This is a genomic window from Mycolicibacterium stellerae (assembly GCF_003719305.1).
GTDB classification, from domain to species: Bacteria; Actinomycetota; Actinomycetes; order Mycobacteriales; family Mycobacteriaceae; genus Mycobacterium; species Mycobacterium stellerae.
In genome coordinates this window covers 56802-114472 of sequence record NZ_RARC01000021.1, presented here as the reverse complement: position 1 = coordinate 114472, position 57671 = coordinate 56802, and the positions used below count along the sequence as shown (strand labels likewise).

Genomic DNA, 57671 nt, shown 5'->3' with positions numbered 1-57671 from the left:
CCAAGTCCAAGGTTCGCAAGAAGAACGACTTCACCGTCAACCCGGTCAGCCGCACTCCGGTCAAGGTCAAGGCCGGCCCGTCGAGCACCTGGTTCGTGGTGTTCTTCCTCGGCTTGATGGTGGTCGGCCTTGCCTGGCTGTTGGTGTTCCAGCTGGCATCGTCGTCGATTCCGTTCCTCGCCGAACTCGGCCCGTGGAATTACGCGATCGCGTTTGCCTTCATGATCACCGGCTTGTTGCTAACAATGCGCTGGCGGTGACAGTCGCATCCGTCCTGATGAATTCATCTTGGACTTGGCGCGTTACCCGTTCCGCAACCTGATGGCCACCCAATCACATCGATGTGATTCATCCCCATTGGGGATAGCACTTGTGGATAACCCCATAAACCGGGGTAAAGGGGTGTGAATTAGTCGTGCAGCAAACTCAGTGGAGCCCGCCGGCTTTGGCCGTCGCGGCGTGTGGCGTACTCGGACTTATGATGGCTATCGGCGCTGTGACCCTTGTCACAGACGCTCCCGGCCGGGTCTTGACAATCATTGCCGCTGCCGGACTGCTGTTGTTTGCAACCCTTTCCTGGCGTGCCCGGCCAAAACTGGCAATCAGCGACGGCGGTCTATCAATACGCGGGCCACTGCGTACACACCGGCTCGAAAAGGCCGATATCAAGATCGTCCGAATCACCGAATTCCGGCGGATAGCCCGAAAGGTCCGGCTACTCGAGATCGACGCAGCAGACGATCAACTGTTCGTGCTGACCCGGTGGGATCTGGGCGCCGACCCGCTGGACGTGCTGGATGCACTTACTGCGGCCGGGCTCACTGGCCGCTAGACCGCCGTCAGGAGACGGTGATCGACTCGATCACCACAGGCTCGGTGGGCCGGTCGCTGCGGTCGACGCCCGTGGTCGCGATCGCGTCGACGACCTTCTGCGACTCGGGGTCGACGACCTCACCGAAGATGGTGTGCTTCCGGTTGAGGTGCGGTGTCTTGCCCACGGTGATGAAGAACTGGGAGCCGTTGGTGCCCGGCCCGGCATTGGCCATCGCCAGCAGATACGGCTTGTCGAACTGAAGCTCCGGGTGGAACTCGTCGTCGAATTGATAGCCGGGTCCGCCGCGGCCCGTTCCGGTGGGGTCGCCACCCTGGATCATGAAGCCGTCGATCACCCGGTGGAACACGGCGCCGTCGTAGAACGGGCCCGAGGTGCCGCCCGTCGCGTTCTCGGTGCTGTAGTCCTTGCTGCCCTGCGCCAGTCCGACGAAGTTCGCGACGGTCTTGGGGGCATGGTTTCCGAACAGTGCGATCTTGATGTCACCACGATTGGTGTGCAGGGTCGCGGTCGCTGTCTGAATGGGGCTCGTCACGGGGAGTCAGTCTGCCATGCGCGGTTGGCGCCGAACCGGCCACCATTGCGTTGCCCTGATGGCAGGGTGGGTATTCGACTGCAATCACGGCCGCGAAAGAGGTGGAGATGAGCTCGAAGACGGACGCTCGACTGAGCCCGGGACAACGCTTGTCGCGCGGCCTGCGCTACACCGCGGTTGGGCCGGTCGACGTAACGCGGGGCACGGTCGGGTTGAGTTGGCAGGGCGCGCACTCCGCGGCCAGCAGCCTGCGTCAGCGCGTCGAGAAGAGCAAGCTCGCCAAGGACCTCGCCAAGGAGTTCGAGGACGCGCAGGTTGCGATCGCCGGCGAGCTCGCCGAGGCCAGGGAGGTACTCGCGAACCTTCCTCAGGCGATCGCCGATGCCCGCAAGCCGAAGCGGCGGCCGCGCCCGATCGTCCTGGTGGCCGTGGGCGTGACGGTGGTTGGCGTTGGCGCAGTGGCGTTTTCGATCATCCGCCGCTCGATGCAACCCGACCCGTCGCCGCGGCCGCCGAGCGTCGAGGTCACCCCGAAGCCCTAAGCCCTAGGACTGCTTGACGTCGCTTTCATCCGCGACTTCTGCACAGTGGTCGTTGATTTTGTCCGACCACGACCCGCATGCAGATTTCGGCGGCTTTACCGCGCGGGCGGAGCACAAAAATTGTGGAGCCTAGGGGATTCGAACCCCTGACTTCTGCCTTGCAAAGGCAGCGCTCTACCAACTGAGCTAAGGCCCCGTTTCAGGAAGGTTGATCGGCGGCGGCGTGCCACACCTCGACGCCATGTCGCGACCGCACCACGAGTACCGCCAACGCCACCGCGACGACCAGCAAAACCAGTCTCATGGTGACCCTTTCCGTGGGCCTAGGAGGACTCGAACCTCCGACCTCTTCGTTATCAGCGAAGCGCTCTAACCGCCTGAGCTATAGGCCCGTGTCGCATATGGCCGAGCGCCGAGATTACCGTAATTGCGACGCTCGACCCAAACCGGATTAATCGCGGTCGGCCAGCGTCACCTCGATACCGCCGACAAGGTCGGTGGTCAGGTTGTAGATGAACACGCCGACGGTGGCCATCGCCGTCAGCAGCACGATGTTGACCAGCCCGATCAGTGCGGCGCCGCCGAAGATCGTCCCGCTGGACACCAGCTCGCCTCCTGCCTGGCCGCTCGCGCTGGTGAGCAGGTCGCCGACGTTGCTGTTGAGCTTGGCCCACACCCCCATGCCGCCCAGCACGAGGTAAAGGAACGCAACCGCGATCATCCAGACGAAGAACAGCGTGACCGACAGCACAAGCGACACCTTCAGCGCGCTCCACGGGTCGATCCGGCGAATCTGCATCGCCGCCCGCACGGGGCCCGAATGCGTGCGACCGGCCACCTGGACGCGGCCGGGCGCCGGGGCGCGCACCGGTGGCTCGGTGCGCTCGGGTACGGGCTTGCGCTGGGGCGGGCGTGCAGGCCCGCCGGACAGGTCGGGCAATTCGCTCTGATACGCCTCGGTGATCACCGGCTCGTTGCGCGCGGGCGCCGGTTCGGCCTCTGCGGCGGGCGCCGGCGACCCGCCGGAGATGAACCGGTTGAGGCGGGCGTCCGCGCCAGGGGCGTGGCCGCCGCGGTGAGGCTCGGGGCGGGGTTCCCGCGGCGCGCGCGGATTCTGTGTCGCGCGGGCAGATGGGCCGCGCTGCCATGGCGGCACCTCGCGGCCCATCGCATTACCCAGTGAACCCGTTTCGGGGTCGCCGGGCACGGAACCGTTGCCACTACCTTCCCCCGAGTGCGGATAGCCCGCCTCGTTCGGTGAAGTCACTCCGGCTCCTTACCGTCGGACACGTCGCCTGGCCTTACTCAGCGCCTTCGGGCTCGGCGTCGCTTTCCTCTGCATTGCGAGCGATCGCAATCAGTGTCGCGCCCTCACCCAGGTTCATCAACCGAACACCCTTGGTCTGCCGTCCGGCCTTCCGGACCTGGCGCGCAGCGGTTCGGATGACGCCCCCGCCCGACGTGATCGCGTAAAGCTCGGTTTCGTCATCGACCACCAACGCACCAACCAGACTGCCACGTCGCTTGTCGAACTGGATGGTCAATACCCCTTTGCCGCCGCGACCCTGCACCGGGTACTCGTCGATCGCGGTGCGCTTTGCGTACCCGCCGGCCGTCGCGACCAGCAGGAACGTGTCAGGAATGACCACGTTCAGTGACAGCAGCGCGTCGTCGGTGTTGAACCGCATGCCCTGGACACCAGAGGTCGCCCTGCCCATCGGCCGTAGCGCCTCATCGTTTGCCGCGAAGCGGATCGACTGGCCCTTGGCCGACACCAGCAGCAGGTCGTCCTCGGCCGCGCACAACACCGCACCCACCAACTCGTCGCCGTCGCGGAGGTTCACCGCGACGATCCCTCCCGAGCGGTTGGAGTCGAAGTCGGTGAGTTTCGACTTCTTGACCAGCCCGTTGCGGGTGGCCAGCACCAGATACGGCGCGTCCTCGTAGCTCTTGATCTGGATGACCTGGGCGATGCGCTCTTCGGGCTGGAACGCCAGCAGGTTCGCGACGTGCTGGCCACGCGCGATCCGGGACGCTTCGGGCAGGTCGTAGGCCTTGGCCCGGTACACCCGGCCCTGCGTGGTGAAGAACAGGATCCAGTCGTGGGTCGAGCAGACGAAGAAGTGGTTGACGATGTCGTCCTGCTTGAGCCCCGCGCCCTGAACGCCCTTGCCGCCGCGTTTTTGGCTGCGGTACAGATCGGTCTTGGTGCGCTTGGCGTAGCCGGTCTCGGTGATCGTGACGACGACATCCTCGCGGGCGATCAGGTCCTCGTCGCTGACCTCGCCGTCCGCTGCGATGATTCTCGTCCGCCGGTCGTCGCCGTATTTGTCGACGAGCTCGCTGAGCTCGTCGCGCACGATGGCCCGCTGGCGCTCCGGCTTGGCCAGGATGTCTTCCAGGTCGGCGATCTCGGCCTCGATCTTCGCCAGATCGTCGACGATGCGCTGCCGCTCCAGGGCGGCCAGCCTGCGCAGCTGCATGTCCAGGATCGCCTGCGCCTGGATCTCGTCGATGTCGAGCAACTCGATCAAGCCCTGGCGGGCGACGTCGACGGTCTCCGACGCCCGGATCAACGCGATGACCTCGTCGAGGGCATCGAGCGCCTTGACCAGGCCGCGCAGGATGTGGGCCCGTTCGTTGGCCTTGCGCAACCGGTACGTGGTGCGCCGGACGATCACATCGAGCTGGTGGTTGACGTAATGCCGGATCAGCTGATCGAGACGCAGTGTGCGCGGCACCCCGTCGACGATCGAGAGCATGTTGGCGCCGAAGCTGGTCTGCAGCTGGGTGTGCTTGTAGAGGTTGTTGAGCACCACCTTGGCCACCGCGTCGCGCTTGAGCTCGACCACGATCCGCAGGCCGACCCGGTCGCTGGACTGGTCCTCGATGTTGGAGATGCCCGCCAACTTGGCGTCGCGGACCTGCTCGGCGATCGAGGTGATGAAGTTGTCGTGGTTGACCTGATAGGGCAGCTCGGTGATGACGAGCGAGGTTCGTCCGCGGGAGTCCTCTTCGATTTCCGCGACGCCGCGCATCCGGATCGAACCACGGCCGGTGGAATACGTGTCGTTGATGCCCTGCGAGCCGACGATCAGGCCGTGCGTCGGGAAGTCAGGGCCCTTCACGTACTTGGTGACCGCCTTGAGCGTCGCTTCCTCGTCGGCGTCGAAGTTCTCCAGGCACCAGAACACCGCCTCGGCGAGCTCACGCAGGTTGTGCGGCGGCATATTGGTCGCCATACCGACCGCGATGCCACCGGACCCGTTGGCCAACAGGTTGGGGAACCGGCTGGGCAGGACGGTCGGCTCTTGCACGCGTCCGTCGTAGTTGGGGATGAAATCGACTGTCTCCTCGTCGATTTCACGCAGCATCTCCATCGCCAACGGCGTGAGACGGGCTTCTGTGTTGTGGCTGACGAATCCGTTTGTGATGAACGCGTGGTCGGCTGAATCGACCCGCAGGCTGTAGACGGGTTGGACGCCCGCATCGGTCACAGCGGCAACGCGCGCGTAGTAGAAACGGCCATCAGTGAGCTCTTCTGCGATTGCACGCACATCAGGATCGGCGATGTGGCTGCGGATCTCCGCGCCGTCACGCCGCCAACGCTCGATGCCGTCGATGTTGTGCTTGCGCAACCATTCCTTGTCCACCCATCGCCCGCCGCTATGCGCACGGACGAAAGCGGCCAAGCCAGGGACGAGGTCGTTGTCACGTCCCGCAGCACGTCGAGGAAGTGCACTCAGCAGTGTCTGAAGTTTCACCTGTTTGACGCCGCCGAAACCGATTTGGTCGGCAAACAGCTCGGCTTGACCTCGATTGGTGAGAACCACCTTATGTTCGCCGGTCGCGTGTCGGTACCGGCTTGAGACCACACCGAACTCCAGCAGCATCTGCTGGACATCAGCCGCCAGACGGGCGCTGCGGGTCGAATATGAGACTTGGATCGTGTTGCGTGGCAGGGCAGAGCAGGACCCATCGCCCTCAAACAGCGCCTGCAGAAAGACGCGCTTTACTGCGGCTGGCGCGTGCCAAAGCCATTCGGGCACAGACTTATCGGCGGAACGCTGGCCCACCAAATCCCGTAGACGTGTCTTCTTCAGCGCAGTCAGATTGTGGATATCGAGCTCGTGGAGCGAGGAGCCCGAAGCAATGGTGCGGGTGGACGTGTAGCGCGCGCCACCGACGATGGCGTCGTAAGCCGCGACAACCATGTCGAAATAGTCGCGGTCGAGGTTGTTGAAGCCGGCACGCGTCTCCGAGACAAACCCCTCGCTGACAAACGCGCCCAGAAGCAGCGCCTCCAGGGCGTCGTGCCAGCCCGCTGCACCCAATTCTGTCGGCAGTGTTCGTTGCAAAACGACATAGTCGTTCGGCCGAATCTCCTCGATGAGCTTCCAGAACAGCGTTGGTATACCCCCGACATCTACGAGGCACAACAACGGATGGTTTGCAGTCCCCGTGATCGCATAGCCCTGCGCCGTGGTGACGGTGAAGGTCTGGTGATCACCGGAATGGAACAGGCGATCAGCGGTGACAGGGTTGCCGTGCCGATCGAGAACCTTGAGGTCGACCTCGTTGTCGGTGTTCGGACGTGCTCCCTCAACGACATCGGCAATACGCACAGACTGCCCGAGCGGCAACCGGACCAGTGCGTCACCCGTGATGCAGTACCTCATGGCGGCCGGCGGGTCGTTGCCCGGCGAGCCGAAGTTGCCCTGCCCGTCGACCAATGGGTAGCGCAGCGACCACGGCTGGGCCATCCTGACCAGGGTGTCGTAGATCGACGCGTCGCCGTGCGGGTGGTAGTTGCCCATCGTCTCGGCAACGGACCGTGCGGATTTCGCGTGGCTGCGGTCGGGCCGGAAGCCCGAGTCGAACATCGCGTAGAGCACGCGGCGGTGCACGGGCTTGAGGCCGTCGCGGACCTCCGGCAGCGCGCGGCCGACGATCACGCTCATCGCGTAATCGATGTAGCTCCGCTGCATCTCCTGCTGGATGTCAACAGGCTCGATGCGATCTCCAGCTTCGTCGCCGGGCGGCAACGTGGTGTCAGTCATATGGTTTCAGTCCTATTTTGTGGCGTAATTATCGCTAAACATCCAGGAAGCGAACGTCTTTGGCATTGCGGGTGATGAAGCTGCGGCGGGCCTCGACGTCTTCGCCCATCAGAATCGAGAACAGTTCGTCGGCGGCCGCGGCGTCGTCGAGCGTCACCTGGCGCAGCACGCGGACCGACGGGTCCATCGTGGTCTCCCACAGTTCCTTGGCGTCCATCTCGCCGAGGCCCTTGTAGCGCTGGATGCCGTCGTCGACGTTGATCTTGCGGCCCGCCTTCTTGCCCGCTTCGAGCAGACCGTCGCGCTCCCGGTCGGAGTAGGCGAATTCGGGCTCGCTGCGCTGCCACTTCAGCTTGTACAGCGGCGGCTGCGCCAGGAAGATGTGCCCGTTTTCCACCAGCGGCTTCATGAACCGGAACAACAGGGTCAGCAGCAGCGTCGAAATGTGCTGGCCGTCGACGTCGGCGTCGGCCATCAGCACGATCTTGTGGTAGCGCAGTTTGGTCAGGTCGAACTCGTCGTGGATACCGGTGCCAAGCGCGGTGATGATCGCCTGCACTTCGGTGTTCTTCAGCACCCGGTCGATGCGCGCCTTCTCGACGTTGATGATCTTGCCGCGCAGCGGAAGGATCGCCTGGAACATCGAGTCGCGGCCGCTCTTGGCCGAGCCGCCTGCCGAATCGCCCTCCACCACATAGAGTTCGGATTTGCGCGGATCGGTGGACCGGCAGTCGGCCAACTTGCCGGGCAGCCCGCCGATGTCGGTGGCGCTCTTGCGGCGCACCAGCTCGCGGGCCTTGCGGGCCGCAAGGCGCGCTTGCGCCGACGAGACCGCCTTGTTCACAACGGTTTTCGCCTCGGCGGGGTTCGCCTCGAACCAGTGGCTCAACTGTTCGTTGCAGATCTTCTGGACGAACGACTTCACCTCGGTGTTGCCCAGCTTGGTCTTGGTCTGGCCTTCGAACTGCGGTTCGGACACCTTCACCGACAGCACCGCTGCCAGGCCCTCGCGAATGTCGTCGCCGGTCAGGTTGGGGTCCTTTTCCTTGAGCAGTTTCTTGTCCTTGGCGTACTTGTTGACCACGCTCGTCAACGCTGCCCGGAACCCTTCTTCGTGGGTGCCGCCCTCATGGGTGTTGATGGTGTTGGCGAAGGTGTGCACGGACTCCGAATATCCCGCGTTCCACTGCATCGCGACCTCGACCTCGTGGCCTTCGCCCTTGCCGTCGAAGTCGATGATGCTCTGCTGAATCGGGGTCTTGGTTCGGTTGATGTGCTTGACGTAGTCGACCAGCCCGCCGGGGTAGTGGAAGGTGCGGTTCTTCACCTTGTGCGGCGCCTTGGCCTCGGCCTCTTTCTCCTCCGCGGACTTCGGTGCTTCGGCGGTATCGCTGACGACCTCGTCGGTTACTTCCGCCGGTGTCACCCTCTCGTCGGCGAGGGTGATGGTCAGGCCCTTGTTGAGGAAGGCCATCTCCTGCAGCCGCCGGGCCACGGTCTCGAAGTCGTAGTTGGTGGTTTCGAAGACATTCGGGTCGGCCCAGTACCGGACCGTCGTGCCGGTCTTCTTGGTGGCATCGCCCTGCTTGAGGGTGCCTGGCATCGCGCGGTCATAGGACTGGAACCATTCATAGCCGTCGCGGGAGATGTCCACCTCGAGCCGGGTGGACAGCGCGTTCACCACGGATACGCCGACACCATGCAGGCCGCCGCTGACGTTGTAGCCGCTGTTCTCGCCGCCGAACTTGCCGCCCGCGTGCAGTTGGGTCATCACGACGTCGACGGTGGGGGCGCCACTGGAGTGCATCTCGACGGGGATGCCGCGCCCATCGTCGGCCACCTCGACGCCGCCGTCCTCGAGGATCCGGACGTCGACTTTCGATGCGTATCCGGCCATCGCCTCGTCCACGGCGTTGTCGACGACCTCCCAGACGAGGTGGTGCAAACCACGCTCGCCGGTGGACCCGATGTACATGCCGGGGCGTTTGCGGACCGCCTCCAAACCTTCCAGGACGGTGATGGCGCTGGCGCCGTATTCCTTCTTCTTTGTGTTCTTAGCGGCAGGCGCAGTCTTCTTAGCGGCAGGCACGGTCGCCAGCATCTCCTCGGGGGTCGCAGCGGCGGTGGTGGTACCGCCGGCAAATCACTTGACCAGTCTACCGGGAACTGGCCGTAGGACCGATTCTGAGGGCGCGTTTCTGCACACCTGTTTGCGCCGCCTGTGGAATTTTTCGATCAGAGGTGCGTCATGACGCTTGAGAAGTATGCTTGCGGCCTTCTGGCGGCTCTCAGCCAACTGGCCCGACGGCGGTCAACCGTACGTGTCGCGCGGTCCGCGGCCGGCGATGTGGTACCGGCCCTTACGCCACGACGGCGCGACCGGCCCGACGATTTTCAGTGACGTCACCACGCCGTCGCCGACTGCTGCCGCGATTTTAGCCAGGAGTTGCGCTTGCACCATCCGTAATTGAGTGGCCCACGCCGTGGATTCGGCGGACACACTCAGCACCCCTTCGCGCAGCGCCGTCGGGGTCGCGTGGGCGGCAATCTGCTCCCCGACCACTGTTTGCCACTGCCCGAGGACGGTGCCCTCGGCAACCCGCCCCGACCATCCGCGCGTTCGCGCCAGATCCTGCGTCGCCGCGGCAAGCGTCTGTGGATCCCTCAGGTCGGGCCCCGGCCCCGACCACGCGCGCCGACGGCCCGCGACGCGTCGGGCGGTTGGCGACGTGCGGCCGCGTCCGACATTCTTGCCCTGGCTGCGGGCCGCGCCACGCGCCTCCTCCAGCGTGCGGCGGACCAGGTCCATGCCTGTGAGCCCGGCCAGATGGTCGGGCGGTTCGAAACCATCGCCGGTCTCGGCTTCTTCGCCGTCTTCAGTCATCTTCGGAACCCAATGCCTCGACTCACGCTCCCACCACCGACACTCGGCCACTGTCGTCGTCGCGCATGCAGATCTCGATCCTGCGCGCGTCCCAGTCGCCGGGAATGTCGTCGCCGACGGCCGCGGTCACCAGCACCTGCTCCGCCGAGGCCGCCACATCGGCGAGCGCCCGCCGGCGAGCGGAGTCCAGCTCGGCGAAAACGTCGTCGAGCAGCAGCACCGGATCGCCGCCCTCGGCGCGAAGCAGTTCGTAGGCGGCGAGCCGCAACGCCAGCGCCATCGACCACGATTCCCCATGGCTTGCATAGCCTTTCGCGATCTGGTCACCGAGCCGAAGTTCCAGATCGTCGCGATGTGGCCCGACCAGGCAGACACCGCGTTCGATCTCGGCATCTCGGCGGCGGGTCAACGCATCGAGCAGCGCCGCTTCGAAGAATTCCACCGTCTCGTTCTGCCCGTCGATCTGCTCGACCTTGCTGCGGTACTGGATCGACGCCGGACGAGACGCCGGAGCCAGCAGCTGATACGCCTTCTCGACCTCCGGGTTGAGTTCGTTGACGAGCTCGACCCGGGCCGCGACCAGCTGGGCCCCATGCTCGGCCAGGTGCCCGTCCCAGACGTCGAGGGTGTCGGCCACACCGCGGTCGCCGCGATGACGTGCGGCCCCCGCGGTTTTGAGCAACGCCGTCCGCTGCCGCAACACCTTGTCGTAATCGGCACGTACCGCCGCGATCCGCGGGCGCCGCGTCGTCGCGAGCTCGTCGACGTAGCGCCGCCGCTCGGCGGGATCCCCACGTACCAGCGCCAGGTCCTCCGGCGCGAACATCACCGCGCGCAGGACGCCGAGCACCTCGCGCGCCGACCGCACCGGGGAACGGTTCAGCCGCGCCTTGTTCGCGCGGCCCGCCAACACCTCCAGGTCGATCGCCAGTTCGCGGCCGTCGTTCACCACGATGGTGGAAATGATCGCCCGCTCCGCGCCGGCGCGTAACAACGGCGCATCCGATGCGACCCGATGAGAGCCCAGCGTTGCCGAATACCACAGCGCCTCAACGAGATTGGTCTTACCGTAGCCGTTAGGTGCGACGAATACAGTGCGCCCCGGTTCGAGCTCCAGATCGACCTGTGCCCATGACCGGAAGTCCTGTAGTCCCAGACGGCGGACGTACACTGCATCGATTCCCGGAGTCGCTCCGTTGCCTGCCGCCGGTGCTATCCGGACTCGCTGATCCGCTTCACCGCATGGCCACCGAACTGGTTTCGCAGCGCCGACACCGCCTTCATGGTCGGCGAATCGTCCTGCCGAGATGCGAACCGCGCGAACAGCGATGCCGCGATCACCGGCATCGGGACGCGGTGGTTGATGGCCTCCTCGACCGTCCACCGGCCTTCACCGGAGTCCTCTGTGTAGCCGGTGATCGCATCGAAGTCCGGGTCTTCCTTCAGCGCCTTGGCCAGCAGCTGTTGTAACCAGGACCGCACGACGGTTCCGTTGGTCCACGCCTGGATGACGGCTTGGGTGTCTTTGATCAGCTCCTCTGCGGCCAGCAGCTCATAACCCTCGGCGTATGCCGTCATCAGCCCGTACTCGATGCCGTTGTGCACCATCTTGGCGTAATGACCCGCGCCGACCGGCCCGGCGTGGACGAAACCGTCGGCCAGCTCACCAGGCGGGCGCAATGTTTCGAAGATCGGCATGGCCCGCGCCACATCCTCGTCGCTGCCGCCGACCATCAGGCCGTAGCCTTCCTTGAGTCCCCAGACGCCTCCGGACACCCCGGCGTCGATGAACGCAATTCCTTTTTCGGCCAACATCTTCGCGTGCGGACCATCCTCGGTATAGCGCGAGTTGCCGCCGTCGATGACGAGATCGCCCTCCGACAGTTCCTTGGCGAGATCGGTGATCGTCGAATCGGTGATGTGGCCGGACGGCACCATCACCCACACCACACGGGGTGCTTCGAGCGCCTCGGCGAGAGCCGCGAGCGTCGGCACATCAGTGACTTCCGGACGGGGGTCATACCCGATGACCTCATGGCCGCCTTCGCGCAGACGCTCGCGCATGTTGAAGCCCATCTTGCCAAGGCCGATCAAACCCAATTGCATGTAACGCCTCTTTCTTCGCGGGTTGGCTCCCTATCCCGGGAGCCGCACCGGCATCAACAGGTAGACGTAGTCGGTCTGCGCCGCCGGGAACGGGCCGGCACCGCCGGCAGTGTCGTCACCATCGTCGCCTGCGGGACGCAACACCGCAGGACGGCTGGGTGTCGTAAAGCCGAACGTGACACGTTCTGAGTGCAACGAACCCAACCCGTCGGTGAGATACGTCGGGTTGAAGGCGATGGTCAACGGTTCACCCGCGAAGTCGACGGGCAGGTCCTCCTCGGCACGACCGACGTCGTCGGCCCCTGCCGACAACTTGAGTGCTCCGTCGCCGAACTCCATGCGCACCTGCGCACCGCGGTCGGCGACGAGGGCAACACGCTTGATCGCTTCGGTCAACTCGGCGACGCCGACCGTCGCGACGGCCGTGTGTTCGGCGGGAAGCAGCTGACGAAATTTCGGGAACTCCGCATCGAGCAGTCGCGTGGTGCTGCGCTTGCCGTCGCTCCGAATGCCGAGCAGCCCCTCCTTGCCGACGGCCGACCCGGCGCCCAGCGACAGATGCACATCGCCTGCACCCGTGCCCGCCTTCGCGGCTTCCGCCAACGTCTTGGCCGGCACCAGCACGGCCGCTTCGACATCTGCCCCGTTGGTCGACCAGGTCAGCTCACGAACCGCGAGCCTGAACCTGTCCGTCGCCGCCAAAACCACGCTGTCGCCGGAGATTTCGACACGGATGCCGGTCAACATGGGCAGGGTGTCATCGCGGCCGGCAGCCACCGCCACCTGGCCGATCGCTTCTGCGAACAGATCAGCGGAAATGACACCCGTCTCGTCGGGAAGGGATGGCAGTGTCGGGTAGTCCTCGACAGCCATCGTCGGCAGGGAGAACTTCGCACTGCCGCAGTTGAGCAGGACCCTTGTGCCCTCGACGCTGACATCCACCGGCTTGGCCGGCAGCGCCCTCGTGATATCTGACAACAGCCGACCGGACACCAAAACGCTTCCAGGAGAAGCTATTTCAGCCGCAACCTTCACTTCTGCCGACACCTCGTAGTCGAATCCCGAGATGGTCAGACCGTCGTCGGAACCTGTCAGCAGCACACCGGCCAGCACCGGAACCGTCGGCCTTGTCGGCAGGTTGCGGGCCACCCAGGCGACCGCGTCGGCGAAGTCTTCGCGCACCAGCCGGAACTTCAAATCGGAGAGACCTGCCGTCGTTGTCGCCACGTCCATGGTGTCCCTTCGATCAACTCACAACTTATGCCCTAACCAGCGGTTTCGGGATGCTTTCGCATCGGTCCCCCAACGTCGCTGCGACGACCGTAACGGCTGTCGAAGAACCACCGTAGAGCTTTCGGCTCGATCATGAAAGCTAATCGATCGCGGTGACAACGGACGTCCGCGACATCTCGCGAACGGGGCATGAGCAGCTGTCCCCAGGACCTTTGTTCTGAGAGGAAACCACAGAGATATAGAAGTAACAGTATTAGGTCCTGTGGAAGTTGTGGATTAAGCGCAGTCGGTGCTGGCGAAGCTGATATCGGGTTGTGAGTTACTTGTGGACGCGTGCGGGTCGCCGATGGGATCGCTGGGGAGACAGCAGCCGCTGTGGAGGAAGAGACGGCGGCGAGGAACGGTATCCGGCAGTACTCCACACGGGTGTGCACAGCGATGGGGTGTGACGGCTGTTGCAGTGGTGACAGAAGTTTTTTGAAGAATTTTCCGCGCTGAGCTCAACGCTTGGCGCGTTGACGGATGCGGGTAGTCAGTTCCTTGACTTGATCGAACACCTCGCGCCGCTGTGCCATCTCGCCGCGAATCTTCTTCTCGGCATACATCACCGTGGTGTGATCGCGGCCGAACGCCTGCCCGATCTTCGGCAGTGAGAGGTCGGTGAGTTCGCGGCACAGGTACATGGCAATCTGCCGGGACTGGGCCAGCGCCCTGGTCTTGCCGGGACCGCGAAGTTCTTCGACGGTGGTTTCGAAGTATTCCGCGGTGGCGGCCATGATGCCTGCGGTGCCGATCTGGATGCTGTTCACATCCGCGATCAAGTCGCGCAGGACGATCTCGGCGAGTGATTTGTCGATCGGGGTTTTGTTCAGCGATGCGAAAGCGGTCACTCGAATCAGCGCGCCTTCGAGCTCCCGGATGTTGCGTTCGATGCTGCTGGCGATCAGCTCGAGAACGTCGTCGGGAACGTCGAGCCGGTCCATTTGAGCCTTCTTGCGAAGGATCGCGATGCGGGTCTCCAGCTCCGGTGGCTGGACGTCGGTGATCAGTCCCCACTCGAACCGGGTTCGCAGCCGGTCTTCGAGGGTGGCCAGTTGCTTGGGTGGACGGTCCGATGAGATGACGATCTGCTTGTTCGCGTTGTGCAGTGTGTTGAACGTGTGGAAGAACTCTTCTTGGATGCCCTCTTTGCCCTCGATGAACTGAATGTCATCGACGAGCAGCACGTCGATATCGCGGTAGCTGCGTTTGAACGAGGCTTTGCGGTCATCGCGCAACGAGTTGATGAAGTCGTTGGTGAACTCTTCGGTCGAGACGTACTTGACGCGCATGCCGGGAAACAGCCGCTGGGCGTAGTTGCCCGCCGCGTGCAACAGGTGGGTCTTACCGAGGCCGGATTCACCCCAGATGAAGAGCGGGTTGTAGGCCCGAGCAGGCGCTTCAGCAATGGCGAGGCTCGCCGCGTGAGCGAACCGATTGGATGCACCGATGACGAAGGTGTCGAAGGTGTAGCGCCGGTTCAGGCTGATCGAGTTGTCGTCGCTCGTTTCCGAGTTGCGCGGTCCGCGGGAGAAGTAGGTCGGCCAGCTTTCCTCGGCGCTGGCGAGGGCCTCGCTGACTTCGTCGATCTCGTCGGAGTCGGATTCGGTGTAACTATCGGGCGGCGGGGTGTGTCCGTCGTCGGGATCCTCTGGGCCGGGACTGGCGATTCTCACACCAAGTTCGACGCGCTGGCCCAGCTGACGGCTCAACGCGGAGATGATCGGCTCACGCAGGTGCCGTTCGATCTCGTTCTGCACAAAACTGGTAGGAACCGAAAGCAGGGCAAAGCCCTCGGTGATGACGAGCGGCTTGACCAGCTTTAACCAGGCCCTTTGCTGTGGGGTCAGATTGGGTGGCGGTGTTTCGCCGTTTTTGACCGGCTCGCCTGTGCGGGTGTCACCGTTCAGCTCGGCAAGCACGGTGTTCCACACGGCGACAAAGGGAGGGTCGGGGTCAGCTGTCAATGACGGGTACCCCCTCAAGCTGGTCCAAGGGACCACCAAGAGAACGCAGACGAACTGTCCACATAGTTATCCACAGCCTGTGGAGAGACACTCGTCGTCGCTCTGTTGTCTACCGGCGGAGACGCCGCGGGGTCTGGGCTCGTCACAGCGGTTCAGTCCGCTGTGGGCTCGCGACCTGGTCGGGCGTCCTCGCTTCGTTGTCTGGTCGCCGTCCCGGTGTGGGAACGGCATTGGCAGAAGCTAACAGTTTTCTGCCTGAGTGCCAACCGTTCTGCAACATTGCCTGGGGGAGACTTTTTGGCAACGCCGAGCAGGTGACTGCTGTGACTGAAGTCAACATTTCGGTGGCCGCCGACGGAGGTTTGACCTAGGGAAATCTCGTCAGTACCCTCGAACAGTCGCCCGAACGTGGCGGCACGGCTGCGATCGGGAACTCCCGGAGACCGCGCCGGCTAGCGAGCGAGACGAAGCTTACCAACGGCGATCGCGTACAGGCGTGTGCGTCTGATGTGGTTGCCAAACGCAACAAGGAGTGACAGCCGTGGCCAAGGGCAAGCGGACCTTTCAGCCCAACAACCGCCGCCGTGCGCGGGTGCATGGGTTTCGGCTACGGATGCGGACCCGCGCGGGCCGGTCGATCGTGTCCAGCCGGCGTCGTAAGGGCCGCCGCGCGCTGACTGCGTAATCAGACGCAGGATTTAGCGCGGTGCTTCCGGCGCAGAACCGGATGACGCGGTCTACGGAGTTCGGTGCCACAGTCAACAAAGGGGTGCGCGCGGCGCAGCCCGACATCGTGGTGCACGCACGTCGATGCGGCGACTCCACTGAGGCCGGCCCGAAGGTGGGACTGGTCGTCGCGAAGACAGTCGGCAATTCGGTGCAACGGCACCGGGTGGCGCGTCGGCTGCGGCACGTCGCGCGGTCGGTGATCGCGGATCTGGACCCAGCCGACCGCATCGTGATCCGGGCGCTTCCCAGCAGCAGGTACGCCATCTCGGCTCGGCTCGAACAGCAACTGAGGGTGGCACTGCGGCGCGCCCAGCTGCTCGACGGGACTCGGCGATGATGTCTCGTGGCCTGATCTTCTTGATCCAGCTGTACCGCAATACCGTGTCGCCGTTGCGCTTACCCACGTGCCGGTTCACTCCGACGTGTAGTCAGTACGCGGTTGAGGCGCTTGGCGAGTACGGACTGATTCGTGGCGGTTGGCTGTCGATGGTCAGGCTGGCGAAGTGCGGGCCTTGGCATCGGGGAGGATGGGACCCAATACCCGAGCGCCGCGGGCCAGTCCCGGAGAGCGCCGCCGTCGACGACGCTAGGAGCAAGTCGGTTGTTTAACTGGTTCAGCCTGGACTTCATCTATTACCCGGTGTCGGCGATCATGTGGGTCTGGTACAAGCTGTTCGGCTTTCTGCTGGGGCCCGACAACTTCTTCGCCTGGGCGCTCACGGTGATGTTCCTGGTGTTCACGCTGCGGGCGATCCTGTACAAGCCGTTCGTCAGGCAGATCCGTACGACGAGGCAGATGCAGGAGTTGCAGCCGCAGATCAAGGCGCTGCAGAAGAAGTACGGCAAGGACCGCCAGCGCATGGCGCTGGAAATGCAGAAGCTGCAGCGCGAGCACGGGTTCAACCCCATCCTGGGCTGCCTGCCGATGTTGGCGCAGATCCCGGTTTTCCTCGGGCTGTATCACGTGCTGATGTCGTTCAACCGGACCCAGACCGGCATCGGCCGGCTCGGGCTGTCGGTTGAGGAGAACCGCACCCTCGGCAACTACATGTTCAGCGCGACCGATGTCGGTCACTTCCTGGACGCCAACCTGTTCGGCGCCCCGCTGGGCGCGACGATGATCCAGAAGCACGGCCTGGAGGCGTTCACCGAATTCAACCGCGCGTCCGTGATCGCGGTGGGCGTGCCGCTGATGATCCTGGCGGGCATCGCGACGTACTTCAACAGCCGGGCGTCGGTGGCGCGGCAGAGTCCGGAAGCCGCGGCCAACCCGCAGACCGCGATGATGAACAAGCTGGCGCTGTACGTGTTTCCGCTCGGCGTCGTCGTCGGCGGTCCGTTCCTGCCACTGGCGATCATCATGTACTGGTTGGCGAACAACGTCTGGACCTTCGGTCAGCAGCACTACGTGTTCGGCAAGATCGAAAAAGAGGAAGAGGCCAAGAAGCTCGAGGCGATCGAACGCCGGGCGGCCAACGCGCCGCCGCCGGGGGCCAAGCCAAAGCGGGCGCGCAAGAACGAGACGCCTGCGCCAGCCGAGGGAGCTACGCCGGACTCCTTCGAAGTGACCGAGAGCGCGGGTAGTGAGCTCACCGACGGAGACTCCGACAGCGGCAGTTCGGCGAAGCCGAAGGCGAACAACGGAGGCAACGGTGCGCCGAAGCCGGGGGCGACCCCGCGGCCCGGTGCCCGCCCGAAGAAGCGAAAGCGTTGACCGGACCCCAACCCGGCGAATGAGGAGATGACAACAGATGACCGACTTCGACGACCCCGTCACCAGCGAGCTCGACGAGCAGACCGAGACCGGCGCTGAGGAATCGGAAGCGTCACAGAACGGCGACGAATCGGTGACGGCCTCCGGCGAGGACCTGGAGGAGCGCCTCGTGGCAGAGGGCGAGATCGCCGGGGACTACCTCGAGGAGCTGCTTGACCTGCTCGACTTCGACGGCGATATCGACCTCGATGTCGAGGGTGACCGGGCTATCGTCAGCATCGACGGCGGCGAGGACTTGACCAAGCTCGTCGGCCGTAAGGGCGAGGTTCTCGACGCGTTGCAAGAATTGACCAGGCTGGCGGTCCATCAGAAGACCGGCGAGCGCAGCAGGTTGATGCTGGATATCGCGCGTTGGCGCCGGAAGCGTCGCGACGAGCTCGCGGCTCTTGGCGACAAGGTAGCCCGACGGGTGTTGGAGTCAGGGGAGCGCGAGCAGCTCGCGCCGATGACACCCTTCGAGCGGAAGATCGTCCACGATGCGGTGGCGGCGGTGGACGGTGTGCGCAGCGAGAGCGAGGGGGTCGAGCCCGCGCGTCGCGTCGTCGTCCTCGTCGACTGACGGAGTTACACAGGTGTAGTTCGAAGCCGCCGCCTTGGATGGCACGGGGATCCGGAGGATGTTTCACGTGAAACATGGCGACGTCCCCGAACCCCCGCCGGGGGCGGCGACGGTCTTTGGCGACCGCCTGGAACATGCTCGGCGCTACGCCGAAATCTTGGCGGGCGCGGGCGTCGAACGCGGCCTCATCGGACCCCGCGAAGCGGACCGGTTGTGGGAACGGCACCTGCTCAACAGCGCGGTGCTCGGTGAGTTGCTCGACCGGGGTGACCAGATTGCCGACATCGGTAGTGGAGCCGGCCTTCCAGGGATACCGTTAGCGTTGGCCCGGCCGGACTTGCGGGTGACACTGATCGAGCCGCTTCTGCGGCGCTCCGATTTCCTCCGCGAGGTCATCGACGACCTCGACGTGGATGTCGCCGTGGTCCGTGGCCGAGCCGAAGACCAATCTGTGTTGCAACAAGTGGGGGAGATGGACGCGGTCGTGTCCAGGGCGGTGGCCTCGTTGGACAAGTTGACGAGATGGAGCGTGCCGCTGCTTCGACCGGGGGGACGAATGTTGGCGATCAAGGGCGAGCGTGCGGCCGGCGAGATCGACGAGCACCGGCGTGTGATGGAGTCACTGGGCGCGGTGGATGCCAGGGTGGTGACATGTGGAGGGGACTTGTTGAATCCGCCCGCCACCGTGGTCACCGCGCGGCGCGGGGAGTCGGTGCCGGCACATCGCCGGTCGACACGAGCGGGCAGGAGAAGGGGATGAATCCGGTCTCGGAGGGTGGGGCTGTGCCACCGACGGGTGCCACGGGAAGCACCGATGTTTCACGTGAAACATGGGTCCCGGACGACGTCATCGACACGCCGATCGGAGCCGAAGCCGAGCGCGCTGTGCGCCTTCTGCACGCCGAGGCACGGCTGCCCCGGCCGGTGAGCCAGCGGGTGTTCACGATCGCCAATCAGAAGGGGGGTGTCGGCAAGACCACCACGGCCGTCAATGTGGCTGCCGCGCTCGCGATGCAGGGCCTGAAGGTTCTCGTCATCGACCTCGATCCGCAGGGCAACGCCAGCACCGCTCTCGGCGTCGACCACCACCCCGGCACCCCCTCGTCCTATGAAGTCCTCATCGGCGAGATACCGCTGCATCAAACCCTGCAGCGCAGTCCGCACAACGAGCGGCTGTTCTGCGTCCCCGCCACCATCGAACTGGCCGGCGCCGAGATCGAGTTGGTCAGCATGGTCGCGCGCGAAGGCCGGCTCCGCACCGCGCTCGCAGAACTCCACAACCACGACTTCGACTATGTCTTCATCGACTGCCCACCATCGCTGGGCCTGCTGACGATCAACGCGTTGGTGGCCGCGCCCGAGGTGTTGATCCCGATTCAGTGCGAGTACTACGCGCTGGAGGGAGTCGGCCAGCTGCTGCGCACCATCGAGATGGTCAAGGCGCACCTCAACCCGAAACTCAATGTTTCCACCGTCATTCTGACGATGTACGACGGCAGGACCCGGCTCGCCGATCAGGTCGCGGCCGACGTCCGCGCGCACTTCGGTGACAAGGTGTTGGGAACCGTCATCCCGCGCAGCGTGAAGGTATCCGAGGCGCCGGGCTACGGCATGACCATCCTGAACTACGACCCGGGCTCGCGCGGCGCGCTGAGCTACATGGACGCCAGTCGCGAACTCGCCGAACGGGGCGCGGCGCAGAGAGGACAAAACCAATGAGCCAGCCCTCGCGCAAAAGGAGCGGCCTTGGCCGCGGCCTTGCCTCGTTGATCCCGACGGGTCCGGAAGATACCAACTCGGCCTCGATGGGGCACCGGATGGGTGACGCCGCCGCGGACGTCGTACTCGGCGGTGCCCCGGAGCAGAGCCCGGTCGGCGCTGTTTACCGAGAGATCGACCCGGCTGCGATCGAGCGCAACCCACGGCAGCCGCGTCAGGTGTTCGACGAGGAGGCCCTTGCCGAACTCGTGCACTCCATCCGTGAGTTCGGACTGATGCAACCCATCGTGGTGCGGGGCATGTCCGGCCAGCCGGGGCACTACCAACTCGTCATGGGGGAGCGGCGGTGGCGCGCCGCCCAAGAGGCCGGGTTGGCCACGATCCCCGCGATCGTGCGGGAGACCGCCGACGACAGCATGTTGAGGGACGCGCTGTTGGAGAACATCCATCGGGCACAACTGAACCCCCTCGAAGAAGCCGCCGCCTATCAGCAGCTGCTCGATGAGTTCGAGGTCACCCACGACGAGCTCGCGGCGCGCATCGGCCGGTCTCGCCCGGTGATCACCAACATGATTCGTCTGCTGCGGCTGCCGGTCGCCGTTCAGCGCCGCGTCGCAGCCGGCGTGCTGTCGGCGGGTCACGCGCGGGCGTTGCTCGCCCTCGAAGGTGGGCCGGAGGCACAAGAGGAACTCGCCGCGCGCATCGTCGCCGAGGGCCTGTCGGTGCGTGCGACCGAAGAAGCGGTCACCCTGGCGAACCGCGAAGACACCTCCACCCCGGCGGCACCGCGCCGCAAGCCGATTCATATGCCCGGCCTGCAGGATGTTGCTGAACGGCTGTCGACCGCCTTCGATACGCGCGTGACGGTCAGCCTGGGCAAACGCAAAGGCAAGATCGTTGTCGAGTTCGGGTCGGTCGACGACCTACAGCGGATAGTCGACTTGATGAACTCTGCGAAGGCCTGACCTAGGACACGGGGAAATTACGTCACTGTGACACATCGATAACGGCGCCGGCGCTCAGCCCGGCGCACCGGAGGAATCATGATGCGGTGCAACACCTTTGGCACTCTTGGCCGATCGGGCCACGACGAGTGAGCCAACACACTTCTGCCTGCTCTTCGCCCACGCGGCTGATCGGCGAAAGCGGGCCGTCCGCCGCGGCGCCTCCTATCCTGGAGTGGCGGTCATACAAATTGGCACCGCCTGGAACCAGGGAAGTCTAGTGTCAGCGCGAATCACGCCCCTGCGCCTCGAAGCATTCGAGCGGCTGCCCAAGCACGCACGCCGATGTGTGTTCTGGGAGGTGGACCCGTCGACGCTGGGAGCCGAGGACCATCTGTCCGACCCGGAATTCGAGAAGGAAGCCTGGCTGTCGATGGTGATGCTGGAGTGGGGATCGTGCGGGCAGATCGCCTCCAGCGCGCCGGCGGGCGGCCGCACCGATGCGACCGACGACGACTACGACGACAAACCCTGCCTCGGCTACGCGTTCTACGCGCCACCGAGTGTCGTGCCGCGGGCGCGGCTCTTTCCCAGCGGACCGGTCAGCGCCGACGCCGTTTTGCTCACCTCGCTCGGGGTGGAGACCGCCCAGGCGCGAAGCGGTGATGACCGCAGCGTCGGCGGCCTATCCCAAGGCCTGATCGCGGCCGTGGTGGCCGATCTCGTGCGCCGCGGCGTGCGGGCACTGGAAGCGTTCGGCCGCACCGAGGCGACCGCGGAATTCGTCGACCCGCGACTGGTGCCCGCAGAACTCGGGCCGGTGGTGGAGGTGCTCGGTGATTGCTCGGTCGACCAGTGCGTCCTCGACGTCGAGTTTCTCGAGCGGGTCGGCTTCGTGGAAGTGTCGAAGCATCGCTACTTCCCGCGGCTTCGCCTCGAGCTCGAGAGTGGCCTGGGCTGGAAGGCCGAGGTGGAGGCCGCGCTGGAGCGACTGCTGGAATCCGACGCGTTGAAGCAGCCCGTTGGTGCGGGCGCGAGCATCTGCTGACGGATTAGCTTCGGCCTGCTTCGACCGACAGTTCGTGTGCAAGCAGCTCCGCGAACGTGAATGTGCCTGTGGGGCGGTCGTTCTTGCCCAGCAGGTACAGCCGCTTGACCGCCGCGAGGATGCCCTCGGCGATCGAGTCGCGGGCCGGGCTGGAGACCAGCATGTCGCGGTCACGGGGGTTGGTGATGTAGCCGACGTCCACCTGGACCGTCGGCATCCGGGTCAGCCGCAGCAGGTCCCACGTCCGCCCGTGCGTCCGGCAATCCCGTAAACCGGTGCGCGCCACCACTTCTCGCTGTATGAAGTCCGCGAGGTTGCGGCCAATGGTCGACACCGAACCGTGTGAGTTGCCGAAGTGGAACGACGCGACACCGTTCGCCGACGTGCTCGCGTGGGTGGCACAGCGCAGGCTGATCATCAGGTCTGCGCCGACGGTGTTGGCGGTCATGGCCCGTTCGGCGTCCGACGGGCTGCGGGCGGGCGGTCGGGACAGGAAGGTCTCCATGCCGATGGCCGTCATCCGGCCCTCGAGCCGGCTGGCCAGGTCCCACAGGATGTCTGCCTCGCTGATCGGACCGGTCGAGCTCTGCATGATCAGCCCGTTGTCGCCGCCGCCGCGGCCCGGGTCGATGATGATGCGCTTGCCGGACAGCCGTGGGCCGGATCGGCGGACCAGCTCCTCCTCGCGGATGGCGTGAATGGAGCCGCCGGTGACCCGGGAGCCGAGAAAGTACAAGGAGCGCAACGTCTCCGGGCCGCAGATACCGTCGGGAGACATTCCGTACTCGCGCTGGTAGGACATCAGCGCGTTATGGGTCGTCAGCCCGAAATGCCCGTCCACCAGCCCGGTGTAGAAGCCGAGATCCTGGAGTCGCGCCTGCAGGGTGGCGACGTCGTCGCCGTACATCGGCGCGCCGAACTGGTGGCTGAGGATGCGCGCCCCGAGACGGTACGACGCCTCTTTCAGCGCGCGGTACGTCGCTTCGCCGACAATCCCGTCGACGAGCAGGCCTCGATGCTGCTGAAATGCGCGGACGGCTTCGTCGAGCTCGAGGTCGAAATAGTCGGCCGCAACATGCCTGCCCGTGCTCAGGTCCTCGTCCGGGCCGTCCACCAGCCTCAGCGCCGCGAGCGCGGTCCGGATCTCGGCCACCGCGCTGCCGCGGTCACCTCGACGCAGACTCGACATAACGGGGCCCTTTCGATAGCACAGATCAGCGGCGGGTCCAGCGCTGACGATTGCAGGACAGGCTAAGCGGAATTATCTCAGAAGCAGGCCCGATTCCGGAAAACGCCAGGCGGGTCGCCGCTGGTTGGGCCAGGGTGTTAGACGACGTCGGCCAGCTCGCGCAGCAGCGCGGCCTTGCCTTTGGCGCCGACGATGCGCTTCACCGGCGCGCCGTCTTTGAACAGGATCATCGTCGGAATCGACACCACCTGGAAATCGCGTGCCGTCGCGGGGTTGGCGTCGACATCGAGCTTGGCGACCGTCAGGGAACCGGCTTTCTCGCCGGCGATCTCCTCGAGCACAGGGGCGACCATCTTGCACGGCCCGCACCAGGTGGCCCAGAAGTCCACCAGCACGGGGGTGCTGCTCGACAAGACGTCGTCAGAGAACGAGTCGTCGGTGACGTTCACCGTCTTGCTGGTCTTCTCGGTTCCGGTCATTGCTGTGCTCCAATCAGGTCGGTGTCTATGGTTTGCGTTGTACCAGTGGCTGTTTCGGCAAGCCAGCGCTCGGCGTCGATGGAAGCCGAACAGCCGGTTCCCGCGGCGGTGATCGCCTGCCGGTAGGTGTGGTCGACCAGGTCGCCCGCCGCGAATACGCCTTCGATCGACGTGGCGGTGGTGCGGTCCCGAACCTGCACGTACCCCTCGGCGTCGAGGTCGACCTGGCCGCGCACCAGCTCCGAGCGGGGATCGTGACCGATCGCGACGAACACGCCGGTGACGGCGAGGGTGGACTCCTCGCCGGTGACGGCGTCGCGCAGCCGCACACCGGTCACCCGGTTGTCACCCTCGACGGCAGTGACCTGCGTGTTCGTCATGAACTTGATCTTCTCGTTGCTCTTCGCGCGTTCGAGCATGATCCGCGATGCACGGAACTCGTCGCGGCGGTGGATCAGGGTGACGCTGCGGGCGAACCGGGTCAGGAAGGTGGCCTCCTCCATCGCGGAGTCGCCACCGCCGATGACGGCGATGTCCTGGTCACGGAAGAAGAAGCCGTCGCAGGTGGCGCAGGTGCTCACCCCCATGCCAAGCAGCTTGTCCTCACCGGGAACCCCGAGGTGCCGCGCCGCAGCCCCCATCGCGAGGATGACGGCGCGCGCCTGGTAGGTCTGGTCCCCGACGGTGACGGACTTCACCGGCCCGTCGAGAGAGACCTCGTCGACGTCCTCCATCCGAAGGTCCGCGCCGAACCGCAGCGCCTGTTCGCGCATCTGGTCCATCAACTCGGGTCCGGTGATGCCGTCGCGGAAGCCGGGGTAGTTCTCCACCTCGGTGGTGGTCATCAGGGCGCCACCGAACTGGGTGCCCTCGAACACCAGCGGGTTGAGCTGGGCACGCGCGGCGTAAACCGCCGCGGTGTAGCCGGCCGGCCCGGAACCGATGATGATCACGTCGTGAACAGTGGGTTGGGAAGTCATGCGAGCCTTTCTGCCTGCATCGATACAAACACCAGGGTAAGCCGGGGTGTTCCCACATCGCTGGTGGGCCGCACTACGGAGGCGTGACCACGGCTTTGGGCGTGTCGGGAGTCACGCGGGTCACCGGTACCGTCATGCGCTCGGCGGTCGGTCCCTTGGGAAACGCGGGGGTCGGCGGACTGCTGTGCACGAGCATCGCCGTGCAGACGATCGCCGCGGCCGTCGCGCCGATGCCGATGATCATGCCGATTATTCGGAGCCGGCCGATGCGGGGCGTGGGGCGGTCGGCATGTGCCGGCGGTGCGGCGCGCAGCGCGGCCGCTATTCGGGCGGTAACGCCAGGCGGCACGGGTGGCGCCGAGTCGGCGTCGGCGCCAAGGTGTCGCAGGGCACGGCGGACCCGCTCCTCAGGAAGCCCGGCCTGGCCGCTGTCCACCGCTCAATAGTGACTCACTGCATGGCGCCGCGGGTGTCGGGCACGGCTGCTGTGGCGTCGAAGTATCCGAGCGCCTCGGCCAGCTTGGCGCGGGCCCGCGAGCAGCGGCTCTTCACCGTGCCTTCTGCCACGCCCAGCATCCGCGCGGTTTCGGCTACCGAATAGCCCTGCATGTCCACGGCGACCACCGCGGCCCGTTGTTCGACAGGCAGCCGCATCAGCGCGCGCTGCACCATGATCGCGGTATCCACCCGTGGGGTGTGGTCGCCGACCAGGCAGTTGTCGTCGTTGAGTTCCGTTGTCGGATGGGACTTGTTGCGGCGCAGCCGGTCCACGCATGCGTTGACCACGATGCGATACAGCCAACTGCTCACCGCGGCGTCGCGGCGAAACGAGGCCGCGGTGCGGTGTGCGGACAACAGCGCATCCTGCAGCGCGTCGGCGGCGTCGTCCGGGTTGCGGCTGGTCATCATCGCCAGCCGGTACAACTGCCGGTGGTGGCGGTAAAACAGTTCCTCGAACGCGTACCGATCACCCGCGACGTGCGCGGCGAGCAACTCGGCATCGCTGCGTTCTTCCTCGGCAGTCCCCCAGAAGCTCCCCACAGGCGAACCCTAAGCACGCCGGGACACCCGCTTCTGCACCAGTTTTCGCAAACCCCGCTGACATGGCGTTCCAGGCGGGGAGCCCTTGGGATGACGGGCTAGGACGCCGCCTTCACGGTGATCTCGGCGATGTCGGACCGGCTTTCGCCGTTGACCTGGCCCAGCGTCGACACCCAAACCAGAAGGTTGGACGTCGGTGAGGCGTTCTCCACCTTGATGGTGTTGTTGCCGGGTCGCAGCGCCGTCGCCGGCGTCAGCACGGTGGTGTCCGACAGCGACGACGGTGTCGGCGTCTGCGCCGAGCGGATCTCGACCGACGTGCCGGTGCTGTTCAGGTTGATGGTGACCTCGCCAACCGTCGTCGGCTGCGGCAACTGGAGCATCAGCCCGACCCCGTTTTTGAAATTGGGGAACGGCACGGGATCGCTGTAGGTGTCGATCGGCCATACCGTCGACGCGTTGCCGTCGATCGCCAGGCCGGCCTCACCGGGCGCGTCGGCCTCACCCTCGGGTGAAAACACCGTCGCCTTAACGGGTTTGACCGTTGCGCCGGAGGCACCACTGCCGCCGTCCGCCGACGTCGTCGGTGCGCTGAGGCCGAGTTCGTCGGAGGAGAAGCCGCCGACGTCACCGAAGATGCCCTTCAGCACCGAGGCGAGCACGATCAACGCGACGACGAGAATCGCGCCGCCGATGCTGAAACCGACGATCAGCCCTTTGCGCCTGCGCGCCGCCGCCTCGGGGTCCTCGGACGCCTTGCCGCGTACCTTGGCCGACTGCGCAGGCGCCGCAGGCTCGTCGACGGGATTGATCAGCTCGGTGCGGTCTGCGACGGCGGTGGCCTGCTGCAGCAGGTTCAGTAGCGTCGGGGCGCTGCGGATGCCGCCACCCGCCTGCACCGATCGCGCGGCCGCGGCCGAGATCTGGAACGGGATGTCGCGATCGATGGACCGGGGTTCCACCGGCTCGCCCGCGGCGTCCACTTCGGCGGGCGCCAACCCGCTGCGGACGCCGGCCTCCGCGAGCGGCCACCGGTTGATGAGAAGCGCGTACAGCGCCGCGCCGATGCCGCGGATGTCGTCCTCTGGCGTGGCCTCGGGCATGGTCGCAGGGAACGCCAGCGCCACATCGCCCTCGATGCTGACCCGGACCCGGCTTGGATGATCGATCGACATCGCGACACCCGACCGGTGCGCCTGCTCGGCGGCGGCGGCGAGGGTCTGCATTGCGCGGGCGCCGCCGATCGGTGACGGCGACGTCGCGGCCACCTCCTCAAGCGACCCGCCGCGAATCCACTCGCTCACGATCAGGCCGCCCGATCCCGTGTTCGCGACGTCGAGGATGCGGGCGATGCCGGGGCTCTCCACCCGGCTCAGCCGCAGAGTGCGGTCGAGGATCTGCTGCAGGTCCTCGTCGGACAGCGCGGCTTCAGGGTCGACGAACGTCAGCGCGACCTGCCGATCCAGGGCGGTGTCCAACGCCTGCCAGAACTGCAGCCTGGGTGGTCCGCCGTGGAAAACCAGCAGCCGGTATCGGCCACCGCCGATGGTGGCGCCCGGGATGAGGTGCACGTCCTCGTCCGAGGTCGCCGTCTCGATTGCCGGTTCGCGGGGGATGTCGAAGGGCAGCCCCTCACGGGTGGGGTCGCCGCCGTAGTCGGCGGGTGGCCTGCCCGAAGTCGGCGGTGACACCGTGCCGACCGGCATGGTTCCCGGGTCGGCCTGCTCGCGACCTGCCGAATGACCGGGACCGGCCGGCCCGTCGGCGGGAACGTCGGGCTCAAAGTCGTCAGCGGTCGGGCGGGGCATTTTGGTGGTCGCGCCGTTGTCAGGCAGGGGTGCGGAGTCGCCTGCGGATTCGTCGGTCACCGCTGGTCCTTTCCGCATCCCGACTCCGGCAACCGAGGCCGGAGGCCCGCGCCGGACGGCCGCCGGGCTGTGGCGACCCCGCGACGCGGGCAAATTCCTCTGATCAGGGTACGGGAGTGGGGCCCGCGAGCGTGGTCGGACGGGCGGTGCAACCGGCGTCCCGGCTACTTTCGGGGCCTTGCCGAGGCGGCGCAGGACCGCCGAAAGAGCGGCCTGCGCTTCGGGCACCCGGGCGGCCAGCAGCACACCGCCGATGATCGGCGCCATGATCAGGCCGAGCACCAGCAGCCGCAGCATCGACCCACCGCCGCCGTGTTCGGTCAGCGACTCGAGGCCGAGCAGTTGATCGATCACGTGGGCGATCAGCCCGGCGAGCAGCGACGCGGCGGTCGCGACAAGAACGGTACGGACCACCTCCAGGTTGACGAGTCCCCCTCGCACGCCGGGTGGGCCCCCAGCTTGCGAGGGGAGTGCCCCCAGCCCGCCCGGCGGATTCAGGTTGGCCCGCAACAGGACGTAGCCGACCATGGCTCCTGCGAGAAACCCGACTCCGTTGGCAAGGCCGAGATAGCCCGCGACCAACTCGCGGTCGTCGGTCAGGTGCGGCGCGGCCAGCGAGGCGGCGACCTTTACCGCGGTGATGACGATGATCACCACGATCGGCGTCCACGGCTGCTCGCGGGCATAGAAGACCCGAAGCTGCAGCAGTACCAGCGCATAGGGGATCAGCGTGAATGCCGAGAGCGTGATCGCCATGCCCAGGTAGCCGGCGTCGACGTCACCGAAATTGCCGTAGGCGAACAGCGCGCTGCCGATCGCAGGGCCCCCGACGGTCATGAACGCCACGATCGGAATCAGCGTCACCATGGTCAGCCGCGTCGCCAGCGAGAGATCGGCCAGCACCGCCGGCGTGTCGTTGGCCGCGGCGTTTCGGCTCAGCCGCGGCATCACCACCGTCAGCACTGTCACGCCGATTATGCCGAACGGCAGCTGCAGCACCAGCCAGGTGTAGTTGTAGATGGCGGGCCCCGAAGCCGCTGCCGCGCTGGCAATCTGGTTTCCGACGATCAACCCGACCTGGCTGATCAACACGTAGAGCACCATCGCAGCCGCCATGCCGCCGAACCGGCGAAGGCGATCGTCGAGACCCCACAGCGGCCGCAGGCTGATCCGCTCCTTGCGGATCGCGACAAGCAGAACGGCCGTCTGCGCGAAGACACCCAGGGTGGTTCCGATCCCGAGGACCAGCAGCTTGGCATTGCCCATCTCGACCGGATCGATCGAAAGCTCGCCCGGTACAACGAGATACAGGACGAGCGTCGCGATCGCGACGACGTTGTTGATGACCGGCGCCCAAGCCGGGGGACCGAACACGTTGCGGGTGTTCAGGATTGCCATGAACACCGACGAGAGGCCGTAGAAGATCACCTGCGGCAGCAGCAGGTAGGCGAACGCGGTCGTCAGCGACCGGTTGACCTGTGGGTCGCTGCCCAACATCAACCGGACCAACAGCGGCGCCGCCGTCACCGAAACCACCGTGGCGACCAGCAGCAGCGCGGTGGCCAGCGTGACGAGCCTGCGAACGAACGCGGTACCGCCGTCGGGGTCGTCGCGCTCGGCGCGGGCCAGTACCGGCACGAAGATCGCCGTGAACGTCGCCTCCAGCACCAGCGCGGCGACGAGGTTGGGCAGCTGGTTGGCTACCGAGAAGGCGCTGGACAGGGCCGCACCGAGGATGGCCGCGAGCAGGACGATGCGGATGAACCCGGTGATGCGGCTGACCAGGGTCGCGACCGCCATCCCCCATGACCGCGCTACCACCGCGGCGTCGCTCAGCTCGGGCCTTCCTGCGCGACGTCGCGGCGCCGGACCCCGCGGGATGCGCTGTCGCGGCGGAGGTGGCGGCATCCGCCGCGGTGGCGGTGGTGACGGCGGGGGATAGCCCCGCATGCCGGGTGGCCCGGGTGGCGGGGCAGCGTGACGTGGCGGCATGGGCGGTCGCGGCATCGGGCCACCGCCCCGGTCGAACGGCGGCTGAGCCGGCCCGAAGGGCCGACCGGTCGTGCTCATTTCTCCTGCTCTTCGCCCGAATGGAGCCCGTGTTCAGATTCCTTGTCGTGGGCCAGAGCCGTCTCCAGCGGATCAGAGCGATCCAGGTCGGCGCGATCGGGCTGACCGCGGAACCGGTGCCACAGCCTGCGGCCCGCGAGTGCGACGAGAACCGCACCCACCGACAGCGTGATGATGAACAGCACCTGGCCGTAGGCGTTGGAGTGCACCGACAGCCGGACCGGTTCGCCGAGCGGCAATCCGTCGGCGGTGCGCAGGGCGACGTCGATGGCTACCCGCTGGGTGAAGTGCACTTCGATCGGCACCTGCAGCGGCAGGTATCCGGGTGGCAGCTCGATCTCGCCCATATCGGTCACCGACATTCCCGGCGGAGCGTCGACCTGCAGCCGGACCCTGATCGGCACCGGCAAGTCATTGCGCAGCGCGAGCGGCAGCGGGCTGCGTTCGGTGGCCAATGTGTATGAGCCGCCGGGGTTTACGATCGTCACCGCGTTGAACAGGTCGTTGACGGTGGCGCTCGTCCTCGTCAACCGCTGCGCAGCCAGCCCGTTGCGGGCATCCGGTGGCACCGACTGGCTGAGCGCCCGCAACATGTCCTCGCGCAACGGCGCCGTGTATTGCGTGCCGGTGAGCCCGGTGCGCTCGTCGGCCGTCAGCGCTGCCGTCAATCCCCACAGCCTGCCGGTGGTCCCGGCGATACCCGAGGTCACCGCCTCGTCGAAGCGGGCCCGCGAGTTCGCGGACACGTTGCCGGGCAGCGGACGGGAATCCTGCTGCGGCACCGCCTGGCTCTCGGCGATCACCGCGGTCAGCGGCCGCGGTGCGGCCAGACCCGCCCGGATCGAGGTGGCGACCGCGGACAGGATCGCCGCGGCGTCATCGGCCTGCAGGCCCCAGTCCATCGGAGGCATCAGGATCTGACTGCGCGGCTCGGCTTCCGTGGCAAGGGTGCGCCACAGCAGCGAGCCAAGCGCGTCCTGACGCCGCGCGACCGTCGAATCGTGTTGTATCGGCACGTCAAGCGCGGCATCGAGATACGACGGCGACGTCGGATCGGTACCCACGCCTGCCAGCGCGGCGGAGACGCTGGGGTCGAACGGGGCGGCGACCACTTCGGGGGTGTAGCGCACAGGGCTGACGTCGGCGGTGGCCCGGCCACCGTCCTGCGAATCGTGGGCGGTGAGGTTGGCCGCGGCGATGGCGACCGTCGCGCCCTGGGTGGCGAGCAGCTGGATCGCCGGTCCGGTCAGCGGACCGTCGCCGACCAGGGTGGCGCCTCGGGTTGAGGTGATGCCGAGGATCTGGTCGACGATGTCGCCAGCGCCGTTGGTGGCGATCGAGCTCAGGCCGGGGTCGCCGACCCGTTGCAGGGCGTCGAGGTCGGCCTGCGCGTAGTTCGCGGGTGCGACGCATGTCCGCTGCGCCAGCGTCCTGAGCCGGTTGAGCCAGTTCACCGCGGCGTCCTGGCCGGTTCCCGGGTGTGTCGGCGTGGCCGGACCAATGTCTGGCCCGTCGTCGACGACATAGCCCGCCGTCATCGCGTTCACGGTGACCAACAGGTCGGGGTCGACAGCCAGACACACCGCGCTGCGCACCTGGCCGCCGGGATCGACGGACTGGCTGGTTGCGAAATCGACCGCCGACAGCAGGACGTCGAGGCGCCCGCCGCTCGCCAGCGAGGTGGCGAGTTCGTCGTCGATCAGCCGCACCGGGGTGGTCCCGCCCGGCACGCCCGGCGCGAGCCGGGGCCGGTCGCCGAGCGGCCAGATGACGGTGAGGCGAACCGGTTTCGATGTGTCGGGCGCGACGACGTCGGCAAGCGCGTCGGCCGATGAGACCGCGGCAGGCTCCGGCGGCACCCCGATCACCGGCAGCAGGAAGCGCGCGTCGTCGAGGCGGGCGGGCGCGCCGTAGTCCGGTGTTCCGTTGGCGTTGACCAGAAGCGGATACACGCCGGGCTTGTCGATGCCCAGCGAAGGCGCCCGCGGTGAGCGCAACGGCACGGTGAGGGTGAACGGAACATTATGGCCGCGTTGCAATTCCGTGGATACGGTGATGAAGTCCGCGACCGCTTCGAACTGGTCGTTCTCGCCGCCGAGGTTCGTCCGAAGGCCCGCCGAGGATGTGACGGCGGCGGCGTGCTCGAGGCGGACCATCACGTCGCGGACGGGGCGATCACCGACGTTGCGCACGGTTCCCGAGACGGTGACGACGGGCTCGCTGGTGGTCGTCATCACCTCGGGCGTCACGCGTTCGATGCGCACCTGCAGGAACGGCATCGAACCCGGCTCGCCCGCGGCCGCGTGCGGTGACACCGCGGGCGCGGCGATGAGGACAACCAGCGCCAGCACGGCGAACAATCGAGGCAGCACCGTGCCGGTATCGCGGCGGGCGGTCACGGCCCTGGTCCGCAGCCGTTCGTCCGTCGGCCCGGGTTGGGTGGGCCAGCTTCGTCGGGACGTCGGTTGCGGGTGTGCGAGTGCGTCTGGGCGCGTCGCCGTGGTGCGCTGCGCGGCAGCGGTGGCAGCGCGGAAGGCCCATCGGTGTGCAGCTTGTCGATCAGCTCGTCGGCGACCTCGGCGAGTTTGCGCTCGTCGGCGTAGGCCAGTCGTGAGGTGAGCTCCTTGAGCGGCACCCAGGCCACCTCGGTGACCTCGACGTCCTCGTCGGAGAGCTCGCCGCCGAGGAACCGCATCAGGTAATGGTGCACCGTTTTGTGCACCCGCCTGCCCTCGGTGACGAACCAGTAGTCGATGCTGCCGAGAGCCGCCAGCACACTGCCCTGGATCCCGGTCTCCTCGGCGACCTCGCGAATCGCGGTCTGTTCGGCCGTCTCACCGAGCTCGATGTGGCCCTTGGGCAGCGACCACAGCATCCGGCCGCGGCGATCGACGCGGCCGATAAGGGCCGCGACCTGACCATCCTTTGGGCCGTCGATACCGTCGATGACCAGGCCGCCAGCCGAGGTCTCGTGCACGGTGCGCAGCCGGTCGGGGCCGCGACGTGAGCCCCGTGGTTTGTGTGGCTTCGGCCTGCCGTCGGGGACGGGCGCGTGGGTCGGATCGTCGGCCCGGCCTTCGGAGTTGTTGCCCACGACCGCGTTGTTGTTGTGCGCGGCGGTGTTGGTGTCGGGTGGACCCGCTGCGCGCCGACCGCGACGCCGCCCCCGGCGCCGTCGTGGTTTGGCCTGTTCGCCGTCCGACACCCAAGCGATAGTAGCTGCCACGATAATTCGCTCCCGCCGCACTCGCCGCTCGGTGCAGGACCGTTACCTCTACGCTCATTGAACGTGTCCGACAATGCTGAACTGCTCATCGCTGCCCAGGTGGCTTTGCACCAGCACGCCGACATACTGCGAGATCTGGGCAGGGTGTTCGCTGACGCGGGGCACGAGGTGTATCTCGTCGGGGGAAGCGTGCGTGACGCGTTGCTGGGTCGCCTCGGCACGGACCTCGACTTCACCACAGACGCCCGGCCCGAGCAGATACAGCGGATGCTGCGACCGTGGGCGGACGCGCTGTGGGACACCGGTATCGAATACGGCACCGTCGGCGTCGGCAAGGGCGATCAGCGCATGGAGATCACCACGTTCCGCGCCGACACCTACGACCAGGTGTCGCGCAATCCCGAGGTTCGCTTCGGCGACCGCCTTGACGACGATCTGGTGCGCCGCGACTTCACCGTCAACGCGATGGCGGTGCGTATCACGCCGCAGGGTCCCGGTGAATTCCTTGATCCCCTAAACGGTTTGGATGCGCTGCGGGCCCGCGTGCTCGACACGCCGGCCGCGCCCGAGGTGTCCTTCGGCGATGATCCGTTGCGGATGCTGCGGGCCGCGCGGTTCGTTTCGCAGCTCGGCTTCACCGTCGCGCCGCGGGTGCGCGAAGCGATGGCCGCCATGTCGGGTCAGCTCGGCCGCATCACCGCCGAGCGGGTCGCCGCCGAGCTGGACAAGCTGGTGCTCGGTGCGGATCCCGCTGCGGGTGTCGACCTGATGGTGGCGAGCGGACTCGGCGATGTGGTGTTGCCCGAGATCGGCGCGATGCGGATGGCGATCGACGAACACCATCAGCACAAGGACGTCTACCAGCATTCGCTGACGGTGTTGCGGCAGGCGATCGAGCTAGAGGATGACGGGCCCGATCTCGTACTGCGCTGGGCGGCGCTGCTGCACGACATCGGTAAGCCCGCGACGCGGCGGCACGAGTCGGACGGCGGGGTGAGTTTTCATCACCACGAAGTGGTCGGCGCGAAGATGACCCGCAAGCGGATGCGGGCGCTGAAGTACTCCAAGCAGATGGTCGAGGACGTGTCCCAGCTGGTGTATCTGCACCTGCGCTTCCACGGCTACGCCGATTCCCGCGGGGCAGGGAAGTGGACCGACTCGGCGGTGCGGCGCTACGTCACCGACGCAGGCCCCTTGCTGCCGCAATTGCACAAGCTGGTGCGCGCGGACTGCACCACGCGCAACAAGCGGCGCGCGGCGCGGCTGCAGGCCAACTACGACGACCTGGAGGCGCGGATCGCCGAGCTGGCCGCCAAGGAGGACCTCCAGCGGGTGCGCCCCGACCTCGACGGCAACGAGATCATGAAGATCCTCGACATCCCGGCGGGTCCGCAGGTCGGCGAAGCGTGGCGCTACCTCAAGGAGCTGCGGCTGGACCGCGGGCCGCTCGACCACGACGAGGCGGTGGCCGAACTCGTGAAGTGGTGGAACGCCAGGAGCTGACCGGCCGTCGAAACGGTGTGGATTACTGCCTTTCCGATGGCGATGGGTCGGCGACGATGTGGACCGCACCGCTGGACACCGATGTGGACGGTAACGGCACGCTCGATGCGGTCGGTCTCGATGTCGACGGCGACGGCGGTGTCGACGACGCGCTGGCCGACCTCGACGGCGACGGCATCGCCGATCACGCCGTGCTGGACGGTCAGAGTTACTTCACCGACGACGGGTCGGGCACGTGGGCGGTGAGCGTGGATCGCGGCGGACAACTGCGATGGTTCGGCCTGGACGGCGTCGAAAGGCTGGGTGGGCCTTCGGTCGACCTGGACGGTGATGGTCAGGCCGGCGACCGGCTGATCGACATCGACGGCAATGGCCTGGCCGACCGCGCGCTGGGTGACGGGCTCGCTTACGTCGACACCGACGGCGACGGCACCTGGGATCTCACGCTGACCGACAGCGACGGCGACGGCAGGGCAGACTCCGCCAACGCCGTCTAGATCAACTACCTACCCGGTCCAGGCGGTCCGGCGAAGGCCTGCGCGATCGTCAACCATTTGTGCGCGTCCTCCCCCTCCGCGGTGACGTCGAGGTCCGCAGGCGGCCGCCGCTGGGTGACCAGGAAACAGAAGTCTTCGGCTGATCCCGTGACCCGCTGGCGCGCGTCCTCGGGACCCCACGTCCACATCGCCCCGTCAGGTGCAGCCAACTCCACTCGGAACGGGTCGGCAGGCACCGCGAGGCCGTTGACCGCGAACGCGTAGTCACGGGTGCGGACGCCGATGTGGGCGATCGAGCGCAACCGCGCGGTCGCGGGCCGTTTCACGCCGAGCGCATCGGCGACGTCGAGGCCGTGCGCCCATGTCTCCATCAGCCGGGCGGTAGCCATCGACGCGGCGCTCATCGGCGGCCCGAACCACGGCAGCTTGCGACCGTCGGCCACCGTCAGCAGCGCGTCGTGCAGTCGATTTCTGGTGGCCCGCCAGTCGGCCAGCAGATCGGCAGGCGCTGCGGCGGCGATCTCTTCTGCGCCGCGGTCGACGAAGCCGCCCGGGTCCTCGGCAGCGGCACCAAGCGCTTTCGTGAAGCCGGCCTCGTCGTGCACCGACAACAGCGCGACCCGGTCGGTCCACAGCAGATGGGCGATCTGGTGGGCGATGGTCCAGCCCGGCGCCGGGGTCACCTCTGCCCAGCGCGCGGCGGGCAGGTCGGCCACCAATTCGTCGAGTGCATCGCTCTCGGCGCGCAGGTCGTCCACGATGGGGGCCGCCGTCGCCATGCGGCACAGCCTAACTCGGGGCCTGGGTGCGGCGGACGACGCCCGCATGCACCGCCAGCCCGACCAGATAGACCGCCGAGCCGGCCACGATGAGGCCGGGGGAGCGACCGTCTGCTGGAATGACGGCCGCCGCGGCCGTGAGGGCGATGATGGTCGAGATCCAGAACACGGCGTCTTGGACGGCGAACACGTGGCCACGCAGCGCGTCGTCGACATCGATCTGCATGGCGGAGTCGGCGCATAGCTTGACCACCTGGCCAAGCACGCCGAGGAGAAACCCGCACAGCATCATCATCGGCAGCTGCAGCCCGATGCCACCGAGTTGAGTGACGGCCGCCAGCAGCAGCGCGCCGTTGGCGGTGCGGTAGCGGCCCCACCGAGCGACGGCACCCGGCGTGATGACATTCGCCAGGAATGCTCCGATGCCGACGGTGAAGAGGAAAAGTGCCGAGGTGCCGAAGCCGGCGACGCTCGGAGTGTCGCTCTGCCGAACCATCACCAACACCACCATGGTGTTGATGCCGAGCACCATTCGATGGGCGGCCAGTCCGCCGAGGGTGCCCGCCACGGTGGGAACCGCCAGCACTGTGCGGGCGCCATGCAGCCATCCCGTCGCCACCGCGTATGGCACCGACCCGTGAATGGCTCGCACGCTCTCGCGCGGGCCGAGCACATGCGGGGGGAAGCGCACAGACAGCACAAGGGCCAGTGCGACCGGGATCACGACGACCAGCATGACCGTGGCGGCGCCGGTGTCGCCTGCGCCAAAGATCCAGCGGGGCAACAGCATGAAGCCGGCGCCCAGAAATGCCGCAGCGCCGCCGGTCGCCGTCGCCACCGCGTTCATCGTCACCACGTGTTCGCGTGGCACCACATCGGGCAGCGCGGCGGACAGGCCGGAGGAGACGAAGCGGGTGAAACCGTTGACGATCAACGCGCCGAACAAGATCGGCCGGTCGGCTGCGCTCGTCGCGAGAAGTGCGGCGATGCCAACGACGAGAACCATTCGTCCGACATTCGCTCCGATCAACACCAGCCGCCGGTCCCATCGGTCCAGCAGGGCGCCCGCGAACGGGCCAAGCACCGAGTACGGCAGGTACAAAACGGCGAACGCGGCGACGATTTCCCACGGGCCTGCCGCACGGTCGGTGCTGAACAGCAGCCCACCCGCCAGCCCCGCCTGGAACAGGCCGTCGCCGAACTGGCTCACCGTCCGCAGTTCGAGCAGTCGCCAGAATTCGGGAAGGCTGCGCACCGACCGCCACAGGGCCATCGGTGCGTGTGCGTCAACCACGAGAATTCACAGTACAAATATCCCGGCGGGCCGAGGTTGTTCGCTACCTTCAACGTTCGCTGGTGACATTATGGAGCAGTGGCGCAGTCAGAAGATCCGGAGGATTTCGTCGCCCCTACGGCGAACCGGGTACGCGCAGGAACCCTGCTGTTGGCCAATACCGATCTGCTCGAGCCGACGTTCCGCCGCAGTGTCATCTACATAGTCGAGCACAACGACGGCGGAACGCTTGGCGTGGTGCTGAACCGGGCCAGTGAGACCGCGGTGTACAACGTTCTTCCGCAGTGGGCCAAGCTGGCCACCAAGCCGAAGACCATGTTCATCGGCGGCCCGGTCAAGCGCGATGCCGCGCTGTGTCTTGCGACCCTGCGCGCCGGGACAGACCCGACCGGCGTGCCGGGCATCCGGCACGTGCAGGGTCGGATGGTGATGGTGGACCTCGACGCGGAACCCGAGGCGATCGCTCCGATTGTCGAAGGGGTGCGGATCTTCGCCGGGTACTCGGGGTGGACGATCGGCCAACTCGAGGGTGAAATCGAACGCGACGACTGGATCGTGCTGTCCGCGTTGCCATCCGACGTGCTCGCCGAGGCGCGGGTGGATCTGTGGGGGCGGGTGCTTCGCCGTCAGCCGCTGCCGCTGTCGCTACTGGCGACGCACCCGATCGATATCAGCCGCAACTAGCTTCGAGAAAGGGTGCAGGTGGCGCAGGCGCTGCCGCCGCACACCGACGCTGCGCCGCAGGCAGGCGCCGCCCCCGCACTGGCCGCGACGAACTTGGCGCTCTGCCAGCAGCCCGCGGCGACCGTCGCGATCGCTCCGCCGACGCAGACGATCACCACTACCAGTGCGGTTTGAGGGCGGGATGACAGCGCGACCACACCGGCGACCGTCAACATCGCCGCGGCGGCGAGCTGTGTCGGCGCGACAGCGCGGAGAACCTGCCTGACCATGTCGGCCGACCGCGGACGCGACAGCGTCCAGCCGCCAAGGGCGGCGGTGGCGGCAGCGGCACACAGGCATCCCACCGCCGCGAAAAGCATGCGGCCACCCTAAAGGGCGCCGCCCGTTGTGCGCTAGCCAGGTGGCCGCTGCGGCAGCCCGGCCGCAGTCGAAGCGGCGGCACCGGGGATGCCGATCTTGAATCCGTTGGTGATGGCGTCGGTTGCGTTCGCGGCGGCGACGGCCTCGGCTGCGGTGGTGGTGACCGAAAGCGTCACCAGGTATTTGTCAGGGCCCACCGCTGCAAGCGTGTGCCGGCGTGCCGTGTTGAGCGTCATGTTGTTGTCGCGGTAGGTGCCTTCGATCACCGCCGACGGCATGCCGCCGAAGTCGGCAAGCGATGCGTTCGTGGTGCGCCAGGCGGGCTGCTGCTGGGCGTCGATGTAGCCGTGGGTGATGGCCTCCTTGGGGTCGAAGTCGCCGCCGACGAGTTTGTAGACGACCAGCGCCGCGTTGGAGGTGTAGATGCCGTCGCCGCCGACCCGGTCGGCGAGCACCGCGAACGCATCCGGCACGTTTGGATCCGGCACCTGCGACCAGCCGCGCGGGACGGGGAGCACCAGGTTGAGCGCCTTGAAGCCGTGAGCCACCTGCGGCTCCAGCTTTACCCCCTTGGCCGCAAGGAAGTCGTGCAACGTCACCGAGGCCGCGGGGACAAGTGTTTCCGGTGCGGCCAGCGCGGCCGCGGGCACCAGCCCGGGTGCGGCAACGGACTGTGCGGCGAGGGAGGGCGAGACGGCGAGCTGGGCCGCCGATTGTGAGGCAGCCGCGGCGCCGGGGGCGACGGTCACGGTCTGGGTGACGGTCGCGGGGGCCGGCTGCGGCAGTGGGTAGACGGGGTCAGCCAGCGCCGTGTTACCCGCCAGGCCAAGCACGCCGGCCATACCCGCGGCCACACCGCCTGCCAGAATCCGCCATCGGCGGGCATTTGCGATCATCGCCCGATCCCTTTCGAGTGCTTCCGCCGCCGGGGCAGGCATGCCCCTGGTCAGGGGGCGACCGTAACCCCGCGCGGAGTCAGCCACCAGGCCTGGGACCGAGCTGGAATGAACCTCTGACCGCTCCGCAATGCAACCGATACCTGCCCGTGGCCGAACGGCGGTCCGCGGTGGCCGTTTACCCTGTTCACGTGAGTAGTGAGTCGGTCACCGACGCTTCCGATACGGGAGCCGACACCCCGCAGTACCGCTACACCGCGAAGCTGGCCGGGGAAATCGAGCGCGCCTGGCAGCAGACGTGGTCGCAGCAGGGCACCTTCAACGTGCCCAACCCGGTGGGCTCGTTGGCGCCGACCGACGGAACACCGGTGCCAGCCGACAAGATGTTCGTCCAGGACATGTTCCCCTACCCCTCGGGTGAGGGACTGCACGTCGGGCACCCGCTCGGGTACATCGCGACCGACGTCTACGCCCGCTACTTTCGGATGACGGGCCGAAATGTGTTGCACGCGTTGGGTTTCGACGCGTTCGGTTTGCCTGCCGAACAGTACGCGGTGCAGACCGGGACCCATCCGCGCACCCGCACCGAGGCGAACATCGTCAACTTCCGCCGTCAGCTGGGCCGGCTCGGCCTCGGCCACGACGCGCGGCGAAGCTTCTCCACCACCGACGTCGACTTCTACAAGTGGACGCAGTGGATCTTCCTGCAGATCTACAACGCGTGGTTCGACAAGGACCTCAACAGGGCGCGCCGCATCGAAGAGCTGGTGGGCGAATTCGAGTCCGGTCAAAGGGGCCTCGACGACGGCAGGGCGTGGACGGCGCTGTCGGCGGCCGAACGCGCCGACGTCGTCGACGCGCACCGGTTGGTGTATCAGGCCGACTCGATGGTCAACTGGTGTCCTGGGTTGGGCACGGTGCTGGCGAACGAGGAGGTCACCTCCGACGGCCGCAGCGACCGCGGTAACTTCCCGGTGTTTCGGAAACGGTTGCGGCAGTGGATGATGCGGATCACCGCCTACTCCGACCGGCTGCTCGACGACCTCGACGTGCTTGACTGGCCGGAGAAGGTCAAGGCGATGCAGCGCAACTGGATCGGCCGATCCACCGGCGCATCGGTGCTTTTCGCCACCGACGCAGGCGACATCGAGGTCTTCACCACGCGTCAGGACACGCTGTTCGGCGCCACCTACCTGGTGCTGGCACCCGAGCATCCGCTGGTCGAACAACTGACCGCCGCGGACTGGCCCGATGCGGTGGACCCTCGGTGGACCTTCAACGCCGCGACCCCTGCCGAAGCGGTCGCGCAGTATCGCCGCTCGGTCGCGGCCAAATCCGACCTGGAGCGCCAGGAGAACAAGGCCAAGACGGGCGTCTTCCTCGGCAGCTACGCCATCAACCCGGTCAACGGCGCCCAGATCCCGGTCTTCATCGCCGACTACGTGCTGGTGGGGTACGGCACGGGGGCCATCATGGCGGTTCCCGGCGGTGACCAGCGGGACTGGGACTTCGCAGGTGAATTCGGCCTGCCCATCATCGAAGTCGTTGCGGGAGGCGATATCTCGCAGGCTGCCTACAACGGCGACGGCGAGATGGTGAACTCCGGCTTCCTCGACGGGCTGAGCGTGGAGTCGGCGAAGGAAGCCATCACAACGCGGTTGGAGGCCGACGGCAGGGGCGCCTCCCGCGTCGAGTACAAACTGCGCGACTGGCTGTTCGCCAGGCAGCGGTACTGGGGTGAGCCGTTCCCGATCGTGTACGACGAAGACGGCCGCGCATACCCGTTGCCAGAAGCCGAGCTGCCCGTCGAGCTGCCCGACATCGCCGACTATTCGCCGGTGTTGTTCGATCCCGACGACGCCGACAGCGTTCCGTCGCCGCCGCTGAACAAGGCGACCGACTGGGTGAAGGTGCAGCTCGACCTCGGCGACGGCCTCAAGACCTACACCCGCGACACCAACGTCATGCCGCAGTGGGCGGGCAGCTCGTGGTATGAGCTGCGATACACCGACCCGCATAATTCGGAAGCCCTGTGCGACAAGGAGAACGAGGCGTACTGGATGGGGCCGCGGCCTGCCGAGCACGGTCAGGACGACCCCGGCGGCGTCGACCTGTACGTCGGTGGTGTCGAGCATGCCGTGCTGCACCTGTTGTATTCGCGGTTCTGGCACAAGGTGCTCTACGACCTCGGCCACGTGTCGTCGCGGGAGCCGTTCCGCCGGCTGGTGAACCAGGGCTACATCCAGGCGCACGCCTATACCGACGTGCGCGGCAGCTACGTGCCCGCCGCCGAAGTCGTTGAGCGCGACGGCAAGTTCTACTGGCCGGGACCCGACGGCGAAGTACAGGTGACCCAGGAGTTCGGCAAGATCGGCAAGAGTCTGAAGAACTCGGTTTCGCCGGACGAGATCTGCGAGGAGTACGGCGCGGACACGTTGCGCATGTATGAGATGTCGATGGGCCCGCTGGACGCGTCGCGGCCGTGGGCGACGAAAGACGTCGTAGGCGCGTACCGGTTCCTGCAGCGGGTGTGGCGGCTGGTGGTCGACGAAGAAACCGGCGAGCTTCGGGTGACCGACGACGAACCGGACGAGGAGACGCTTCGGGCGCTGCACCGCACCATCGCGGGGGTGTCGGAAGACTATGCGTCGCTTCGCAACAACACCGCCGGCGCCAAGCTGATCGAGTACACCAACCACCTCACCAAGAAGCACAGCGGCCACGTCCCGCGCGCCGCGGTGGAACCGCTGGTGCTCATGGTGGCGCCGCTGGCGCCGCACCTCGCCGAGGAGCTCTGGCAGCGGCTGGGCCACCAGACGTTGCTGGCGCACGGACCGTTCCCCGTCGCCGACGAGGCCTATCTGACTGTCGACACCGTCGAGTTGCCGGTGCAGGTCAACGGGAAGGTGCGGGGCCACGTGACGGTGCCCGCCGGCGCCGATGCGGACACGGTCGAGTCGGCGGCGCTGGCCGATGAAAAGGTGCAGGCGTTTCTGAACGGGGCGACGCCGAAGAAAGTCATCGTCGTCGCGGGCCGCCTAGTCAACCTAGTCGTCTAGTTATCTAGCGATTTCGGCGCGTTGATCGACGCTCAGCGTATGTGAGCGCGCCGAAATCACCCGGTGGGGCGGACGATGACCTCGTGGATATGGGCGTCGGGCGGAGCGTTGACGGCGTCGGCCACGATCTTGGCAACAGTTTCGGGGCTCAGGAATCGCTCGGGCCGGTATTCGCCGCCCTCGTAGGCGACGAGCCCCTCCTGCATCACCGTCGCGATCCGGCCCGGATGGATCGACGTCACCCGAAGCGACGGCTCGTCGTTGCGAAGCGAGTCCGCGAAGCCGCGCAACGCGAACTTGCTCGCGGTGTAGGACGCCAAGCCCGGCGAGGCGTTGATCCCCGCGCCGGAGTTGATGAACACGACATGGCCGCGCGCGGCGTCTAACGCGGGCAGTAGCGCGAGCGTAAGCGCCACCGCCCCAATGACGTTGACCTCCATGGTGACGCGCCACTCGCCGATCGTCGATTCCGCAACGCGACCTGGGAAGGCGGCGCCGGCGTTGTGGATCAGCACGTCGAGCTCGTCGATGGGTTCGACCGCGGCCGGGATGGCGTCTGCGTCCTCCAGATCCAGCGGCCATGTGGTGGCCCCGAGTCGCTGCGCGAGCGCGTCGAGCCGGTCCGACGGCCTGCCGCCGAGAAACAGCGTGTGAGTGGGCGCCAGCGCGTCGGCGATCGCCGTGCCGAGTCCGCCCGCCGGTCCGGTGATGAACGCGGTCGGCATGCCGACCACCCTACCGACTGCGATCATTGACGAGATGGCACCTGATCCCAGCTTCGCTCCCACACAGCTCGCGGCGCGCGCTGCCTACCTGCTGCGCGGCAACGACCTGGGCGTGATGACCACGGCCGCGCCGCTGCTCTACCCACACATGTGGAGCTGGGACGCCGCATTCGTGTCCATCGGCCTCGCCCCGCTGAGCGTGGAGCGGGCCGTCGTCGAACTCGACACGCTGCTGTCGGCGCAGTGGTCCAACGGGATGATTCCGCACATCGTGTTCGCCAACGGGGTCGACGGCTACTTCCCCGGACCTGCGCGGTGGGCGACCTCCGCGCTTGCCGCCAACGCACCCCGTACGCGGCACACGTCGGGCATCACCCAGCCGCCGGTGCACGCGATCGCCGTGCAGCGCATCCTCGACCACGCACGTTCGCGCGGGCGGTCAACCCGCGCGGTGGCCGAGGCGTTCCTGGACCGCCGGTGGGACGATCTGGTGCGCTGGCACCGCTGGCTCGCCGAAGCACGCGACCAGAATTCCCACGGCCGGGTCACGCTCTATCACGGGTGGGAGTCCGGTATGGACAACTCGCCGCGGTGGGATAACGCCTACGCCAACGTGATTCCCGGCACCGTGCCCGAGTACCAGCGCGAGGACAACGCCATCGTCACCGACGCCAGCCAACGGCCGTCCGACATGGAGTACGACCGCTACCTGTGGCTGGTCGAGGAGATGAAGTCGGCGCACTACGACGACGGGCTGCTGCCCAAGGTGATGAGCTTCGCCGTCGAGGATGTGTTCGTGTCGGCGATCCTTTCGGTCGCCTGCACCGTGCTAGCCGAGATCGGCGAGGACTACAAACGCCCGCACGCCGACGTCAGGGACCTGTACGCGTGGGCCGAGCGGTTCCGGTTGGGCGTCATCGAGACGGCTGACGAAAGGACCGGTGCGGCCAGGGATTTCGATGTCCGGACGGGCAAGTTGATCGCCACCGAGACGGTCGCGCAGTTCGCCCCGCTGTTGTGCGGCGGGCTGCCGCACGACAAGGAGCGGACACTGCTGCGGCTGCTGGAGGGTCCGCGATTCTGCGGGCATCCGGACCTGAAATACGCGTTGATCCCTTCGACGTCGCCGGTGTCACGAGACTTTCGGTCGAGGGAGTACTGGCGCGGACCGATCTGGCCGGTGATGACCTGGCTGTTCTCCTGGGCGTTTGCCCGCCGCGGTTGGGCCGAGCGGTCCCTGATCCTGCGCCGCGAAGGTCTGCGCCAGGCCAGCGACGGCACGTTCGCCGAGTACTACGAGCCGTTCACCGGGGAGCCGCTGGGCAGCATGCAGCAGTCATGGACCGCCGCAGCGGTGCTCGACTGGCTGGGCTAGCTGTCGCCGTGGCCGGTTTCGCGATCGGCCAGCCGCTCCATCGGGCCCAACGCCTTGGTCAGGGTTTCGACGTCGTCCTCCGTGAGCTTGCCGAGCATTGCGGCCAGCGCGGCTCTGCGCGCGGCGAGGGCCTCACGGTGCTGGACCAGGCCGCGGGGCGTGACCTCAACGAGTACGGCCCGCAAGTCGGATGGGTCGCGCGACCGTTTCACCAGGCCGAGCTTCTCGAGCCGGCGGATCGCCACGGTGGTCGTCGGGGTGCGGACACGTTCGTGGGCCGCGAGATCGGTCATCCGGATGGGACCCTTTTCCAGCAGGGTCAACAGGATCGACAACTGGGCCAGGGTCAGGTCGCCTGCGTTGCCGCGATTGGCGTCGCCGCGCCGCAGGACAGAGAACAGTTTGGACAGGACGCGCTGCAGCTCGGCCGCGAGCTCGTCGACCTGCGCTTCTGCCTCGACCATAGTTCGCTAGTCTAACCTGTCGGGGTCAGACGGCAGGTAATCACGCAATGTTGGGTGTTAAAGAACTTGCGAGCGGGCGAAGCCATCTCGTGTGCCACGACGACCATCGTGATGCAGTCCCCGCCGAGGTCGGCGATCAACGCCAAGATGCCCTTCACCAGCTCGGGATCCAGCGCCGAGGTGGCCTCGTCGAAGAAACATCGCCTCGGGAGCCATGGCGAGTGCGCGGGCGATCGCGACGCGCTGCTGCTGCCCACCCGACAGAGTTCCGGGACGAGCATCGGCCTTGTGCCGCAATCCAACCCCCGGTCCAGCTGGGCCAATCCGAGCTCGCGGGCCGCGTCGGCGCTGAGCCTCTTGCGTTTGCGGGGCGCCAACGTCACGTGTCCAGCACCGAGCGGTGCCGGAACAGGTTGAAATGCTGGAACACCATGCCCAGCAGGATGTCGCGCTTGTCCGGCTCGCAGAGCCGGTTGAGCGTCCGCAGCGGCGTCGACTTGCCCGAACCGGACGGCCCGATCACCGCGGCGGTGGTGCCTGCGGGGCGTCGATATCGACGCCCCGCAGCACGGCGTTGGGCCCGAAGGACAGGCGAATATCGTTGCCGAGCAACGAGACTGGTGCAGGCGCGGGCGTCATCAGTAGTGCAGGCGGCGCCTTGTGCTCAATCAGAGCGCAACCGACGGTTGCCTGGTCAGGCTCGACGGGCTGAACACGCCGCGGCGCACCAGTTCGGCGATCATGATTCGCCCCATCGCTTCGGACCGGCCGGCGCATGCGGCGCGCGCGCCGGCGGGGTCACCCGTGCGGATGGCAGCGGTCTCGGCTTCGTAGAACGGCAGCATCTCGTCGTGGTTGTTCAGGTAGGTCACCCAGAACGACCGCGGGATGAAGCTCTGGGATGCGCGGATCTCGGCGAGGAGCCGCGGGCCGGCGTACTCCTCGTTGATGGTCTGTCTGTACTGCCAGGCAGCGTCCTGGAATGCGCGCGACTCGCGGTTGGCGCGCATGAAGTCGGTCAGCGAGTCGAGCGCCGACAGCACGTGCGGACGCGGGTCGCTTGCGGCGCGCGCCGAGGCTATGCCGAGCAGGATGCCGTGGAGCTCATGGTGCTCGACCACGACGGACTCGTCGAAGCGCTCGACGAACGCGCCGCGGTGATACCGGGTGGACAGAATTCCGTCGTGCTCGAGCTGAACGACGGCTTCCTGAATCGGCACCCGGCTCAGGCCGAGCTCGGTGGCGATCTCGTTGCGGTCGACCCGATCCCCCGAGCGCAGCTTGCCAGTCAGCACCAGGTTGATGACGTGCGAAACAACCTGGTCCTTTTCTTTGACTCCATACCTTTTGGGCATAGCGGCGACAGTTAAACACGCCACCAAGTCAATGGGCTGAAATTGACCGAATGAATCGCTTTGTGTTTGTGAGTTTCGCCCAGCCTAAGCTCAGTTGCTTATTCCGAAGCGCGTCGATCGCGCCAGCGGCACAACGCTTCTGCATCGCTGAGGTCATAGTCGGGACCGTTGACGCCGACCGTGAGTAGCGTGACCCCGAGGCCGGCCAGCGCGTCGGCCTCGGCGAGCAGCGCGTCTGGGCCCTCACCGGAGACGCCTGCCGAACGCTCGATCGTCGCCGGATCGCGACCGACGTCGGCGCAGTGCCGCGCGAGCACCTCGGACTTCTGCGGGTACTCACCGCTGTCGCTGAACGAATGCCAGATATCGCCGTGCTCGGCGACCAGCCGCAACGTCTTGCGTTCGCCGCCGCCGCCGATCAGCACCGGGATGTCGCGAGTCGGCTGCGGGTTGAGCTTGCCCAGCCGCGATTTGATGCGTGGGAACGCCGCAGCCAGATCGTCGAGGCGGCTGCCCGCCGAGCCGAAGTCGTAGCCGTACTCGTCGTAGTCCTTCTGCTTCCAGCCCGACCCGATGCCCAGGATCAGCCGACCGTCGGAGATGTGGTCGACGGTGCGCGCCATGTCGGCCAGTAATTCCGGATTGCGGTACGAATTGCAGGTGACCAGCGCGCCGATTTCGATGCGCGACGTCTGTTCGGCCCACGCGCCGAGCATCGTCCAGCATTCGTAATGTGGACCGTCGGGATCACCGTAAAGCGGGAAAAAGTGGTCCCAGTTGAATGCGACGTCGACACCGATGTCCTCGCAGCGACGGACGGCGTCACGGATATGGCTGTACTGGGGTGAATGTTGCGGCTGCAGTTGCACGCCGATGCGAATGGGGGAGGTCACCGGTCCATCATTCCCTCTTCGGCCGGATTCTATTGCCGGCCTCCTCAGCGCGGCTCTCGCCGCTTGGTCGTCGCCCGGCTATACGCCAATCTGGCCGTCCGTCTTCCACACCGCCACCACCGACGGACGCGCCGTACCGTTGCCGCCTTCGGGCCACCGCGACAACGGGTTGTCGACGTTGTTGTCGTCGTGCTCGCCGGGGTGCTGGACGCACACGGTCACCAGGTCGTCGGTGATGATCGGTCCGCACGTTTCGGCGCCGAGCGGCACGGTGAGGAACTGCTTGGTTTCACCGCGATTGGGGCCGTCGAGTGCGACGGCGAACAACCCGTCGTTGGAGTCCAAGGCGTTCCCGTCGGTGGAGATCCACAGGTTGCCGTGGCTGTCGAACGCCAAGTTGTCCGGGCACGAGATCGGGCTGACCTTCGTCTTGTCGAATCCGGCAAAGTAGGTGTCGGCAGCCGCCGGGTCGCCGCACACCAGCAGCAGCTCCCAGGTGAAGTCCGTGCCCGCATGGTTGTCGGTTATCTCGAGGATCTGTCCGCTCTTGTTGTCGTTGCGCGGGTTCGCGGCGTCGGGAAGCGCCTCGCCGGGCGCGCCGCGCTCGTCGTTGTTGGTCAGCGCGACGTACACCTTGCCGGTCTTGGGGTTCGCCTCGAAGTCCTCGGGCCGGTCCATCTTGGTGGCGCCCGCCTTGTCTGCGGCGAACCGGGTGAATACCGCCGCTTCCTGGGCGGTCACCCCGGGCACCAGGGATTCGGCCTGTCCGTTCGGGCCCGAGCGCAGCAGCGGGAGCCAGGTCCCCGTCCCGCTGAACGACCCCTTCGCGGGCAGCTTGCCCGAGCCGTCGATGTCAGCGGGCGGGATGTCGCTGGTCAGCTTCGCGACGTAGAGCGTGCCCTCGTCGAGCAGCGTCATGTTGTGTGCCAGCGCGGCCGGGTCCTTGCCCGGCTGCATCTTCTTGCTGGAGACGAATTTGTACATGTAGTCGAAGCGTTCGTCGTCGCCGCTGTAGGCCACGACGGTGCCGTCGTCGGTGATGTAGATGTTGGCCGCCTCATGGCGGAACCGGCCCATCGCCGAGTGCTTGACCGGCGTCGAGTTGGGGTCCCACGGGTTGAGCTCGACGATGTAGCCGAAACGGTTGGGCTCGTTGGGGGTCTTGGCGACGTCGAACCGGGGATCGAAGGTCTCCCACAGCAGCTCTGAGGGCTCCAGCGGAATTCCGTAGCGGTCGTATCGGTCGGCGTCGGCGGCCTTGGGCTTCGCGGTGCCCTCGGCGGCACCGAAGTAATCCTGGAAGTTCTCTTCGCCCGACAGGACGGTGCCCCACGGGGTGACACCGCCTGCGCAGTTGGCGAACGTGCCCGCGACCGTGCGGCCGGCGGGGTCGGCGGATGTCTTGACGAAGTCGGTGCCCGCCGCGGGCCCGACCAAAGTCATCGGGGTGTCAGCGGTGATGCGCCGGTTGTAGCGGCCCATCACGGGTTTGAGGCCGCCGCCGGGTACCCGCTCTACCTCGACGACGCCCATGCCGATCGCCGCGATCTCGACGTCGAACTGCTCGCGGGTGGGGGCATCGCTCTTGTAGCCGGGGAACATGAACAGCGGGTCGACGTACTCGTGGTTGGTGACCAACAGGAACCGGTTCGGTTGCCCGTCGATCGGCAGCAGCCCGGCGAAGTCGTTGTTGAAGCCGAACTGAGCGCGCTGCGCGGCGCCGGTCTGGTTGCGCACGTCGAACTTCGGCGCGCCGTCCAATATCGGGTCGCCCCAGCTGATCACGACGGCCTGCGCGTATCCGTCTGGGATGACGACGGCATCTTCGCTGTTCGGCGCGACGGCCTGGAACTTCATCCCGGGCGGCGTCTCGGCGGCCGGCTCGGTCGACGACGTCGGAGTGGCGGCGGGTTGTTCGCCGTTCCCGCACGCCGCGAGCACCGAGCCGGCGCCGACTGCCAATACGGCGATGCCGCTGGCGCGCAACAACGAACGCCGCGACACAGCCTTCGCGATGTCGCCGAAGTACTCGTTGTCGCTGGTGTTGCGTACGGGTTTGGAGCAGGCGTCGCCGCACTTGAAGCGGCACGTCACATGCTGCCGTTTGGACTTTCCGTCATGGGTGACGAGGAGGTTCAACGGCACAAGCGCCATGGGGGGTTCCTTCCGAGCACGTTTATCGGCCGAGGGCTGCCGGCCGGACGCGCCGAAATTTACGTCAATCTGGCAATCGGCTAGGAAGCAGCGGGTAAACAATTGGGGCGGTTATGCGCCGAGCACTCCACGCAGGATCTCGACGAGAGCGCGCGGCTGGTCGCCCTGAACGGAGTGACCCGAGTCGGCGACGACGTGGGTGCGCTGAAAGCCCGGCGCCCCGTTCGCGAACGCCTCGGCGTCCTCGTCGTTGACGAAGAACGAGTTGGCGCCGCGTACCAGCGTGGTCGGCATGGTGATGGACGGCACGTCGTCCCACAGGTTGTCGAACCCATCGCCCTTGCGGAATGAGTCGTAGCGCCATGTCCAGGTGCCGTCGTCCAGCCGCCTACTATTGTGAAAAACCCCGCGCCGCAACGACTTCCGGTCGCGGTGCGGGGCGGCCTCGATCGTCACGTCGAGCATCGCGGCGAAGCTTGGGAAGTCGCGGTCGCCCTTGACGAGGGCAACGGCACCGAGCTGGGCCTTCGTCATCTCCTCGTGGCGCTCCGGCGCCGACGGGGTGACGTCGACGAGCAGCAACTCGGGAACGAGGGCGGGTTCGGTGGCCGCGATGCGCAGCGCGGTCAGCCCGCCGAGCGACATGCCGACGACAAGGCGCGGATCTGGAGCCCACTCGCGCAGGACCGGACGCAGCGTCTCGGCGTTGAGCCTTGGCCCGTAGTCGCCGTCCTCGCGCCACGCCGACCGGCCGTGTCCCGGCAGGTCGATTGCCAGCGCGGGCACGCCAAGGCCGAGGATGACGGTGTCCCAGGTGTGGGCGTTCTGCCCGCCGCCGTGCAGAAACACCACCCGCGGTGCCCCGGCGCCCCACTTCAACGCGCTAATTTCGGCCGATTCGACACGGGCGACCGCGGGCAGGGGGCCGGTGTGTCCGATCTGTTCGGCGTTCTCGGGCAGCAGTGCGAACTCGTCGAGATCAAGCAGTTCGTCATCGGAGATTTCCGCCACGGCTCGACATTACGCACCGGCGAAGATTCGGATGCTATTCGACCGGCAGTGTGTCAGCGTCGAGGCATGGTTCCGACGGCACACGCACGGGAAGGTTTGACGATTCGCACCGTCGAGGATGCGGACTGGCCTGCCATGGCGCTGCTCGCGGCGACGTGTTTCGGGAACCGGCGGCCGCAGGAGGCGACCGACATGTGGCGGGCGATGATGCCCGCGGGCAGTGCAGTCGTGGCGTGCGACGGCCCGGATGTCGTCGGGATGGCGGCGTATCTGGACCTGGAGCTCACCGTGCCTGGCGGTGCACGGCTGCCGATGGCGGGCGTGACCTGGGTGGCGGTCTCACCGACACATCGGCGGCGCGGCGTGCTTCGGGCGATGTTCGCCGAACTGCACGGCCGCATGGGTGACTATCCGCTCGCGGGCCTGCAGGCCAGCGAGGCCGGCATCTACGGGCGGTTCGGGTACGGGCCCGCGATGGTCGAACATCGGCTGACCGTCGACCGGCGGGAGGCACGGTTTCACACCGACGTGCCCGACCCTGGCGGAGTCAGGATCGTCGAGGCCGCGGCGCATCGCGACCAGCTGGCAGACATCTGGGAGCGGTGGCGGCTACAGACGCCGGGCGGTTTGGCCACTCCGCGACAGATGTGGGACGAAGTATTCGCCGACCGGGAGGCGTTCAGGGATGGCGGCAGCGCCTACTTCTGCCTCCTGCACGCCGACGGCTTCGTGATGTACCGGACGCACGGGAACGACGAGAAGAAGAAGATCGAGATCTCCGAGATGGCTGCGGTGACACCGCAAGCGCATGTCGCGCTGTGGCGCGTCCTGCTCGGTATGGACCTCATCGAGACGGTGACGGTCTGGACGCATCCCGACGATGTGCTGCCCTATCTGCTGACCGATCCACGTCTGGTGCGGACCGTCGGTGTCGAGGACACGTTGTGGCTGCGGATCCTCGACATACCCGCGGTGCTGGAGGCGCGCAGTTACGGGGCCGACGTGTCTGCCGTGCTGGAGCTCTCGGACCCTGTGCTGGGTGGTGGCGGCAGATACGCGCTCGATGTGGCCGGGGGCCGGGCGAAGTGTGTCCGCACAGACGCCGACGCCGATGTGCACACCGAGCTGTCCGTGCTGGGCAGCCTCTACATGGGTGGCCACCGCGCCTCGGCCTTCGCGGCCGCACATCGGCTGCGGTGCAACGACTTCGGACTGGTGGCTGCCCTGGACGCGGCGTTCGCCACCGATGTGCCGGCCGAGCTCGGCTACGGCTTCTAGCCCTCGATGAAGTTCTCGAGCTGCGCGCGGGCGATGTCGTCCGGCAGCTGCTTCGGCGGGCTCTTCATCAGGTAGGCCGACGCGGCGACGACGGGGCCGCCGATGCCGCGGTCCTTGGCGATCTTCGCGGCGCGGACCGCGTCGATGATGACTCCCGCGGAGTTCGGCGAATCCCACACCTCGAGCTTGTACTCCAGGTTCAGGGGCACGTCGCCGAAGGCGCGGCCTTCCAGCCGCACGTAGGCCCACTTGCGGTCGTCGAGCCAGCCGACGTGGTCGGACGGACCGATGTGCACGTCCTTGGTGTTGAACTCGCGCTGCAGGTTCGATGTGACGGCCTGGGTCTTGGAGATCTTCTTGGACTCCAGCCGCGACCGCTCCAGCATGTTGAGGAAGTCCATGTTGCCGCCGACGTTGAGCTGCATCGTTCGGTCGAGCTGCACGCCGCGGTCCTCGAACAGCTTGGCCATCACGCGGTGGGTGATGGTCGCGCCGACCTGGCTCTTGATGTCGTCGCCGACGATCGGCACACCGGCGTCTTCGAACTTCTTGGCCCACACCGGATCTGAGGCGATGAACACGGGCAGCGCGTTGACGAACGCCACGCCCGCGTCGATGGCGCATTGCGCGTAGAACTTGTCGGCCTCTTCGGAGCCGACGGGAAGGTAGGAGACCATCACGTCGACGTTGTTGTCCTTGAGCGCCTTGACGACGTCGACCGGGTCGGTGTCGGAGACCTCGATGGTCTCGGCGTAGTACTTGCCGATGCCGTCGAGGGTCGGGCCGCGTTGCACGGTGACATTGGTCGGCGGGACGTCGGCGATCTTGATGGTGTTGTTCTCCGACGCGAAGATGGCCTCGGAGAGATCGAAGCCGACCTTCTTGGCGTCCACGTCGAAGGCGGCGACGAACTTGACGTCGCGGACGTGGTACTGGCCCAACTTGACATGCATCAGGCCGGGCACCGTGGCGTTCTCGTCGGCGTCCTGGTAGTACTGCACACCCTGGACAAGCGATGATGCGCAGTTGCCTACACCGACAATCGCGACCCGCACCTCTGAGGATGATGTCGCCGGCGATCCGGCTCCGACGTGCTCAGTCATGTGGACGTTCTCCCTCTCGATCCAATGCCAATTGGAAATCTGGTTGCTTCTACGCCTGCTCGGCGCGACCCTGCGCGACCCGCTCGGCCGCGATCAAATCGTTGAGCCACTTCACTTCGCGCTCGCTGGACTCCAACCCCAACTGGTGCAGTTGGCGGGTGTAGCGGTCGAGCGAACTGCTGGCCCGCGCGACGGCTTCGCGCAGGCCTTCCCTGCGTTCTTCCACCTGACGACGCCGGCCCTCCAGGATTCGCATCCTGGCCTCTGCGGGGGTGCGGTTGAAGAAGGCGAGATGAACGCCGAAGCCGTCGTCGGTGTAATTTTGCGGACCGGTGTCGGCCACCAGTTCGGCGAACCGTTGCTTGCCCGCGTCGGTCAGTTGGTACACCCGGCGCGCGCGGCGCACCTTGGGAGTGCCGTCCGGTGCGGCATCCTCGACGATCAACCCGTCGGCCTGCATCCGACGCAATGCGGGATACAGCGAGCCGTAGGAGAACGCCCGGAAAGCGCCGAGCAACCCGGTCAGCCTCTTGCGGAGTTCGTAGCCATGCATGGGTGATTCGAGCAGAAGACCCAGCACTGCCAGCTCCAGCATCGAACCACCTCCTTTGCCTGTCGCTACAACATCTCGACACCTCGACAAAGTGTATCGCGCCGATATATGCGGCGCTACATCAGGGCGACAAACGCCTGCTCAGCGCGCTAGCCGGGTTTGTGGACCTGCTTGATCGCGCCGTCGGGCGCCAGGTCGATGAATCCGCTGCCGAAGTCGCTGCTGACGTAGATGCGGATGTTGACCGCGTCGGGCGTGGCCGGATCCTTCGACGGCTCGATGTCGATCCAGGTGTCGGAGATGTCCCTGCGCTGCATGTCGAGTGACTCGGGTGCGCCGCGCAGAATCGCGATGGTCTGCTCGACGTTGAACTTCGACAGGTCGACGACGCGGTCGTCGCCGTCGACGGTGGTGGTGGAGTACGGGTCTCCCCAGCCGCCGCGGTAGTCATACATCAACTTGCGGCGCGGATCGTCGGTTTCGGGGCGGTAGAGCGTGGCCCGGTCCGGGCGGATGTTCATCTCGAAGCCGTTGGTGTCACCGAACTTCTGCCGCATCTGTTCGAACAAGCCGGTGAGCCCGCCGAGAGATTGCAGCTGCCGAGGCGGCGTCAGCACCTTGGCGGGAATCCCGTCGGACTTCGCCCCCGGGTCGGTCTGGAAGCTCAGCGGCGAGGAGGTGTTGCCGTACAGGCCCCAGCCGATACCCATGCCGAGAAGCACCAGCACGGCAGCCGTTGCGAGGCGAAGGCCCCAGCCCCCACCCGCGGGAAGTCGTGGGCGCGACTTCAGCGTCGGCAGCTGTACCGGTGCGTTCGCGTTCTGCAGGTCGGAGACCAACGACTCAAGCTCACCCAATGTGGCGGCGGTGGTGGCAGACGCCACCCGTTGCCGGTGTTCCTCCATCGACAGCTGTCCCTCGGCGAGCGCGTTGTCGAGCACCTGGCAGGTGTCGTTGCGGTCGCTGTCCTTCGCCCGGGTGCCCCGCGCCTGCCGTGTTGCCACGTCGATGATCGTAGGGGTCAGCCGGGGAACTCGACGCGCTTGATGTTGCTTGCGCCGTCGAGGTAGATGAAGCCGTCCGTACCGGACTTCGTCGTCACCTTCACCAACAGTTCCAGTGCTCCCGGCCCGGGTGGCTCGGCGACGTGATCGATGTCGATGAAGGTTTCCGATACGTCGGCGGCGGCGATGCGCAGCGTTTCCGGCGCGGCCGCGAGTGCGGCGGCGGCCGCAGGCACGTCGAATGCGGCCAGGTCGGTCACGTCGTCGGTGTCCGAGCGGGTCCTGGTCGACGGATCCCCCCAGCCGTTCTCGTAGGGGTAGATCAGCTTCGAGCGATCGTCGGTCGGATCGGGGCGGGCCAGGATCGCCTCGTCGGGCATGACGGCCAGCTCGTAGCCGGTCGTGTCGCCGAATCTCTTGCGCATCTCATCGATGACACGGGCCAGCCCCTCCGCGGAATGCAGATTCGGCGGCGGGGCCAGCACGACCGGCGGCGGGTCCTCGGGCGCCGGGGCCGCCTCCTCGACGGTCGTGGGCGGCTGGTCGGCCAGCACATGGGGTGCGGGGGCCTCGGCACTCGGGCTGGCGTCGGGGGTGTCTGGGGTCGAACCGCCGCTGCTCATCAGCGCCCAGGTGATCGCGGCGCAGATCACGATCACCCCGCCGGTTACCGCCGCGACGACGATCGGCCCGCGGGGCAGCTTCGTCGGCTGCGTGGTGAATGCCTGCGGGTTGGTCGCCTGCAGGTCGTCGACCAACGGCCATAGCTCCCCCAGCGTGGCGGCGTGGGTGGCCGCGCTGACCCGCTGCCGGTGTTCCTCCATTGACAGCTGTCCCTCGGCCAGCGCGCTGTCGAGTGCCTGGCAGATTTCGGTGCGGTCGCTGTCCTTTGCACGCGTGCCCGGTGTCTGCCGTGTCGCCACGTCGAAGATCGTAGGAGTTCAGTTGCCGTCACGCAGTCAAGCGCCGACGCGACGCGGGCGACTGACCCGTCACGCCCCTGTGGTCGCGGGGCCGACGTACTCTGGTCATCGTGCGATTGCAGCGACAGGTGGTGGATTACGCGCTTCGGCGGCGGTCCCTGCTGGCTGAGGTCTATTCGGGACGCACCGGCGTCTCGGAGGTCTGCGACGCCAATCCCTACCTGCTGCGGGCCGCGAAATACCACGGAAAACCCAGTTCGGTGATGTGCCCCATCTGCCGTAAAGAACAGCTCACCTTGGTGTCATGGGTCTTCGGTGATCATCTCGGCGCGGTGTCAGGGTCCGCCAGGACCGCTGAGGAGCTGGTCATGCTGGCGACCCGGTTCGACGAATTCTCGGTACACGTGGTGGAGGTATGCCGCACCTGCAGCTGGAATCATCTGGTGAAGTCGTACGTGCTTGGCGCGGTTCGACCGCCGAAGGGCTCACGTCCGACGCGGACCGCGCGCAACGGCGCGCGGACGGCCAGTGAATAGCGAAGGGCGCCATTACCGGTCGGCCAGCGGTGTCCCTGCGGGACAGGCTGCTGACGGTGTGGACGACCGCAAGACAGTAGAAGTAAAGCGCCCGCCTCTTCCCCGCAGGCCGGTCAGCCATTTCGACGATCGACACACCGCGATCATTCCGCCGGTAAGGGACGAGCCTCGGCCGCTGCGCGACCCCATCGAGGCCGTCAAAGCGGCGCTGGACGGCACCCCACCGCCGAAGCAGCCGCCGCCAGGGCCGCCGCGGCGTCCGCCGCCGGGCGGTGGCGGACCAGGTGGCCGGCCTCCTCGCCGGCTGCCTGCGATGGAGCAGATCAACTGGAAGTGGGTGCGGCGCGGGATCTACATAACGCTGGCCGCGCTCATCCTGCTGCCGATCGTGACGTTCGGCATGGCGTACATGATCGTCGAAGTCCCCAAGCCGGGCGACATCCGCACCAACCAGGTTTCGACGATCCTGGCCAGCGACGGCAGTGAGATCGCCAAAATTGTTCCGCCCGAGGGCAATCGCGTCGATGTCAACATCGACCAGATCCCGGTGCACGTGCGCGATGCGGTGATGGCTGCAGAGGACCGCGATTTCTACTCCAATCCCGGATTCTCGTTTTCCGGCTTCGCGCGTGCCGCCAAGAACAACATCTTCGGCGGCGACGTCCAGGGCGGATCGACGATCACACAGCAATACGTCAAGAACGCGTTGGTGGGTTCCGCACGATCGGGCCTCGGCGGCATCCTCCGCAAGGCCAAGGAGCTGGTCATCTCGACGAAGATGTCAAGCGAATGGTCCAAAGACCAAGTGCTGCAGTCCTATCTGAACATCATCTACTTCGGCCGCGGCGCATACGGTATCGGCGCTGCTTCCAAGGCCTACTTCGACAAGCCGGTCGAGCAGCTGACCGTCGCCGACGGCGCGCTGCTGGCCGCGCTCATTCAACAGCCCTCAGGGCTCGACCCGGCGACCAACCCGGACGGGGCCCTCGAGCGCTGGAACTGGGTGCTCGACGGCATGGTCGAGATCGGCGCGCTGTCGCAGACAGACCGTGCCGCGCAGGTGTTTCCGCCGACCGTGCCACCTGACCAGGCAAGCGACCAGAACCAGACAACCGGCCCGAACGGGCTGATCGAGCGTCAGGTGCAGAAAGAGCTGCTCGACCTGTTCGACATCAGCGAGCAGACGCTGAACACCGAGGGACTTCAGGTAACCACCACCATCGACCCGAAGGCTCAGGCGGCCGCCGAAGCGGCGGTGACCGAGACGATGGACGGCCAGAACCCGGATATGCGTACGGCCGTGGTGTCGATCGACCCGAAGACCGGAGGCGTCAAGGCGTATTACGGCGGATCCGACGCCCAGGGCTTCGACTTCGCCCAGGCCGGGTTGCCGACGGGGTCGTCGTTCAAGGTGTTCGCCCTGGTGGCCGCCCTCGAGCAGGGCATCGGACTCGGCTACCAGGTGGACAGCTCGCCCGTCGAGCTCAACGGCGTCAAGATCACCAACGTCGAGGGTGGCGGCTGCGGCACCTGCAATATCGCCGAAGCACTGAAGCGGTCTCTGAACACGGCCTACTACCGGCTGATGCTCAAGCTGAAGAACGGGCCGTCCGACGTCGCCGCCGCCGCACACCAGGCGGGCATCGCCGAAAGCTTCCCCGGTGTCGAGCACACCCTGTCCGAGGACGGCAAGGGCGGCCCGCCGAACAACGGAATCGTGCTCGGCCAGTATCAGAGTCGAGTGCTCGACATGGCCTCCGCCTACGCCACGATCGCGGCTTCCGGCGTCTACCACCGTCCGCACTTCGTGCAGAAGGTCGTCAACGCCGAAGGCCAGGTGCTCTTCGATGCGGCCAACGAGGACAACTCGGGTGAGCAGCGCATCGACAAGGCCGTCGCCGACAACGTCATCGCCGCAATGCAACCGATCGCCGCGTACTCCAACGGTCACGCCCTGGCGGGCGGAAGACCGTCGGCGGCCAAGACGGGCACCAACCAGCTCGGCGACACGGGTGCCAACCGGGACGCCTGGATGGTCGGCTTCACACCGTCGCTGTCGACGGCGGTCTGGGTCGGCACCACCGACGGCACCCAACCGCTGGAGAACAAGTGGGGATCGCCGGTGTACGGGTCCGGCCTGCCGTCCGACATCTGGAAAGACACGATGGACGGTGCGCTGGAGGACACCGAAAACGAGTCGTTCCCCAAGCCGACCGAGATCGGCGGCTACGCCGGTGTGCCCGCGGCCCCACCGCCGCCGCCGAGCCCCGCGCCGCCATCGGAAACGGTGATTCAGCCATCGATTGAAGTCGCGCCCGGCATCACGATTCCGTTCGGTCCGCCGACGACGGTGCCGCTCGCTCCGCCGGGTCAGCCCGCGCCAGACCCGAATGCGGTCGGT

The 57671-nt window shown here is 66.7% G+C and carries 51 protein-coding genes, 2 tRNA genes and 1 pseudogene (2 of these 54 cut by a window edge); 20 read left to right on the top strand and 34 right to left on the bottom strand.

The features are described from left to right. Both crgA and D6M19_RS22945 read left to right on the top strand, forming a co-directional pair. Positions 1 to 260 carry the 3' portion of a cell division protein CrgA gene (crgA, locus tag D6M19_RS22950; RefSeq protein ID WP_123027562.1) on the top strand. 4 nt of this gene lie to the left of the window's left edge, so 260 of the gene's 264 nt are visible here — the last part of the coding sequence; the start codon falls outside the window, past its left edge; it ends in the stop codon at positions 258 to 260. A gap of 155 nt (positions 261 to 415) precedes the next feature. Continuing rightward, a complete protein-coding gene (locus D6M19_RS22945) occupies positions 416 to 832 on the top strand; it encodes a PH domain-containing protein (protein ID WP_123027561.1) in 417 nt (138 codons plus the stop codon). A 7-nt stretch (positions 833 to 839) separates the two neighbouring features. Here D6M19_RS22945 and D6M19_RS22940 read toward each other — a convergent pair whose 3' ends face one another. Continuing rightward, positions 840 to 1367 carry a peptidylprolyl isomerase gene (locus D6M19_RS22940; protein WP_123027560.1) on the bottom strand — a complete coding sequence of 176 codons (528 nt, stop codon included), beginning with the start codon at positions 1365 to 1367 and terminating at the stop codon, positions 840 to 842. A gap of 107 nt (positions 1368 to 1474) precedes the next feature. Here D6M19_RS22940 and cwsA point away from each other — a divergent pair, with 107 nt between their 5' ends. Further along, positions 1475 to 1909, top strand: coding sequence for a cell wall synthesis protein CwsA (gene cwsA, locus D6M19_RS22935; protein ID WP_123027582.1), 435 nt, complete (start codon positions 1475 to 1477; stop codon positions 1907 to 1909). Positions 1910 to 2032: 123 nt separating this feature from the next. Here cwsA and D6M19_RS22930 read toward each other — a convergent pair. The 10 genes from D6M19_RS22930 to dnaA form a co-directional block, all read right to left on the bottom strand. Beyond that, positions 2033 to 2105, bottom strand: a tRNA-Ala gene (locus D6M19_RS22930). A 122-nt stretch (positions 2106 to 2227) separates the two neighbouring features. Then, a tRNA-Ile gene (locus D6M19_RS22925) sits at positions 2228 to 2301 on the bottom strand. 59 nt (positions 2302 to 2360) lie between these two features. After that, positions 2361 to 3176, bottom strand: a complete 816-nt coding sequence (locus D6M19_RS22920) for a DUF3566 domain-containing protein (protein ID WP_123027559.1) — start codon at positions 3174 to 3176, stop codon at positions 2361 to 2363. A gap of 34 nt (positions 3177 to 3210) precedes the next feature. After that, a complete protein-coding gene (gene gyrA, locus D6M19_RS22915) occupies positions 3211 to 6969 on the bottom strand; it encodes an intein-containing DNA gyrase subunit A (protein WP_123027558.1) in 3759 nt (1252 codons plus the stop codon). A gap of 34 nt (positions 6970 to 7003) precedes the next feature. Further along, the gene (gyrB, locus tag D6M19_RS22910; protein WP_407665393.1) at positions 7004 to 9070 is read right to left on the bottom strand and encodes a DNA topoisomerase (ATP-hydrolyzing) subunit B; all 2067 of its coding nucleotides are present in this window, start codon (positions 9068 to 9070) and stop codon (positions 7004 to 7006) included. A gap of 210 nt (positions 9071 to 9280) precedes the next feature. Beyond that, complete coding sequence (locus D6M19_RS22905) at positions 9281 to 9853, bottom strand: DUF721 family protein (protein ID WP_123027557.1); 573 nt, start codon at positions 9851 to 9853, stop codon at positions 9281 to 9283. 22 nt (positions 9854 to 9875) lie between these two features. Further along, positions 9876 to 11024, bottom strand: a complete 1149-nt coding sequence (gene recF / locus D6M19_RS22900) for a DNA replication/repair protein RecF (protein WP_123027556.1) — start codon at positions 11022 to 11024, stop codon at positions 9876 to 9878. A 41-nt stretch (positions 11025 to 11065) separates the two neighbouring features. After that, on the bottom strand, positions 11066 to 11959 hold the full coding sequence (gene gnd, locus D6M19_RS22895; RefSeq protein WP_123027555.1) for a phosphogluconate dehydrogenase (NAD(+)-dependent, decarboxylating): 894 nt from the start codon (positions 11957 to 11959) through the stop codon (positions 11066 to 11068). Between the two features lie 30 nt (positions 11960 to 11989). Next, positions 11990 to 13186: a DNA polymerase III subunit beta gene (dnaN, locus tag D6M19_RS22890; RefSeq protein WP_206428607.1), complete on the bottom strand. Its 1197-nt coding sequence runs from the start codon at positions 13184 to 13186 to the stop codon at positions 11990 to 11992. A 506-nt stretch (positions 13187 to 13692) separates the two neighbouring features. Next, the gene (dnaA, locus tag D6M19_RS22885) at positions 13693 to 15198 is read right to left on the bottom strand and encodes a chromosomal replication initiator protein DnaA (protein WP_123027553.1); all 1506 of its coding nucleotides are present in this window, start codon (positions 15196 to 15198) and stop codon (positions 13693 to 13695) included. A gap of 541 nt (positions 15199 to 15739) precedes the next feature. Between dnaA and rpmH the strand changes: the two genes are divergently transcribed. From rpmH to D6M19_RS22840, 9 genes are all read left to right on the top strand, one after another. Next, the gene (gene rpmH, locus D6M19_RS22880) at positions 15740 to 15883 is read left to right on the top strand and encodes a 50S ribosomal protein L34 (protein WP_077100535.1); all 144 of its coding nucleotides are present in this window, start codon (positions 15740 to 15742) and stop codon (positions 15881 to 15883) included. Between the two features lie 21 nt (positions 15884 to 15904). Beyond that, positions 15905 to 16264: a ribonuclease P protein component gene (gene rnpA, locus D6M19_RS22875; RefSeq protein WP_123027552.1), complete on the top strand. Its 360-nt coding sequence runs from the start codon at positions 15905 to 15907 to the stop codon at positions 16262 to 16264. Further along, on the top strand, positions 16261 to 16536 hold the full coding sequence (yidD, locus tag D6M19_RS22870) for a membrane protein insertion efficiency factor YidD (RefSeq protein ID WP_123027551.1): 276 nt from the start codon (positions 16261 to 16263) through the stop codon (positions 16534 to 16536). The genes rnpA and yidD overlap by 4 nt, the downstream gene beginning before the upstream one ends. Then, complete coding sequence (gene yidC / locus D6M19_RS22865; RefSeq protein ID WP_123027550.1) at positions 16529 to 17641, top strand: membrane protein insertase YidC; 1113 nt, start codon at positions 16529 to 16531, stop codon at positions 17639 to 17641. Before yidD ends, yidC begins: the two co-directional genes overlap by 8 nt. A gap of 37 nt (positions 17642 to 17678) precedes the next feature. Then, a complete protein-coding gene (locus D6M19_RS22860; protein WP_123027549.1) occupies positions 17679 to 18260 on the top strand; it encodes a Jag family protein in 582 nt (193 codons plus the stop codon). Between the two features lie 58 nt (positions 18261 to 18318). Next, positions 18319 to 19020, top strand: coding sequence for a 16S rRNA (guanine(527)-N(7))-methyltransferase RsmG (gene rsmG / locus D6M19_RS22855; protein WP_164478635.1), 702 nt, complete (start codon positions 18319 to 18321; stop codon positions 19018 to 19020). Next, complete coding sequence (locus D6M19_RS22850; protein ID WP_123027548.1) at positions 19017 to 19979, top strand: ParA family protein; 963 nt, start codon at positions 19017 to 19019, stop codon at positions 19977 to 19979. Before rsmG ends, D6M19_RS22850 begins: the two co-directional genes overlap by 4 nt. After that, entirely contained in the window at positions 19976 to 20944 is a 969-nt protein-coding gene (locus D6M19_RS22845) for a ParB/RepB/Spo0J family partition protein (protein ID WP_123027547.1), read from the top strand. The genes D6M19_RS22850 and D6M19_RS22845 overlap by 4 nt, the downstream gene beginning before the upstream one ends. 259 nt (positions 20945 to 21203) lie before the next feature. After that, positions 21204 to 21971 carry an acetyltransferase gene (locus D6M19_RS22840; RefSeq protein WP_123027546.1) on the top strand — a complete coding sequence of 256 codons (768 nt, stop codon included), beginning with the start codon at positions 21204 to 21206 and terminating at the stop codon, positions 21969 to 21971. A 4-nt stretch (positions 21972 to 21975) separates the two neighbouring features. On the opposite strand, the gene D6M19_RS22835 is transcribed toward D6M19_RS22840, so the two are convergent. The 8 genes from D6M19_RS22835 to D6M19_RS22800 all read right to left on the bottom strand — a co-directional run bounded on the left by D6M19_RS22835 (position 21976) and on the right by D6M19_RS22800 (position 32803). Beyond that, positions 21976 to 23160 carry an N-acetylmuramoyl-L-alanine amidase gene (locus D6M19_RS22835; protein ID WP_123027545.1) on the bottom strand — a complete coding sequence of 395 codons (1185 nt, stop codon included), beginning with the start codon at positions 23158 to 23160 and terminating at the stop codon, positions 21976 to 21978. 137 nt (positions 23161 to 23297) lie between these two features. Then, positions 23298 to 23639 (bottom strand): thioredoxin, encoded by a 342-nt coding sequence (gene trxA / locus D6M19_RS22830; protein ID WP_123027544.1) that lies wholly within the window; start codon positions 23637 to 23639, stop codon positions 23298 to 23300. After that, positions 23636 to 24619: a thioredoxin-disulfide reductase gene (trxB, locus tag D6M19_RS22825; protein WP_123027543.1), complete on the bottom strand. Its 984-nt coding sequence runs from the start codon at positions 24617 to 24619 to the stop codon at positions 23636 to 23638. Before trxB ends, trxA begins: the two co-directional genes overlap by 4 nt. A gap of 73 nt (positions 24620 to 24692) precedes the next feature. Then, positions 24693 to 25055, bottom strand: coding sequence for a hypothetical protein (locus tag D6M19_RS22820; RefSeq protein WP_123027542.1), 363 nt, complete (start codon positions 25053 to 25055; stop codon positions 24693 to 24695). 14 nt (positions 25056 to 25069) lie between these two features. Further along, positions 25070 to 25660 carry an RNA polymerase sigma factor SigM gene (gene sigM, locus D6M19_RS22815; RefSeq protein WP_123027541.1) on the bottom strand — a complete coding sequence of 197 codons (591 nt, stop codon included), beginning with the start codon at positions 25658 to 25660 and terminating at the stop codon, positions 25070 to 25072. Positions 25661 to 25758: 98 nt separating this feature from the next. Continuing rightward, complete coding sequence (gene murJ / locus D6M19_RS22810; RefSeq protein WP_206428606.1) at positions 25759 to 29478, bottom strand: murein biosynthesis integral membrane protein MurJ; 3720 nt, start codon at positions 29476 to 29478, stop codon at positions 25759 to 25761. Between the two features lie 116 nt (positions 29479 to 29594). After that, complete coding sequence (locus tag D6M19_RS22805; RefSeq protein WP_123027539.1) at positions 29595 to 31997, bottom strand: DUF6049 family protein; 2403 nt, start codon at positions 31995 to 31997, stop codon at positions 29595 to 29597. Beyond that, the gene (locus tag D6M19_RS22800; protein WP_123027538.1) at positions 31994 to 32803 is read right to left on the bottom strand and encodes an NUDIX hydrolase; all 810 of its coding nucleotides are present in this window, start codon (positions 32801 to 32803) and stop codon (positions 31994 to 31996) included. Before D6M19_RS22800 ends, D6M19_RS22805 begins: the two co-directional genes overlap by 4 nt. A 78-nt stretch (positions 32804 to 32881) precedes the next feature. Here D6M19_RS22800 and D6M19_RS22795 point away from each other — a divergent pair, with 78 nt between their 5' ends. Together D6M19_RS22795 and D6M19_RS22790 are read left to right on the top strand one after the other, a co-directional pair. After that, positions 32882 to 34327, top strand: coding sequence for a CCA tRNA nucleotidyltransferase (locus D6M19_RS22795; protein WP_123027537.1), 1446 nt, complete (start codon positions 32882 to 32884; stop codon positions 34325 to 34327). Between the two features lie 17 nt (positions 34328 to 34344). Beyond that, complete coding sequence (locus D6M19_RS22790; protein ID WP_123027579.1) at positions 34345 to 34824, top strand: pullulanase; 480 nt, start codon at positions 34345 to 34347, stop codon at positions 34822 to 34824. A 5-nt stretch (positions 34825 to 34829) separates the two neighbouring features. Here the strand turns inward: D6M19_RS22790 and D6M19_RS22785 are convergent, their stop codons facing one another. Both D6M19_RS22785 and D6M19_RS22780 read right to left on the bottom strand, forming a co-directional pair. After that, positions 34830 to 35603: a TIGR03084 family metal-binding protein gene (locus D6M19_RS22785; protein ID WP_123027536.1), complete on the bottom strand. Its 774-nt coding sequence runs from the start codon at positions 35601 to 35603 to the stop codon at positions 34830 to 34832. A gap of 10 nt (positions 35604 to 35613) precedes the next feature. Next, positions 35614 to 36897 (bottom strand): MFS transporter, encoded by a 1284-nt coding sequence (locus D6M19_RS22780; protein ID WP_164478633.1) that lies wholly within the window; start codon positions 36895 to 36897, stop codon positions 35614 to 35616. A 78-nt stretch (positions 36898 to 36975) separates the two neighbouring features. Between D6M19_RS22780 and D6M19_RS22775 the strand changes: the two genes are divergently transcribed. After that, positions 36976 to 37581, top strand: a complete 606-nt coding sequence (locus D6M19_RS22775; protein WP_123027534.1) for a YqgE/AlgH family protein — start codon at positions 36976 to 36978, stop codon at positions 37579 to 37581. Here the strand turns inward: D6M19_RS22775 and D6M19_RS22770 are convergent. Both D6M19_RS22770 and D6M19_RS22765 read right to left on the bottom strand, forming a co-directional pair. Next, positions 37578 to 37940: a hypothetical protein gene (locus tag D6M19_RS22770; RefSeq protein WP_123027533.1), complete on the bottom strand. Its 363-nt coding sequence runs from the start codon at positions 37938 to 37940 to the stop codon at positions 37578 to 37580. The genes D6M19_RS22775 and D6M19_RS22770 overlap by 4 nt on opposite strands. A gap of 33 nt (positions 37941 to 37973) precedes the next feature. Further along, complete coding sequence (locus D6M19_RS22765) at positions 37974 to 38837, bottom strand: LpqN/LpqT family lipoprotein (RefSeq protein ID WP_123027578.1); 864 nt, start codon at positions 38835 to 38837, stop codon at positions 37974 to 37976. 191 nt (positions 38838 to 39028) lie between these two features. Between D6M19_RS22765 and leuS the strand changes: the two genes are divergently transcribed. After that, on the top strand, positions 39029 to 41896 hold the full coding sequence (leuS, locus tag D6M19_RS22760; RefSeq protein ID WP_123027577.1) for a leucine--tRNA ligase: 2868 nt from the start codon (positions 39029 to 39031) through the stop codon (positions 41894 to 41896). Between the two features lie 56 nt (positions 41897 to 41952). Here leuS and D6M19_RS22755 read toward each other — a convergent pair whose 3' ends face one another. After that, positions 41953 to 42621: an SDR family oxidoreductase gene (locus D6M19_RS22755; RefSeq protein ID WP_123027532.1), complete on the bottom strand. Its 669-nt coding sequence runs from the start codon at positions 42619 to 42621 to the stop codon at positions 41953 to 41955. A 34-nt stretch (positions 42622 to 42655) separates the two neighbouring features. Here D6M19_RS22755 and ggh point away from each other — a divergent pair, with 34 nt between their 5' ends. Further along, entirely contained in the window at positions 42656 to 43996 is a 1341-nt protein-coding gene (gene ggh / locus D6M19_RS22750; RefSeq protein WP_123027576.1) for a glucosylglycerate hydrolase, read from the top strand. On the opposite strand, the gene D6M19_RS22745 is transcribed toward ggh, so the two are convergent. The 6 genes and pseudogenes from D6M19_RS22745 to D6M19_RS22720 form a co-directional block, all read right to left on the bottom strand. Then, positions 43993 to 44460 carry a MarR family winged helix-turn-helix transcriptional regulator gene (locus D6M19_RS22745; RefSeq protein WP_123027531.1) on the bottom strand — a complete coding sequence of 156 codons (468 nt, stop codon included), beginning with the start codon at positions 44458 to 44460 and terminating at the stop codon, positions 43993 to 43995. The genes ggh and D6M19_RS22745 overlap by 4 nt on opposite strands. Before the next feature lie 83 nt (positions 44461 to 44543). Beyond that, positions 44544 to 45099: pseudogene (locus D6M19_RS22740) on the bottom strand (amino acid ABC transporter ATP-binding protein); the annotation flags it as partial. A gap of 29 nt (positions 45100 to 45128) precedes the next feature. After that, positions 45129 to 45815 carry a GntR family transcriptional regulator gene (locus tag D6M19_RS22735; RefSeq protein ID WP_123027530.1) on the bottom strand — a complete coding sequence of 229 codons (687 nt, stop codon included), beginning with the start codon at positions 45813 to 45815 and terminating at the stop codon, positions 45129 to 45131. 98 nt (positions 45816 to 45913) lie between these two features. After that, the gene (locus D6M19_RS22730) at positions 45914 to 46708 is read right to left on the bottom strand and encodes an LLM class F420-dependent oxidoreductase (protein ID WP_123027529.1); all 795 of its coding nucleotides are present in this window, start codon (positions 46706 to 46708) and stop codon (positions 45914 to 45916) included. A 78-nt stretch (positions 46709 to 46786) separates the two neighbouring features. Continuing rightward, positions 46787 to 48862: a PhoX family protein gene (locus tag D6M19_RS22725; RefSeq protein ID WP_123027528.1), complete on the bottom strand. Its 2076-nt coding sequence runs from the start codon at positions 48860 to 48862 to the stop codon at positions 46787 to 46789. A gap of 111 nt (positions 48863 to 48973) precedes the next feature. Next, positions 48974 to 49873 carry an Rv0045c family esterase gene (locus tag D6M19_RS22720; protein WP_123027527.1) on the bottom strand — a complete coding sequence of 300 codons (900 nt, stop codon included), beginning with the start codon at positions 49871 to 49873 and terminating at the stop codon, positions 48974 to 48976. A 66-nt stretch (positions 49874 to 49939) separates the two neighbouring features. On the opposite strand from D6M19_RS22720, the gene D6M19_RS22715 reads away from it, so the two are divergent. Continuing rightward, complete coding sequence (locus D6M19_RS22715; protein WP_123027526.1) at positions 49940 to 51151, top strand: enhanced intracellular survival protein Eis; 1212 nt, start codon at positions 49940 to 49942, stop codon at positions 51149 to 51151. On the opposite strand, the gene D6M19_RS22710 is transcribed toward D6M19_RS22715, so the two are convergent. From D6M19_RS22710 to D6M19_RS22695, 4 genes are all read right to left on the bottom strand, one after another. Continuing rightward, positions 51148 to 52254: an inositol-3-phosphate synthase gene (locus D6M19_RS22710; protein WP_123027525.1), complete on the bottom strand. Its 1107-nt coding sequence runs from the start codon at positions 52252 to 52254 to the stop codon at positions 51148 to 51150. The two genes, D6M19_RS22715 and D6M19_RS22710, sit on opposite strands and share 4 nt — an antisense overlap. 49 nt (positions 52255 to 52303) lie before the next feature. Next, positions 52304 to 52849 (bottom strand): PadR family transcriptional regulator, encoded by a 546-nt coding sequence (locus D6M19_RS22705; protein WP_123027524.1) that lies wholly within the window; start codon positions 52847 to 52849, stop codon positions 52304 to 52306. A 107-nt stretch (positions 52850 to 52956) separates the two neighbouring features. Next, positions 52957 to 53811, bottom strand: a complete 855-nt coding sequence (locus D6M19_RS22700) for a DUF1707 domain-containing protein (RefSeq protein ID WP_123027523.1) — start codon at positions 53809 to 53811, stop codon at positions 52957 to 52959. Positions 53812 to 53828: 17 nt separating this feature from the next. Next, positions 53829 to 54734: a DUF1707 SHOCT-like domain-containing protein gene (locus D6M19_RS22695; protein ID WP_123027522.1), complete on the bottom strand. Its 906-nt coding sequence runs from the start codon at positions 54732 to 54734 to the stop codon at positions 53829 to 53831. 110 nt (positions 54735 to 54844) lie between these two features. Between D6M19_RS22695 and D6M19_RS22690 the strand changes: the two genes are divergently transcribed. Beyond that, positions 54845 to 55270, top strand: coding sequence for a DUF5318 domain-containing protein (locus D6M19_RS22690; protein ID WP_123027521.1), 426 nt, complete (start codon positions 54845 to 54847; stop codon positions 55268 to 55270). Continuing rightward, a protein-coding gene (locus D6M19_RS22685; protein ID WP_123027520.1) for a transglycosylase domain-containing protein crosses the window boundary here: on the top strand, positions 55263 to 57671 show its 5' portion. It continues 72 nt past the right edge of the window; 2409 of the gene's 2481 nt are visible here — the first part of the coding sequence; it begins with the start codon at positions 55263 to 55265; the stop codon falls past the right edge of the window. The genes D6M19_RS22690 and D6M19_RS22685 overlap by 8 nt, the downstream gene beginning before the upstream one ends.

Bases quoted from the DNA above. Each gene is read 5' to 3' on its own strand.
- D6M19_RS22705 (WP_123027524.1), bottom strand. From the start codon at position 52,849: ATGCTGGAGCTGGCAGTGCTGGGTCTTCTGCTCGAATCACCCATGCAT.
- D6M19_RS22770 (WP_123027533.1), bottom strand. From the start codon at position 37,940: ATGCTTTTCGCGGCGGTGGGATGCCTGTGTGCCGCTGCCGCCACCGCC.
- D6M19_RS22845 (WP_123027547.1), top strand. From the start codon at position 19,976: ATGAGCCAGCCCTCGCGCAAAAGGAGCGGCCTTGGCCGCGGCCTTGCC.
- gnd (WP_123027555.1), bottom strand. From the start codon at position 11,959: ATGCAATTGGGTTTGATCGGCCTTGGCAAGATGGGCTTCAACATGCGC.
- D6M19_RS22725 (WP_123027528.1), bottom strand. From the start codon at position 48,862: ATGGCGCTTGTGCCGTTGAACCTCCTCGTCACCCATGACGGAAAGTCC.
- D6M19_RS22850 (WP_123027548.1), top strand. From the start codon at position 19,017: ATGAATCCGGTCTCGGAGGGTGGGGCTGTGCCACCGACGGGTGCCACG.
- trxA (WP_123027544.1), bottom strand. From the start codon at position 23,639: ATGACCGGAACCGAGAAGACCAGCAAGACGGTGAACGTCACCGACGAC.
- D6M19_RS22755 (WP_123027532.1), bottom strand. From the start codon at position 42,621: ATGCCGACCGCGTTCATCACCGGACCGGCGGGCGGACTCGGCACGGCG.
- gyrA (WP_123027558.1), bottom strand. From the start codon at position 6,969: ATGACTGACACCACGTTGCCGCCCGGCGACGAAGCTGGAGATCGCATC.
- gyrB (WP_407665393.1), bottom strand. From the start codon at position 9,070: ATGCTGGCGACCGTGCCTGCCGCTAAGAAGACTGCGCCTGCCGCTAAG.
- D6M19_RS22715 (WP_123027526.1), top strand. From the start codon at position 49,940: ATGGTTCCGACGGCACACGCACGGGAAGGTTTGACGATTCGCACCGTC.
- D6M19_RS22785 (WP_123027536.1), bottom strand. From the start codon at position 35,603: ATGGCGACGGCGGCCCCCATCGTGGACGACCTGCGCGCCGAGAGCGAT.
- rsmG (WP_164478635.1), top strand. From the start codon at position 18,319: ATGTTTCACGTGAAACATGGCGACGTCCCCGAACCCCCGCCGGGGGCG.
- D6M19_RS22745 (WP_123027531.1), bottom strand. From the start codon at position 44,460: ATGGTCGAGGCAGAAGCGCAGGTCGACGAGCTCGCGGCCGAGCTGCAG.
- yidD (WP_123027551.1), top strand. From the start codon at position 16,261: ATGATGTCTCGTGGCCTGATCTTCTTGATCCAGCTGTACCGCAATACC.
- murJ (WP_206428606.1), bottom strand. From the start codon at position 29,478: ATGCGGGGCTATCCCCCGCCGTCACCACCGCCACCGCGGCGGATGCCG.
- D6M19_RS22735 (WP_123027530.1), bottom strand. From the start codon at position 45,815: ATGCCCAAAAGGTATGGAGTCAAAGAAAAGGACCAGGTTGTTTCGCAC.
- D6M19_RS22835 (WP_123027545.1), bottom strand. From the start codon at position 23,160: ATGTCGAGTCTGCGTCGAGGTGACCGCGGCAGCGCGGTGGCCGAGATC.
- D6M19_RS22860 (WP_123027549.1), top strand. From the start codon at position 17,679: ATGACCGACTTCGACGACCCCGTCACCAGCGAGCTCGACGAGCAGACC.
- trxB (WP_123027543.1), bottom strand. From the start codon at position 24,619: ATGACTTCCCAACCCACTGTTCACGACGTGATCATCATCGGTTCCGGG.
- cwsA (WP_123027582.1), top strand. From the start codon at position 1,475: ATGAGCTCGAAGACGGACGCTCGACTGAGCCCGGGACAACGCTTGTCG.
- D6M19_RS22905 (WP_123027557.1), bottom strand. From the start codon at position 9,853: ATGACTGAAGACGGCGAAGAAGCCGAGACCGGCGATGGTTTCGAACCG.
- ggh (WP_123027576.1), top strand. From the start codon at position 42,656: ATGGCACCTGATCCCAGCTTCGCTCCCACACAGCTCGCGGCGCGCGCT.
- D6M19_RS22765 (WP_123027578.1), bottom strand. From the start codon at position 38,837: ATGATCGCAAATGCCCGCCGATGGCGGATTCTGGCAGGCGGTGTGGCC.
- D6M19_RS22710 (WP_123027525.1), bottom strand. From the start codon at position 52,254: ATGACTGAGCACGTCGGAGCCGGATCGCCGGCGACATCATCCTCAGAG.